The organism is Lysinibacillus sp. UBA6686 (assembly GCF_002455205.1).
GTDB classification, from domain to species: domain Bacteria; phylum Bacillota; class Bacilli; order Bacillales_A; family Planococcaceae; genus Lysinibacillus; species Lysinibacillus pakistanensis.
This window is the reverse complement of record NZ_DKJS01000075.1, coordinates 9063-65925: the sequence shown is the minus strand read 5'-3', so window position 1 is coordinate 65925 and position 56863 is coordinate 9063. Positions and strand designations below refer to the sequence as shown.

The 56863-nt window shown below is 35.0% G+C and carries 67 protein-coding genes and 2 riboswitches (1 of these 69 running past the window's edge); of the genes, 21 read left to right on the top strand and 46 right to left on the bottom strand.

The features are described 5' to 3' along the window. On the bottom strand, window positions 1-138 hold the 5' end (the start) of the coding sequence (locus B2R82_RS20225; protein WP_286926682.1) for a Crp/Fnr family transcriptional regulator. Its footprint begins 525 nt before the window's first position; the window shows 138 of its 663 coding nt (coding positions 1-138); its start codon is at window positions 136-138; its stop codon lies off the left edge, out of view. A 71-nt stretch (window positions 139-209) separates the two neighbouring features. Between B2R82_RS20225 and B2R82_RS20220 the strand changes: the two genes are divergently transcribed. Beyond that, complete coding sequence (locus tag B2R82_RS20220; RefSeq protein WP_286926680.1) at window positions 210-938, top strand: HAD-IIB family hydrolase; 729 nt, start codon at window positions 210-212, stop codon at window positions 936-938. Window positions 939-1022: 84 nt separating this feature from the next. Here B2R82_RS20220 and B2R82_RS20215 read toward each other — a convergent pair whose 3' ends face one another. Continuing rightward, on the bottom strand, window positions 1023-1433 hold the full coding sequence (locus B2R82_RS20215) for a hypothetical protein (protein WP_286926679.1): 411 nt from the start codon (window positions 1431-1433) through the stop codon (window positions 1023-1025). Window positions 1434-1979: 546 nt separating this feature from the next. On the opposite strand from B2R82_RS20215, the gene B2R82_RS20210 reads away from it, so the two are divergent. After that, a complete protein-coding gene (locus B2R82_RS20210; RefSeq protein ID WP_286926677.1) occupies window positions 1980-2402 on the top strand; it encodes a hypothetical protein in 423 nt (140 codons plus the stop codon). Between the two features lie 445 nt (window positions 2403-2847). Here B2R82_RS20210 and B2R82_RS20205 read toward each other — a convergent pair whose 3' ends face one another. From B2R82_RS20205 to B2R82_RS20175, 7 genes are all read right to left on the bottom strand, one after another. Next, on the bottom strand, window positions 2848-3048 hold the full coding sequence (locus B2R82_RS20205; protein WP_286926675.1) for a hypothetical protein: 201 nt from the start codon (window positions 3046-3048) through the stop codon (window positions 2848-2850). Between the two features lie 303 nt (window positions 3049-3351). Further along, window positions 3352-3741 (bottom strand): YidH family protein, encoded by a 390-nt coding sequence (locus tag B2R82_RS20200; protein ID WP_286926673.1) that lies wholly within the window; start codon window positions 3739-3741, stop codon window positions 3352-3354. 371 nt (window positions 3742-4112) lie between these two features. After that, the gene (locus B2R82_RS20195) at window positions 4113-4472 is read right to left on the bottom strand and encodes a hypothetical protein (protein WP_286926671.1); all 360 of its coding nucleotides are present in this window, start codon (window positions 4470-4472) and stop codon (window positions 4113-4115) included. 23 nt (window positions 4473-4495) lie between these two features. Then, window positions 4496-4936 (bottom strand): hypothetical protein, encoded by a 441-nt coding sequence (locus B2R82_RS20190; protein ID WP_286926670.1) that lies wholly within the window; start codon window positions 4934-4936, stop codon window positions 4496-4498. A gap of 108 nt (window positions 4937-5044) precedes the next feature. Beyond that, complete coding sequence (locus tag B2R82_RS20185; protein ID WP_286926669.1) at window positions 5045-5368, bottom strand: hypothetical protein; 324 nt, start codon at window positions 5366-5368, stop codon at window positions 5045-5047. A gap of 89 nt (window positions 5369-5457) precedes the next feature. Further along, entirely contained in the window at window positions 5458-6000 is a 543-nt protein-coding gene (locus B2R82_RS20180) for a hypothetical protein (RefSeq protein WP_286926668.1), read from the bottom strand. A gap of 297 nt (window positions 6001-6297) precedes the next feature. Next, window positions 6298-6477, bottom strand: coding sequence for a hypothetical protein (locus tag B2R82_RS20175; protein WP_054771516.1), 180 nt, complete (start codon window positions 6475-6477; stop codon window positions 6298-6300). Between the two features lie 358 nt (window positions 6478-6835). Here B2R82_RS20175 and B2R82_RS20170 point away from each other — a divergent pair, with 358 nt between their 5' ends. Continuing rightward, window positions 6836-7273: a VOC family protein gene (locus tag B2R82_RS20170; protein ID WP_286926667.1), complete on the top strand. Its 438-nt coding sequence runs from the start codon at window positions 6836-6838 to the stop codon at window positions 7271-7273. Window positions 7274-7613: 340 nt separating this feature from the next. Here B2R82_RS20170 and B2R82_RS20165 read toward each other — a convergent pair whose 3' ends face one another. Further along, window positions 7614-8087: a GNAT family N-acetyltransferase gene (locus tag B2R82_RS20165; RefSeq protein ID WP_286926666.1), complete on the bottom strand. Its 474-nt coding sequence runs from the start codon at window positions 8085-8087 to the stop codon at window positions 7614-7616. A gap of 467 nt (window positions 8088-8554) precedes the next feature. On the opposite strand from B2R82_RS20165, the gene B2R82_RS20160 reads away from it, so the two are divergent. Then, entirely contained in the window at window positions 8555-8788 is a 234-nt protein-coding gene (locus B2R82_RS20160) for a DUF3923 family protein (protein ID WP_286926665.1), read from the top strand. Window positions 8789-9343: 555 nt separating this feature from the next. Here B2R82_RS20160 and deoD read toward each other — a convergent pair. Next, a complete protein-coding gene (gene deoD, locus B2R82_RS20155) occupies window positions 9344-10051 on the bottom strand; it encodes a purine-nucleoside phosphorylase (RefSeq protein ID WP_286926664.1) in 708 nt (235 codons plus the stop codon). A 115-nt stretch (window positions 10052-10166) separates the two neighbouring features. After that, complete coding sequence (locus B2R82_RS20150; RefSeq protein ID WP_286926663.1) at window positions 10167-10385, bottom strand: YozE family protein; 219 nt, start codon at window positions 10383-10385, stop codon at window positions 10167-10169. Window positions 10386-10639: 254 nt separating this feature from the next. On the opposite strand from B2R82_RS20150, the gene B2R82_RS20145 reads away from it, so the two are divergent. Continuing rightward, window positions 10640-12487 carry a methyl-accepting chemotaxis protein gene (locus B2R82_RS20145; RefSeq protein ID WP_376781250.1) on the top strand — a complete coding sequence of 616 codons (1848 nt, stop codon included), beginning with the start codon at window positions 10640-10642 and terminating at the stop codon, window positions 12485-12487. Window positions 12488-12543: 56 nt separating this feature from the next. On the opposite strand, the gene msrB is transcribed toward B2R82_RS20145, so the two are convergent. From msrB to B2R82_RS20120, 5 genes are all read right to left on the bottom strand, one after another. Then, window positions 12544-12972, bottom strand: a complete 429-nt coding sequence (msrB, locus tag B2R82_RS20140) for a peptide-methionine (R)-S-oxide reductase MsrB (RefSeq protein WP_286926661.1) — start codon at window positions 12970-12972, stop codon at window positions 12544-12546. Further along, complete coding sequence (gene msrA / locus B2R82_RS20135) at window positions 12969-13499, bottom strand: peptide-methionine (S)-S-oxide reductase MsrA (RefSeq protein ID WP_286926660.1); 531 nt, start codon at window positions 13497-13499, stop codon at window positions 12969-12971. Before msrA ends, msrB begins: the two co-directional genes overlap by 4 nt. A 12-nt stretch (window positions 13500-13511) precedes the next feature. Then, window positions 13512-14093, bottom strand: a complete 582-nt coding sequence (locus B2R82_RS20130) for a YpmS family protein (RefSeq protein ID WP_286926659.1) — start codon at window positions 14091-14093, stop codon at window positions 13512-13514. A gap of 4 nt (window positions 14094-14097) precedes the next feature. Continuing rightward, window positions 14098-15048, bottom strand: a complete 951-nt coding sequence (locus B2R82_RS20125; protein ID WP_286926658.1) for a GDSL-type esterase/lipase family protein — start codon at window positions 15046-15048, stop codon at window positions 14098-14100. A 158-nt stretch (window positions 15049-15206) separates the two neighbouring features. After that, on the bottom strand, window positions 15207-16049 hold the full coding sequence (locus B2R82_RS20120) for a DegV family protein (protein ID WP_286926657.1): 843 nt from the start codon (window positions 16047-16049) through the stop codon (window positions 15207-15209). 274 nt (window positions 16050-16323) lie between these two features. Between B2R82_RS20120 and trhA the strand changes: the two genes are divergently transcribed. Further along, entirely contained in the window at window positions 16324-16959 is a 636-nt protein-coding gene (gene trhA, locus B2R82_RS20115; RefSeq protein ID WP_286926656.1) for a PAQR family membrane homeostasis protein TrhA, read from the top strand. 113 nt (window positions 16960-17072) lie between these two features. Here the strand turns inward: trhA and B2R82_RS20110 are convergent, their stop codons facing one another. Then, window positions 17073-17459, bottom strand: coding sequence for a hypothetical protein (locus B2R82_RS20110; protein ID WP_286926655.1), 387 nt, complete (start codon window positions 17457-17459; stop codon window positions 17073-17075). A gap of 192 nt (window positions 17460-17651) precedes the next feature. Next, window positions 17652-18131, bottom strand: a complete 480-nt coding sequence (locus tag B2R82_RS20105; RefSeq protein ID WP_286926654.1) for a dihydrofolate reductase — start codon at window positions 18129-18131, stop codon at window positions 17652-17654. Between the two features lie 162 nt (window positions 18132-18293). Here B2R82_RS20105 and B2R82_RS20100 point away from each other — a divergent pair, with 162 nt between their 5' ends. From B2R82_RS20100 to B2R82_RS20090, 3 genes are all read left to right on the top strand, one after another. Continuing rightward, window positions 18294-19211, top strand: a complete 918-nt coding sequence (locus B2R82_RS20100) for an alpha/beta hydrolase (protein ID WP_286926653.1) — start codon at window positions 18294-18296, stop codon at window positions 19209-19211. Between the two features lie 62 nt (window positions 19212-19273). After that, entirely contained in the window at window positions 19274-20470 is a 1197-nt protein-coding gene (locus tag B2R82_RS20095) for a class I SAM-dependent rRNA methyltransferase (protein ID WP_286926652.1), read from the top strand. Between the two features lie 107 nt (window positions 20471-20577). After that, window positions 20578-21120 (top strand): GNAT family N-acetyltransferase, encoded by a 543-nt coding sequence (locus B2R82_RS20090; protein WP_286926651.1) that lies wholly within the window; start codon window positions 20578-20580, stop codon window positions 21118-21120. A 58-nt stretch (window positions 21121-21178) separates the two neighbouring features. Here B2R82_RS20090 and B2R82_RS20085 read toward each other — a convergent pair whose 3' ends face one another. The 3 genes from B2R82_RS20085 to B2R82_RS20075 form a co-directional block, all read right to left on the bottom strand. Then, entirely contained in the window at window positions 21179-23167 is a 1989-nt protein-coding gene (locus tag B2R82_RS20085) for a S9 family peptidase (RefSeq protein ID WP_286926708.1), read from the bottom strand. A gap of 170 nt (window positions 23168-23337) precedes the next feature. Further along, window positions 23338-24009 (bottom strand): precorrin-3B methylase, encoded by a 672-nt coding sequence (locus tag B2R82_RS20080; protein ID WP_286926650.1) that lies wholly within the window; start codon window positions 24007-24009, stop codon window positions 23338-23340. Between the two features lie 50 nt (window positions 24010-24059). Continuing rightward, window positions 24060-25055 (bottom strand): ABC transporter substrate-binding protein, encoded by a 996-nt coding sequence (locus tag B2R82_RS20075; protein WP_286926649.1) that lies wholly within the window; start codon window positions 25053-25055, stop codon window positions 24060-24062. A gap of 184 nt (window positions 25056-25239) precedes the next feature. Then, window positions 25240-25426, bottom strand: a riboswitch (cobalamin riboswitch). 245 nt (window positions 25427-25671) lie between these two features. Here B2R82_RS20075 and B2R82_RS20070 point away from each other — a divergent pair. Then, window positions 25672-27612: an elongation factor G gene (locus B2R82_RS20070; RefSeq protein WP_286926648.1), complete on the top strand. Its 1941-nt coding sequence runs from the start codon at window positions 25672-25674 to the stop codon at window positions 27610-27612. Between the two features lies 1 nt (window position 27613). Here the strand turns inward: B2R82_RS20070 and B2R82_RS20065 are convergent, their stop codons facing one another. The 4 genes from B2R82_RS20065 to B2R82_RS20050 all read right to left on the bottom strand — a co-directional run bounded on the left by B2R82_RS20065 (window position 27614) and on the right by B2R82_RS20050 (window position 29919). Further along, complete coding sequence (locus tag B2R82_RS20065) at window positions 27614-28015, bottom strand: hypothetical protein (RefSeq protein WP_286926647.1); 402 nt, start codon at window positions 28013-28015, stop codon at window positions 27614-27616. 22 nt (window positions 28016-28037) lie between these two features. Beyond that, on the bottom strand, window positions 28038-28799 hold the full coding sequence (locus B2R82_RS20060) for a hypothetical protein (RefSeq protein ID WP_286926646.1): 762 nt from the start codon (window positions 28797-28799) through the stop codon (window positions 28038-28040). Window positions 28800-28887: 88 nt separating this feature from the next. Beyond that, window positions 28888-29016, bottom strand: a complete 129-nt coding sequence (locus B2R82_RS20055) for a hypothetical protein (protein ID WP_286926645.1) — start codon at window positions 29014-29016, stop codon at window positions 28888-28890. 30 nt (window positions 29017-29046) lie between these two features. Beyond that, a riboswitch (cobalamin riboswitch) is annotated at window positions 29047-29229 on the bottom strand. Between the two features lie 171 nt (window positions 29230-29400). Beyond that, window positions 29401-29919 carry a hypothetical protein gene (locus B2R82_RS20050; protein ID WP_286926644.1) on the bottom strand — a complete coding sequence of 173 codons (519 nt, stop codon included), beginning with the start codon at window positions 29917-29919 and terminating at the stop codon, window positions 29401-29403. A 292-nt stretch (window positions 29920-30211) separates the two neighbouring features. Here B2R82_RS20050 and B2R82_RS20045 point away from each other — a divergent pair, with 292 nt between their 5' ends. Continuing rightward, window positions 30212-30826 (top strand): hypothetical protein, encoded by a 615-nt coding sequence (locus tag B2R82_RS20045; protein WP_286926643.1) that lies wholly within the window; start codon window positions 30212-30214, stop codon window positions 30824-30826. A 148-nt stretch (window positions 30827-30974) separates the two neighbouring features. Then, on the top strand, window positions 30975-31490 hold the full coding sequence (locus B2R82_RS20040) for an SHOCT domain-containing protein (RefSeq protein WP_286926642.1): 516 nt from the start codon (window positions 30975-30977) through the stop codon (window positions 31488-31490). A gap of 146 nt (window positions 31491-31636) precedes the next feature. On the opposite strand, the gene B2R82_RS20035 is transcribed toward B2R82_RS20040, so the two are convergent. The 9 genes from B2R82_RS20035 to B2R82_RS19995 form a co-directional block, all read right to left on the bottom strand. After that, window positions 31637-32044 (bottom strand): transposase, encoded by a 408-nt coding sequence (locus B2R82_RS20035; protein WP_414674130.1) that lies wholly within the window; start codon window positions 32042-32044, stop codon window positions 31637-31639. 350 nt (window positions 32045-32394) lie between these two features. Next, complete coding sequence (locus B2R82_RS20030) at window positions 32395-33639, bottom strand: methyl-accepting chemotaxis protein (protein WP_286926640.1); 1245 nt, start codon at window positions 33637-33639, stop codon at window positions 32395-32397. Window positions 33640-34059: 420 nt separating this feature from the next. Next, a complete protein-coding gene (aspA, locus tag B2R82_RS20025) occupies window positions 34060-35481 on the bottom strand; it encodes an aspartate ammonia-lyase (RefSeq protein ID WP_283872528.1) in 1422 nt (473 codons plus the stop codon). A 223-nt stretch (window positions 35482-35704) separates the two neighbouring features. Next, a complete protein-coding gene (locus tag B2R82_RS20020; protein ID WP_286926638.1) occupies window positions 35705-36334 on the bottom strand; it encodes an NAD(P)-dependent oxidoreductase in 630 nt (209 codons plus the stop codon). 69 nt (window positions 36335-36403) lie between these two features. Further along, the gene (locus B2R82_RS20015) at window positions 36404-36817 is read right to left on the bottom strand and encodes an Rrf2 family transcriptional regulator (RefSeq protein WP_286926636.1); all 414 of its coding nucleotides are present in this window, start codon (window positions 36815-36817) and stop codon (window positions 36404-36406) included. Window positions 36818-36964: 147 nt separating this feature from the next. Next, window positions 36965-37171 (bottom strand): thymidylate synthase, encoded by a 207-nt coding sequence (locus B2R82_RS20010; RefSeq protein WP_286926633.1) that lies wholly within the window; start codon window positions 37169-37171, stop codon window positions 36965-36967. A 56-nt stretch (window positions 37172-37227) separates the two neighbouring features. Beyond that, window positions 37228-37410 carry a hypothetical protein gene (locus tag B2R82_RS20005; RefSeq protein WP_286926631.1) on the bottom strand — a complete coding sequence of 61 codons (183 nt, stop codon included), beginning with the start codon at window positions 37408-37410 and terminating at the stop codon, window positions 37228-37230. 213 nt (window positions 37411-37623) lie between these two features. Beyond that, on the bottom strand, window positions 37624-38601 hold the full coding sequence (locus tag B2R82_RS20000; RefSeq protein WP_286926630.1) for a thymidylate synthase: 978 nt from the start codon (window positions 38599-38601) through the stop codon (window positions 37624-37626). Window positions 38602-38694: 93 nt separating this feature from the next. Then, complete coding sequence (locus B2R82_RS19995; protein ID WP_286926628.1) at window positions 38695-39609, bottom strand: hypothetical protein; 915 nt, start codon at window positions 39607-39609, stop codon at window positions 38695-38697. Between the two features lie 207 nt (window positions 39610-39816). On the opposite strand from B2R82_RS19995, the gene B2R82_RS19990 reads away from it, so the two are divergent. The 3 genes from B2R82_RS19990 (at window position 39817) to B2R82_RS19980 (ending at window position 43065) form a co-directional block, all read left to right on the top strand. Further along, window positions 39817-42009: a sensor histidine kinase gene (locus B2R82_RS19990; protein ID WP_286926626.1), complete on the top strand. Its 2193-nt coding sequence runs from the start codon at window positions 39817-39819 to the stop codon at window positions 42007-42009. Next, window positions 42002-42628 (top strand): response regulator transcription factor, encoded by a 627-nt coding sequence (locus tag B2R82_RS19985; RefSeq protein ID WP_286926624.1) that lies wholly within the window; start codon window positions 42002-42004, stop codon window positions 42626-42628. The genes B2R82_RS19990 and B2R82_RS19985 overlap by 8 nt, the downstream gene beginning before the upstream one ends. Before the next feature lie 236 nt (window positions 42629-42864). Further along, window positions 42865-43065 carry a cold-shock protein gene (locus B2R82_RS19980; protein ID WP_054771532.1) on the top strand — a complete coding sequence of 67 codons (201 nt, stop codon included), beginning with the start codon at window positions 42865-42867 and terminating at the stop codon, window positions 43063-43065. Window positions 43066-43137: 72 nt separating this feature from the next. Here the strand turns inward: B2R82_RS19980 and B2R82_RS19975 are convergent, their stop codons facing one another. Together B2R82_RS19975 and ccsB are read right to left on the bottom strand one after the other, a co-directional pair. Beyond that, the gene (locus B2R82_RS19975) at window positions 43138-43566 is read right to left on the bottom strand and encodes a hypothetical protein (RefSeq protein ID WP_286926622.1); all 429 of its coding nucleotides are present in this window, start codon (window positions 43564-43566) and stop codon (window positions 43138-43140) included. 11 nt (window positions 43567-43577) lie between these two features. Further along, window positions 43578-44732 (bottom strand): c-type cytochrome biogenesis protein CcsB, encoded by a 1155-nt coding sequence (gene ccsB, locus B2R82_RS19970; RefSeq protein ID WP_286926707.1) that lies wholly within the window; start codon window positions 44730-44732, stop codon window positions 43578-43580. 340 nt (window positions 44733-45072) lie between these two features. Here ccsB and B2R82_RS19965 point away from each other — a divergent pair, with 340 nt between their 5' ends. After that, entirely contained in the window at window positions 45073-45810 is a 738-nt protein-coding gene (locus B2R82_RS19965) for a class I SAM-dependent methyltransferase (RefSeq protein ID WP_286926620.1), read from the top strand. Between the two features lie 52 nt (window positions 45811-45862). Here the strand turns inward: B2R82_RS19965 and B2R82_RS19960 are convergent, their stop codons facing one another. From B2R82_RS19960 to B2R82_RS19950, 3 genes are read right to left on the bottom strand one after another with little or no spacing between them, the layout of a single operon-like run. Further along, complete coding sequence (locus B2R82_RS19960) at window positions 45863-46285, bottom strand: GNAT family N-acetyltransferase (RefSeq protein WP_286926619.1); 423 nt, start codon at window positions 46283-46285, stop codon at window positions 45863-45865. 5 nt (window positions 46286-46290) lie between these two features. Continuing rightward, window positions 46291-46770 (bottom strand): GNAT family N-acetyltransferase, encoded by a 480-nt coding sequence (locus B2R82_RS19955; RefSeq protein WP_376781241.1) that lies wholly within the window; start codon window positions 46768-46770, stop codon window positions 46291-46293. Between the two features lie 10 nt (window positions 46771-46780). Beyond that, complete coding sequence (locus B2R82_RS19950) at window positions 46781-47371, bottom strand: SMI1/KNR4 family protein (protein WP_286926616.1); 591 nt, start codon at window positions 47369-47371, stop codon at window positions 46781-46783. A 279-nt stretch (window positions 47372-47650) separates the two neighbouring features. On the opposite strand from B2R82_RS19950, the gene B2R82_RS19945 reads away from it, so the two are divergent. The 3 genes from B2R82_RS19945 to B2R82_RS19935 all read left to right on the top strand — a co-directional run bounded on the left by B2R82_RS19945 (window position 47651) and on the right by B2R82_RS19935 (window position 49651). Further along, window positions 47651-48199, top strand: a complete 549-nt coding sequence (locus B2R82_RS19945) for a GNAT family N-acetyltransferase (RefSeq protein WP_286926615.1) — start codon at window positions 47651-47653, stop codon at window positions 48197-48199. A gap of 672 nt (window positions 48200-48871) precedes the next feature. Next, entirely contained in the window at window positions 48872-49042 is a 171-nt protein-coding gene (locus B2R82_RS19940) for an aspartyl-phosphate phosphatase Spo0E family protein (RefSeq protein ID WP_054771497.1), read from the top strand. Between the two features lie 135 nt (window positions 49043-49177). Beyond that, window positions 49178-49651, top strand: coding sequence for a hypothetical protein (locus tag B2R82_RS19935; RefSeq protein ID WP_286926614.1), 474 nt, complete (start codon window positions 49178-49180; stop codon window positions 49649-49651). Between the two features lie 229 nt (window positions 49652-49880). On the opposite strand, the gene thrS is transcribed toward B2R82_RS19935, so the two are convergent. The 6 genes from thrS to B2R82_RS19905 form a co-directional block, all read right to left on the bottom strand. Continuing rightward, on the bottom strand, window positions 49881-51797 hold the full coding sequence (gene thrS, locus B2R82_RS19930; RefSeq protein ID WP_286926613.1) for a threonine--tRNA ligase: 1917 nt from the start codon (window positions 51795-51797) through the stop codon (window positions 49881-49883). A 500-nt stretch (window positions 51798-52297) separates the two neighbouring features. After that, a complete protein-coding gene (locus tag B2R82_RS19925; protein ID WP_286926612.1) occupies window positions 52298-53113 on the bottom strand; it encodes a lipid II flippase Amj family protein in 816 nt (271 codons plus the stop codon). A 194-nt stretch (window positions 53114-53307) separates the two neighbouring features. Continuing rightward, on the bottom strand, window positions 53308-53772 hold the full coding sequence (locus B2R82_RS19920) for a hypothetical protein (RefSeq protein WP_286926611.1): 465 nt from the start codon (window positions 53770-53772) through the stop codon (window positions 53308-53310). A 115-nt stretch (window positions 53773-53887) separates the two neighbouring features. Next, window positions 53888-54373, bottom strand: coding sequence for a GNAT family N-acetyltransferase (locus B2R82_RS19915; protein WP_286926610.1), 486 nt, complete (start codon window positions 54371-54373; stop codon window positions 53888-53890). A gap of 14 nt (window positions 54374-54387) precedes the next feature. Next, entirely contained in the window at window positions 54388-54735 is a 348-nt protein-coding gene (locus B2R82_RS19910; protein ID WP_286926609.1) for a DUF3147 family protein, read from the bottom strand. After that, complete coding sequence (locus B2R82_RS19905; RefSeq protein ID WP_286926608.1) at window positions 54735-55133, bottom strand: MarR family winged helix-turn-helix transcriptional regulator; 399 nt, start codon at window positions 55131-55133, stop codon at window positions 54735-54737. The genes B2R82_RS19910 and B2R82_RS19905 overlap by 1 nt, the downstream gene beginning before the upstream one ends. 324 nt (window positions 55134-55457) lie before the next feature. On the opposite strand from B2R82_RS19905, the gene B2R82_RS19900 reads away from it, so the two are divergent. Beyond that, window positions 55458-55967 (top strand): DUF3231 family protein, encoded by a 510-nt coding sequence (locus tag B2R82_RS19900; RefSeq protein WP_054771493.1) that lies wholly within the window; start codon window positions 55458-55460, stop codon window positions 55965-55967. A gap of 102 nt (window positions 55968-56069) precedes the next feature. Then, a complete protein-coding gene (locus B2R82_RS19895) occupies window positions 56070-56306 on the top strand; it encodes a hypothetical protein (protein WP_286926607.1) in 237 nt (78 codons plus the stop codon). Window positions 56307-56863: the final 557 nt, after the last annotated feature.

The following is a 56863-nucleotide window of genomic DNA, read 5'->3' as shown; positions in this document are numbered from 1 at the left end:
TAAAAAATAGAGACCCGTGATAGCTTCTCCCACTTTTAAAATATAGTCATTTGAGTCATACCTACGGATTTCTACATTCTTTTTGAACTCCCTTTGAAAAGTATAACCATAAATTTGAGTAAATGTTTCGAACTGCATTGTTACCTCCGGGACATCTGTCCTTCTAAATATTTTTACTATACATTATACTCGAACCAGGAGCTGATGATATGAAATTTGTATTTGATATTGATGGAACTATTTGTTTCGATGGAAAAACAATTGATGTGTCTATTTGTGAAGTTTTCGATGAATTATTAAAAGCTAAGCATGAAATTGTCTTTGCTTCTGCCAGACCTATTCGTGATCTACTACCAGTCTTACCTGAGCAGTTTCGCCAATTGCCCATGGTTGGCGGAAACGGAGCTTTCACGTTTGAATGTGGGAATATTCAAGTAGAATATTTTAAAAATGATATTTTACAACAGCTTTTCGCTTGTATTCGCTCAAATCAATTAACTTATTTAGCTGATAGTGATTGGGATTATGCGTTTACAGGAGATACCAACCACCCAGTTTACATACATATTGATAAAACAAGAGCTAAGAATCGTGATATTGCTGAATTGCAACAAATATGTAAGCTGATCCTGTTTCACCCAACAGAAGAGGTGCTACATGAGATATTAAAATTACCTGTTTCAGTTGTAACATATAAAAATGAACATGCAATTGATATTAGTCCACTTGGTGTGAATAAAGTGAAGGGGCTTCATAAATTAAAGATTGATGAATTTATTGCGTTTGGAAATGACAGTAATGATCAATGTTTATTTGAACATGCCATTCATAGTGTTTGCATTGGAAATCATGATGTCCAAGACTATGCTACTGAAACGATTAATAGAGCAGAAATTCCTGCTACAATAAGAAAAATCATGAAAAAATTAGAGGAGTAGACACTATAATCTGAAGATGGCATCCAGTTAGCAAAGAAGCAATGACCTCCTATCAAAATCTATAGGAGGTCATTGCATGTAAGATTAATTGAATAAGATATTTTGAAGATTTTGAGCATTTTCTTTATCTAACCTTCCATAGCCTTCACCTTCTTTATTACTAATAATTGTTACGATATCATTTTCTTCAAACCAAATTTTATATTCATTAAGTCGTTCAGGCATATTTTCATCATATGTATAAAAGGCAATAACTAAAGCATCTTCTTTTTTTGCCATAATTGCTTCTGTTTGAGGTTCCCACCTCACATTATCTAAAGATTGTTCTACAAAATTTATCTTTTCTTTATCGGCAATTATCTGAATGTCTTCATAGTTTCCTTCTTCATTTACTTTTTGAACATCTATTCTTGTTAGTTGGTCTTCTTTATCAGAACATGCTGAAAGGATTATTCCTAAAAGCCCTACTAAAATCATACCTCTAAATTTTTTCATTCTCAAACCACCCCTGCATATATAATGATTTTTTTATCAGCCACACGGAATTGATGGGACATTTAGTTTTGTGTTTGTACTAAGCTAAATAGCGCTGGAATATTCAATACAATAAAGTGGGTTTATGTCCTTTTTTTCTAAATTGACTTAGGAATAATCATTCAGTTTTTAAGTTAATTATAATAGTATCTCTTTCCTAGTATCTTATTTCCATCTCCTTAAATATTCAACCCAACCTGAATAAAATACGGAACAAAAAATACTATTGCACTAAAGTGATATGACTATGCTATCAAAATAATTTTATACTGATTACATTACTTCATGAATGCCTTTCTAATAGAATTTAAGTAAAAATTGTTTCCTTATTGCTTTTAAACAATGTATTTACACTCTTCTATATCCTTTGTATTAGAATAAAATAAGAATATAGTCTTTATTGTGAATTAAAAATATAAGCTAATTGTCTATTTTTTATTATAAAATAATGTGATACATTTATATCCATGAAAAGGAAATTTTATCTTAAGAAGAGGTAGATAGTCGTTGGTTACTCTAGAAAAAAGCACTGCATTATTCAATCAAAAGTATAACATCGAAGAGATTAGAAATGCTTATGAAAATGCCTTTAACAAGATTAAACAAGATGTGTCTGAAAGGAATAATACTATGAATATCACGATTGAAGATGTCCATACAAAAGAAGCGATAACTGCTGTTAGAAAAACAATTGAATTAATCGGGAAAATTAAATCTATTGATCATAGATATATAAATGAAATATACGGCTATGAAACAGCATTTAATGGAGTAAATGGTCGAATAGTTGTAAAGGGTGGATTCTCTTCTGGTTATCAAGGTGAAGGTCCCCAGGGGCTAAAAAGGATCCTCGCAGAACTGGGAGTTAATGAGAGGAAAATTGAAGAATACGTAAATAGTGTGCAAAAGAAATTTACATTATTTATATAAAAGCCGAGAACAAAACTTGAATCAGTAATGATAGTATTGCTTAAGTCCACTTACATATATCACCAGTGTCCTATCTCCATCTAATGTTTTTGTTGATTCGCACCTTGCGTCAGCCCCAAGAACCGCCACCAATAATACTCGAATCAAATCAATTAACCCATTTGGCAGCCAACAAACGAAATAGTGAAGGATCTCATTATTTCTAATGGGGTAACTGTATCTGCAACAACATTGGAACTTCAGGAACAGTTCGAGGATTAAATTGTTCATCGAGCTGTTCCATTGCTAAAATAGACGTTTTTTCTTCCTACTAACTAAATCCTAAAAAAGATAGATCTTTTAGGGTTCAGCACACTATACTTGAACTAAATCAACTGCCTAGTGAAACAGAATCTATCTTAGAATCACTTCATTATCAGTTGATTTTGACAGCAAAGAATAAACTTCAGTTCTTACTTAATTTTAAAATAGCAATATCATAGATTTTAAATAAAAGCTTAATTGTAGCGAATCCAGCTAAGATTAAAATAACCATGTAAGTGGAAAAATAAATTATACCTTTAAAATCAATGACCACAGGCCGGTTGACAAATGCAATAGCAATTACAAAAGCCAAAATAAAAAAATTATTATCTAAAAGCTTCATTAAGTACCCCTCCTTAGGTAGACCAATTAAATACTTTGCAATAGTTCATTTACTAAAAAACAAGATATGGCATTATTCATAGCCGTCTCTATTGTTCAAATAGCTATTATTGTCAAGCCAAATTACAGCCTACCATTACCACATCTTACAATTCAAAGGTAATCTATCACCACTTTTGATGTTATCTGTTTCTGCTCTATTAGTCCTTCTAACCCTTGATATAAGATTTATGAAAATCTCTTTATAAATCAAAGCTGCCATTAGAAAAAGCTATCACATAATGAATTACTCAAAAGCCGTTATCTAAGCTAAACTAATCATTATAAAGTAGATTATTACCATCAAGATCAATACAATTAAAAAGTAAGATATCCAAACAATATGTCTATTAGAAGGTATAAACGCTTCATTTAATATTTGTTTTCTCTTGGCAGAATAATTAATTGTAGCTGTGAAAATAATTAATAATCCAAATAGACATGCCAACAAACCAATGATTGCTGATAAAAAATCCACCCAAAAATTCCGAACAGTCCCAATAGCAAAGTGTAAACTTGTTGCTAAGAAAGCAACACCTAAAATTGAAATTGCTGTTCTAATCCACGCTAAATATGTTCTTTCATTGGCTAAATGTTGCTGGGCATACTTTAATTGCTTACTTCCTACTTCTTGTTCTAGCGGGTTATTTGACATCTATAACACCTACTACCTCTTTAAAGTCATGTTTATATATAAATATACTTACACTTTCACTAGCGTCGAGTGAATTTTAATTAAATTTTATGTTTTTTTTATTTTAACAAAGATACTAAAGCAGACGTAGTAAACATTCATTTTTTACTATAACCTTTGGCAAGGGTGACAAATTTATGGTACAGCTTTCCCTGCAATTTTTTCGAGTCCTTATATATGCTGGTTTCCAAGGTGCAGCTTTAAGTATCAACTGAATTCAAGAGCTATTCGTATGGAACTGAGCCAGTTCATTTATACAATATACGATCCCGGCATGTATTTGAAAAACTAAATTGATACAAATAAAACTTGTTAATTTCAAGATGGTTGTTTTAAATATCTTCGGATAACCGATTGGCTTCATCGGTAAGTCCCATTTTATTCATTGCCTCCACCACCGTTTCAAGTAGTTCTAGATGTTCTTGCAATACAAAATTAAGCTGAATATCCCTAAATAATGCAAGTTTTGAAGCGACAGGTGCGGAATAAAGATAATTCTTCAAAAGCTCCAAATTGGGTTCAATGTGCTTTTGAATCTGGAATAGTGTTTGCTTATCACCCTTAAGAAGTGGAGCTATAACGCCCAGTCCATCCTGTGTTTGAATACATACTCTACTTTGCCTATCCAGTTCAATGCTTTTAACATATTCATACGAATTGTCAATAGTAGGTATTTCTAGATTCTCTATCAAAAGCTTTGTAACATTCTCTTGAACTAATTTATCATTTTCAGAAAGATGAAATGTACCTTCTTCTTCACTCCACGTTTTTTAATAGAAAAATAATCCACTTCACTTTCAAACTGGTTATAAAACAACTCACTGTCAGTCATGTTTACTCTTAAAAATTCACGTAAATTGTTAGCAACAATACGAGTTGGACGTTCAAAATCCATAGGACAAATGCAAACAATCCGTGCTGACTCAAGATTTGTTACAGAACTATAATCTGTCAGGAATCCAAAGTGAATACCATCTACACCAATATTTCCAAATACGACTACATCGCTAGGCGTATTAAAATATCTAAAGTTCTCAAGAGAAAGATAAAAACGAAGCCCAAGATAAATTTGTTCAGGGTCAGCTAGAACATTTTGAATGTCAATTAATTTTTGGAGTGTAGGTGGTACATTATATTTGCCGAAATTTTTATTCATTGAGTTAGCCCCTTGTGTTTTCCATAATCTTACCATAACACCATGATATCGCACCGTTAGCACAAGACTGATTGTCCTAAATGAACATTCTATAGTGAACCAACCTACTCAATATTTGATATAATTAAATCTTTTTTCATTTGAATTTACAAATACAATTACCTCTTTTTTATTTTTATCAATTCCTTTAATTACAAAATAAACAGGTGTTTTATCTTTTGCTTCATCAAAGGGGATATTGTCAAACTCCTTATCGCTTAAGTGTCTTAATTCAACATTATTGATTGTAGCTAGATTAAAATTATTTGTAGCTATTGCCTTAGCATCATCTGATGTCACACTAGCTCCTACCAAATCGCCATCTATCTCCTTACAACTGATTAAAACCAATATCGGTACTATTGTAATGAACAATATGATCATGTACCTCATTTTCTACCTCATCTCGAATTTATTCCTTTTTAACCAAAATGCACTAGTGACGTTCCATTTAGACAATTATTCCTTTGTCTTTAATTTAATTAATATTTTTTATTTGGATAATCCATAGAATTTGCTATTTCGATAAGTTCGTCAGATGTTACTTTATCAGAAACATCTTGATCAATACTAAACACATACTGCCAATTATCTCTTTCAAAGACCAACATATTAAATCCAAATTTCGGATTGTCTATATATGCTGCATCACTTCCATCTTTCAACTTAAACGCATTTGAAATATACTTTTCAAAAGGGATTTTATACTGAATTGGACGAACATCAATTTTAAAATGATTTTGAGGAAGTCGGTCATTTAGCATTGTTACTTCAAATGAACCATCAAAATCATTAAATCTTCCAAAATAATGAGTAAAACTTATTGGTGGTACTCTAAGTGGAAGCTTAAGTTCTTTTTTATAATGTTGTTCAAAATCTTTTAACGCAGATTCTACAGTTTTATATCCTATTTCAGGAAGAAATTCTTCAAGTGGTTGTGGGGAATCTTTTGATTTTGCATCTACAGTTTCATTAATGGGTATATAAATTAATAACAATAATAGTAAGAAAATGTTTTTGTTCAATTTTATCGCCCCTAAATCTTTTAGGAATATTTTCTCCAACAGAATAGAAAATATGCTTTTTATCCCCACGCCCTGTTTACTGATTTAAGTCCTATTTTTTAGATTAAATATCTTAGCAGTATTCTTCCATTTTTTTAATTTATTTCAATTTCACAATTACTAGGTAAACGAAATCAATCTTTTAATATGGCCAGCCATAAAACTCCTTTGTTCGTTAGTTGATTTATGTGGAAGGTGCTGATTTTATAACCTTTATAATTTTTTAAAACCAAAAGTTGAGATTTCTAGAACTTCAAATTAGTCAAAATCAAAAGGATTAAGCGAATATTTGTTAAAAATACCATATACATGCCCACAGTTATTACAAAAAGCAACATTAAACCACGGTTGTCCATCTTCAGACTCTTCATTACTATCTTCAGATACTATGTGTTCTAATCCCTCAATTTTACATTCAGGACATTTTGGTTTTGCCATAAAATTCTCTCCTTTCTCTGCATTAATTCGACAAAAGGAAAGGATTCCCTGCTAATTTACTAACTGTGACCATTTTCACGGATTGATCACATCATATTTGCTCCTACAAATACGACTCTTTTGATTATTCACAAATAACTAAATTGAACAGATTCGAACAAACAACCCAAAATTTAAGGAAGCAGGTTATACGATGGAAGAAATTAAGAAGCATTTGAGGAACTAATCAAACAAGGGAAACATTCCAATACAAATCGTGAAACAGATAACAAACAAAGTTGTCTGTTTTTTTGTTGTTGACTTTAACGTCTCGTAAACCCTTATGGTTATTTGTATAAACCTAAAGGAGGAAACGGAAATGCATGAATTTTATCAAATGCCTTTATTTGTAAAGTTAAAAGTAAAAAATATTGAAAAGTCGAAAGTCTGGTATAAAAACGTATTAGATTTTGATTCATTGTTTGATTTTCCAGACGATAAAGGAACAATATCAATGACACATTTAAGAGGGGAAAAGTACCAAGATTTGATGTTAATAAAGGATGAAAAGGTCAACGCTTCCAGTTCAGTAATTATTAATTTATTCTCTAATAATATTCATAATATTTATCAATCTGCGCTGGAAAACAAAGCAACTATTATTCAAGAACCAACAGTTACTCCATGGAATGCAAAAGAATTAACTATAAAAGATCCAGATGGATATATTTTCACAATAACTGAGAGTATCGATTCTGATAAAAGCTTTGATAGTGTAATTGAAAATGTTAAAGGAAAATTAGATAGAAAAGAATAGTTTGTATTGATAGAACCTAGGAAAATAAAATAAAAAGCAACCGACTACAAAATGGACAGGTTTTGGTCGGTTGCTCTTATATATGCTGAAAACGTTGTTATATCAACTACCCATGAGTAGCAGACTCAAACGCAACAACGCTCATATCATTAAATTGCGACCGCTATTATTGAAAATCAAGAGCTATTAAAGTATTGATATAACGGTATTTATTATATTGAAATATGTCGCAATTTTTCATTAAAAATCACATTCTATCACCAGTTAGGGACTATTTGGTCACCAAAAGTCACCTGTTTTAATACCCTAAGCCCTAGTTAGTTCAGCAAGAAGCAAGAATTTAATCTAATTTTTTTACAAATAAAACTCTGTCTTGATTTGGTCCATCATAGTCTGTATTTAATGATAGACCTTCAATAATTCTATCTCCATCTTCAATTTCAAAACCCATTTTGGTATGATACGCAATCGAAACTTTATTGACAGGTGACGTTACACACCGAACGATACTTCGATTACTTTGCTTTACTACATTAAAAAATTTATTGTATAAATGTTTTCCAATATGATGCTTTCTGTATTCAGGATGAACTCCAACGAAATGAATATACGCCTCATTTGAATGAGTTTGAGAAAGGAATCCTATTAGAAAACCCACAAGTTTACCATCCTTTTCTGCAATGAAGCTTGTTTGTGCAAAATGGTCGAAGAATAATTTTGGTAGCTTATCAGACATATTCCTGCCACCCCACCACTCGTTAATTAGAGGTGAAATTACATAGTAGTCTGAACCTTTAACTGAACGAATTTCCATTTTAATCCTCCTATTTATGTAAAAATTTATTTAAACTAATATTAACATTAAAACAATTTTATATTAGTTTAACAATACCTCATCTAAATATTATTTGGACAATTATTTCATTCATCATTCCAACCAATTATCTAATGTTGGTTCACCATGCCTATTGATTGTGGAAGACTTCTCTTTCCATACAACCACCTATAGAATGGCACTGAACATTCTCTTTCGCGGTTCGCCCCTCCACAGATGATGATATTGGGATTAAATTTGAGGCAAGTTTTGTATGAGAAGATGGTCGGAAATAAAACAGATAACTAACAGAGTTGTCTGTTTTTTTGTTCATTTAATTAGTCAATCCGTCTTAAGGCTGAGAAATAACACAGCCTATAGCATGTTCCTAATAATAGGTTAAATTGATATAATTAAACCATTAAAGGAAACTGCAAGCAAGAAGGAAGGGGATGTTCATTATGGGTATGAAAATATGGTGGGCCACAAATATTGTATGGATATTAATTTTCAGTGCTCTTGCAGTATTTGTTGGTGCAAGAAATATTGATGGAGCAGGTGTAGTTCAAACACCTGAAATTAAAATGATAACATTCGTTATTTTAGGTATTGCTGTTTTAGTTGTTTTACTATTTCAATTGATTTTTCTTTATTTTGTTAGAAAAAGTACAAATAAAAATTTAACAAAAAGATTATCATGACTCAACGTTGTTCTTTGTTTTTGTGTAAGCCGCTTAAATAAGTGGCTTTTTTGTATGTACTCTTGTCAGTATTCTTTACAAAATGAAATTCCAAAAATCTGTAAGGAGTTAGCTGGATTTTGGAAAGAAAAAGATGATGGCTAAACAAATTCAATTGTTTGATAATAAATTCAACGATCATGGTAAAACACTTGCTGTATGATAATTTTACAATTACTTTGAGCCATTGGGTGTTCTTGAAATGTTTGATTCGAATTTTCCGGCTCCAAACAGAACATATAATCCCATAAAGTGGTGATGAGTTAATTTTTTTCTGCAAGTTACTGAGAATTAGAAACTGCTAAGAACGGCAAGCCACGTATCAAACACTGAACTTAGATATGATGAAGAAAAAAGTAAATATATAAAAAGAACAAAAATGTCCCATTGAGCATGAGAAAATAAAGGCAAGTGACCTATTTGACGAAATCTTGAAAATGGTCTCCTTTTCGTCGCTTTTGATCACTTGCTTAAATGTCAACTATTAAAAAACACGCTAAAACCCTGTTATATCAACTACTCTTGAATAGCAGCCTCTAACGCAACAACCATCATATCGTTGAAAGTTGTTTGGCGCTCTTCTGAAGTCGTTACCTCACCTGTTAGGATATGGTCGCTTACTGTTAGAACAGAAAGTGCTTTACGGCCGAATTTTGCGGCTAATGTGTAAAGTGCTGCAGATTCCATTTCAACTGCTAGTACGCCGTATTGTGCTAATTTTTCGTTTTGATGCTCATCAGAATAGAATAAATCAGCTGTGAAGATATTCCCTACTTGTAGGTTTAGCCCAGCCGCTTTACCTGCATTATAGGCTTTTAATAATAAGTCGAAGTCAGCGATTGGTGCGAAGTCGATAGCACCGCCCCAAATAATTTGGTTCATACGTGTGTCAGATGTTGCAGCTTGGGCTAAAATGACATCACGTACTTTTACATCTTTTTGAATTGCACCACAAGTACCTACGCGGATTAATTTTTGAACATCATATTCTTGCATTAATTCAGTTGCATAGATGGAAATTGATGGCACACCCATCCCAGTTCCTTGTACAGAGATACGTTTGCCTTTATATGTTCCCGTATAACCAAACATATTACGTACTTCGTTATAGCAAGTTACATCCTCTAAAAACGTCTCTGCGATGTATTTTGCACGAAGTGGATCTCCTGGAAGTAAAATTGTGTCAGCGATTTCGCCTTTTTTTGCATTAATATGAACACTCATACTGCAATCCCTCTTTTCTGTCAGTTATCACTTTAAATAATACTGTGTTTCTGTTATTTAATCAATGCTAGACGTCTAGCAACTTAAAATAAATTCATGCATTTCTTTCCTTGTCTCACCCTTGCTCGACATATAATGCCCACAATTCATCAAATGCTTCAGTAGTAAGGTTGTCTGTTGCAAACGATTCAATATACGTTGAAAGCTCTTCAAAATCTGTGCATTGCTTTGGGAAATTATGCTCATGAAACATCTCCTCTGCAAATCGTACCTTCTGATCAGACCAATCTCCACCGCGGAAAGTTAATACATATAAATAAAAGCTCTTTTTCATGCTAGAAATTCCCCTTTTAAACTAATCTGTTTTCCGCTAGTTTATCAAAAAATTATGTTCTCGTCATAAAAATAACTATTAAGTATTTTTTCCTATTTAAGTTTATTGACTATTTTTTTCACATCTTTCGACTTGAGACGTAGAAGTTTAATAGGTTTTTTTATCTGAAAAATGAAAATTTTGCGAAATAATATCTAGAAAAATCTAGTAAAATAAGATAAAATTGAAATCGACTATTTGAAAATAGGAAGGTGATGGCGATGAAAAACTTACAAAAAACCAGTAACTCTGCGAAAAAACGCCCGTCTCTCTTTAAAACTAGCTTTTCTGCTAAAGAGAAAGCAACTGATTTAGAGGAAAGTAGGCATAATCTCCCTCCTATTAAGGAAAAACGACAACGTTTTTATCATTTAATACGGGGTAAAGTGCTTATTATATTTACACTTCTAATTATCATTAATGGAATAATGGGTATATTGTCTTATGTCGATATACGTAATCTTCAGCGACAAATGGATGATTTTACTGAGAAAAATGTCCAAGAGCAATTAACAGTTAATCAGCTTGCTTATGAAATTGCACGGCTCACAAATTTAGAGCAAACCTATTTAATTACTGGTAACGGCACTTATTCTACTTCATATCATATGAAAATTGACTCGATAAATAAAAAAATTAAGGAATTAGAAGATCAGTTCTCAGATCGAGAGCTTGAACTTGGACATATGCAGGCAATTGGTCAATATTATAAAAATTACCTCGATTACTCTGAAAAAGTCATGACGATGCGTGATGAGCTTGGACTGGAGCAAGCAAGAAAGCTGATGATGGGCGCTGTTGGCGAAACGATGAAAACACATATTGATAAAAATATCGAATCCATCAATACAGTGATGGATGAAGCAAATAAAACCAAATTAAATAAGTTGAACCAGCAAGTCAATGTCTCTATTATTTCTTTCTTTATCATTTCAGTAATCGGTTTTATTGCAATCATTATATTTGGCTATATGTTATTTAAATCATTAAAAAATAATACACAAGCAATTAACGAGTCGATTCTGGATATTGCACAGGCTGGTGGCGATTTGACAAGACGCGTTAAAGTACGTAATCATGATGAATTTTCAACGATTGCCTCTTCCACCAACACTTTAATAGAATCCATATCTAATCTCATAAAACGTGTGAGTGAGCTTGCAGATCATGTTTCTAGTAGCAGTCAGGAATTAATGTCATTAGCGGATGAAAATGCTCGTACTATTCAGGATATTGCAGATGCTACAGCTGACATTGCAAGCGATAGTGACAATACTATTTCCAGCATGAATAGTGCCCAGCAAAAAATGAGTGACCTTGAGCATTCTATGCACCATTTAAATGAACAAGCCAATGCTGTCCAACGTGCATCCTTAGCAATGCAGCAAGCAGCTGATGATGGCAGTCGCTCAGTTGAACAATCTTCACTAGTGATGCAGGCAATTGAAGAAACAATGGCCACGACGACAACAACGGTGGAGGCACTGGGACGAAAATCAGCAGACATAACATCAATCATTGGGACAATCACTGCTATATCCGAACAGACGAATTTACTGGCACTAAATGCTGCGATTGAAGCTGCACGTGCAGGGGAGCACGGAAGAGGCTTTGCAGTTGTAGCTGATGAAGTTCGCAAGTTAGCGGAGCAATCCCAAAGTGCTGCGAAGGAAGTCACAACAATTGTAACGTCCATTCAGGATGAAGTATCCTCTATTATTACACAAAACTACGAGGGGGTAACCTCGGTTATTCGCGGAGTAGAAGTGACAAATGAAACAAATCAATCATTAGCGAATATTTTATCGCATACACAGGAAACTACTTCCATTATTACGGCTATGGCTGAAAAAATTTCATTAACCCTTGAGTATAGCAATGCTGTAGCAAGTGAGTTTGTCCACGTTAATGCCTATGCTGAACAATCCGCTGCTAATACAGTTACTTCCGCAGCAGCAGCAACACAAGGCTCCGCTTCCATGCAAGAAATTAATGCAGCAGCCGCAGAGCTTGCCCAACAAGCAGACTTTCTTCGTAATTTAGTAAGTGAGTTTAAGGTTTAATTGACCCACTATAAGCACAAAAAAACTCCCAGCAAACTTCATGCTAGGAGTTTTCTTTATTTAAATAAGGAAAGATATTCAGTATAGCCTTCCTTTTCTAAATCCTCTTTTGGTATAAAACGTAAAGCTGCTGAATTGATGCAATAGCGTAAGCCTCCAAGCTCAGTTGGTCCATCAGGGAAAACATGTCCTAAATGTGAATCAGCATCCTTACTGCGAACCTCCACTCGACGCATTCCATGAGATGTATCAAAATGCTCAGTTACTTCCTCTTTTTCAATTGGCTTTGTAAATGCTGGCCAACCACATCCTGAATCGAATTTATCGAGGGAGCTAAATAACGGTTTCCCTGAAACGATATCAACATAAATGCCATCTTCAAAATGTTGATCATATTCATTACGGAACGGTGGTTCTGTTCCATTTTCTTGTGTTACATAGTATTGCATGTCAGTTAGTTCTTTTAAGCGTTGTTCTTTTTTCATTTTTCTCGCCCCCAGTGTTGCTCCTGAAATGCTTTGCGACCAGAACCAATCGAATAGCGCTCGTAGTGCATTGGATTTTTCTTATAATAATATTGATGATAATCCTCGGCTGGATAAAACGTATTAGCTGGTAAGATTTTCACCGCAATTGGCTTATCAAATTTACCAGATGCCTCTAAATCCGCTTTAGAACGTTCCGCTAATTCACGTTGCTCCTCATTATGATAAAAAATGGCAGTTGTGTAGGATTCCCCACGATCATAAAATTGCCCACCGACATCTGTTGGATCTATTAATGTCCAAAATGTCGCAAGTAATTGCTCATAGGAATAGAGCTCATCCTCAAAGGTAATTTGTACTGCTTCCATATGTCCTGTTGTTTCAGAGCATACTTGTTCATATGTCGGATTTACAACATGTCCACCCGTATAACCAGAAATCACCGATTCAATTCCAGGTGTTTCGTCAAAGGGCTTGACCATACACCAAAAACAACCACCTGCAAATGTTGCATATTGCTTTACCATTCATGTCACTCCTTATTCACCAGGAACAATAATTTCCAATAAAATTTTATCTTTTGGTAAATTTAACTCTTTTGCTCGAATACGAGACCCAGAAGCTATATTAATACGTGATAAATCAATATAAATTTCTGCCTTATTTGGATTTACTGTAATCCAAGAAGGAAATTCCACCGAGTCGCGCATAATTTTCATAGTCGTCTCAGGTGGAATATTCAACAGCCCTACATTCATACCTGTTTGCTTTAGGATAATATTCCCTTTGTCATCAACGATGGGATCAAAATTCATAGTGATTGGGATTTCTGTATAAAAAACTGTTAGCTTACTTCTTAGCTGAATATCATCACCAATCGTAAAATCCAATGGCAGAGGTGATCCTTTTGCGGCGTCCTTTAAATATTTCTTCGATATTGATTCTAACTCCTTCGTTGTTGTTTGAACAACGAGGACATTCCCTTTTACTTCACTTTCACCTTCCGAACTCTTTGCTACAATTACTCCATCAACAGGTTTTGTTGCTAAATACACGACGAGGAGGATTGCAAACAGCACTGTGCCTGCTAAGGCGAAAAATGCGATTTTCCATTTATTCATTTTGTCACTCCTCGAAGCCTATTTCCTTGTTAATTTTTTGTTCCATTCCACACTGCTCCATTGCTGCAAGTATTCGTTCCGTCATTTTTTCATAGCCTTTTGCGTTTGGATGAAAGAAATCCGTATGATATACGAGCTCTTTGTTTGAATCAAATAAATCCTCCACTGAGACATAGCAGGCATTCGTATCTCCACTTGCAATGTCTTTTATGACATTATTCCACTCCGTTATAATTGTATCAAATTCATTGGCCTCATTTGTCACGATAGAGAATGGATTATAAAAACCAATCAGCAATAAGGGTACCGTAGGATTTTTAGCACGAATGCCAGCAACGATTTTACTATAGCGTTCCTTATATGCCAGCAATTCTTTATCAAAAGCATCTCGTTTCAAATTAAACAAATCCTGTCTAACTACCTTCATAACATCATTTCCGCCCATGGTTAATGAAATAAGCTGTGCGTTTTGCAATTCTTCATCATAATGCCCTTTTTTCACTAATTTTAATAGCTGATCACTACGTCTTCCTCTTTTTCCTCTATTGTCGACCTCTACATCAGAGATAGAGGGCCAAGCTTGCAAAGAATCTGTTAATCTACCTACAAAACCGTCTTGACTATACTCATCACCGACACCATCTGTTAATGAATCTCCCAGTGCCAAATAATGTAGTTGTTTTGCGTTTTCATCATCAATTTTCCGTAAATCCTCTGGTGATGGCTCAAAAAAATGCTCAAAAATTTGCGTCAACATATTCTTAGAGGTTTTTTCCTCGTCTTCTGTTTGTTGCTCATCCTGTTTCATATCTTGCTCCGTCCCTGCTTGCTCACCTTCAGGCTCTGCTTGCGGATTCGGTTCATCTATTGATATAGCACAACCACTTAGTACTAAGACGGTCAAAATTGACAAAATTAATATTCGCCAAATGCTCATTTGACCACCTTCCATCATTCGCTGTTTCTTCTATTATAGAATAGTTCATACTGCAATGAAAAGGGACGATACCTAGCTATTCCATAAAAAAAGTGTTTTTAACTGTAATGCCTACTTTTCCCTGCATTATAAAAAATAAAAAGCCACTACAATACTTATGTAGTAGCTCCTGTCTATTATTCTGCAAAATAAATAAATCCAATCGCTCCAGGACCAGTATGTGTAGAGATAATAGGTGATGTGAAGGCAATCTCTACGTCATTAAAGCCTGTTTCTTCAATTAACGCTTTTAATGGTTCACCCATCGTAATTAGTCCATCAGCATGAGAGATTCCCACTGCTTTTACGGTTTTACCAGCGGTATCAGCTTGAAATTGTTTAAATAAGTAATTTACAACCTGTTTATGGCTTCTAACTTTAGAAACAGGGTTGTATACCCCACCCTCTAAATTTGCAATTACTTTGATATTGAGTAAAGATCCGATAAAGCCTGTACCTTTACCAATTCGTCCGCCCTTAATTAAGTTTTCCAACGTGTCAACAATAACATATAAATAAGTATTATCGCGCACTTTTTCTAGACGTGTCACGATTTCCTCGACAGTAGCACCTGTATCTCGCATTTTAATTGCCTCACGTAATTGAATGGCTAGTCCAATCGCAATAAAGCGTGAATCAATTACTGTGACATCTGCGTCTGTCATTTGTGCTGCCTGACGAGCTGATTCAACAGTTCCACTCATACCACCAGTCATGTGAATGGATATGATTTTATCCCCATTTTGACCCAGCTCATCGTACAATTCTTTAAACTTCCCTGGAGCAGGCTGGGAACTTTTTGGTAAATCTTTAGCGTTTTTCATTAAACCTAAAAAAGGCTGTGGTTCTAAATCAACACCATCTATATATGTTTGCCCATCAATTTGAATCGTTAAAGGCACGATATGTATACCATGCTGCGATACTTCTTCCTTAGTTAAATCACAAGTTGAGTCCGTTACAATATGAATTCGTCCCACTTCGACACATCCTTTTACTTCATTAAAATTTATTATATAGACTAATGAAACATTATGTAAACATGACATTTGTCATTAGGTATCATACAATGATATTTATTTTGAAAACGCTACCTTTGCTACTATAGCGCTTAGTCGAGCACTTGTCTAACAATGTCCTTCATGGATTTAGACATTTATATGACACTTTTGATACTGAAGATATGACAAATGTAAATAGCAGGATGAAAATTATTGGGGTATAGTAAAAATACAAGCGAAAGGAGTGTTTAAAATGATGGATTCATTTGACTATAAAACATGGAGAGAAGAATTGTGGAATGCCATTACGCATGGTATTGGGTTTATCGCTAGTATTCCAGCATTAATTGTTCTTATTTTAGCGGCTGTACAAACAGGTGGAGCGCTTCAAATAACAACTTTTAGTATTTTCGGTGCCTCTGTCATCATTTTATTTTTAATGTCAACACTGCTACATAGCATGCCTGAAAAATATAAATACTTTTTCTCTATACTTGATCATTCGTCTATTTATATTTTGATTGCAGGAACCTATACACCTTTTCTGTTAATTGCGATTGGCGGCACTCTAGGCATTACCTTATTATGTATTATTTGGTCTCTTGCTCTATTAGGCGTTCTATTTAAATGCTTCTTTATTAATCGATTTGAAATACTTTCTTTAATTTTTTATATCGGTATGGGTTGGTTAATTATTTTTGCAATAAAGCCTATCTACCTTTACTTAGGATTTAATGGCTTTGCTTTACTGTTTGCAGGTGGGCTACTCTATACAATTGGTGCAATTTTTTATGCTTGGCGCTCACTTCCTTACAATCATACAATCTGGCATCTATTTGTATTAGCTGGCTGTGGATCAATGTATGCTTGTGTTTATTTTTACTTATAAATACAAAATGAAAATCGCTCTTTTTTGATAAAGGAGCGATTTTTCGTTCATCCATTGATATTGGAGCACCAGCCGTATGATACTTCAATATCAATATTTAGGTTTTTACAATTTTATATATTCATGATGTATTGTAAGATTTGTTTTTCTCTTTCCTTTTGACCAGCTATACCAGTTTTAAGAAGTTTCTGATGGTTCTGTGTATCTTCTAATGATTTTAACAATTGATTGGCTAATTTTTGCGTAATCATATCTTTTATGTCACCAGAAGACTCTTCTTTTTCTTCCTTCTTGGTTAATTTCACTTCTCTAATGATTACCTTTTCTCCATTTTCTTTCGTTACTATATGACGTATATACCCATTTTCTTTTTTTATTTCATACGTTGCTTTCTTTTTATTGTTTCTAAGAAATAAATCATCCGATAAACGATTAAAACCGTCTTTTTTTAATACACTAAAATAATTACTGCTCCCTAATTGAACATTCAGAGCACCCATCCCCCTATCTTTACAACCAATATTTATATACTTTCTATCGTCATAATAATTTTTATTTAAAGATTCCTGAGCCTATCTGATAAAGATTTTTTGTAGCTCAAACTTGTTCAATGCGTTTACTAAGTTATTGCCCAATCTCTAACGCTATTCATTTGGAATAATTTTATAGTGATTTACCTATTCAGCAGATCTCTATTTTTTGCGTTCAAAAATCTGATATTCGAATGTATAACCCTCTAATGCTGTTTCTGGCTTTTCTGAGGATACTTGTACAAAATCCTGTTCATATTTCGGGAAATAGGTATCCCCATTAAAAGAATGATTAATTTTTGTAATATATAAACGATCTGCGATAGCCATCGATAGGCGGAAAATTTGCTCTCCTCCTATAATCATAATTTCCGGAACATCACCAGCAAGGACGATGGCTTCCTCTAAACTTGTTGCTGTTTCAATCCCTTCTGCATGATAGCTTTCGTCTCGAGAAATTACGATATTTCGACGACCAGGTAGTGGTCTGCCAATCGATTCAAATGTTTTACGACCCATAATCATCGGCTTGCCCATTGTTTTATTTTTAAAATATTGTAAATCTCCAGGTAAATGCCATGGCATTCCATTTTCATAACCAATCACATAATTAGTATCATGTGCCACAATTAAAGAAATCATCTTGTCCCTCCAAATACTTTCATTCATCTTATTATAAACAAATTTTACTGTGACAATTAGCATATTTCTGCCCATTCATAAATTTTTCGATTTTAAATCCTAGTAAAATTATATGAATAGTTTATAATAGAATCATCGAATATAAAAAAAGGATGGATGATGATGACAAAACTAACAAATGAGGCGATTCACTACATTGAAGCAAATGACTCTACTATTCCGTATTATAATTTAACACCTGCTGAGGCTCGTGCTATTCGAACAGTGCCAAAATGGGAGTCAACACAGGCTCCACAGCTTGCTTCGATTACGGATAGAAAAATAACTGTACGTGATGGTGCAAAAATAAATGTTCGTATTTATAAACCTTTTTTTGACAAAATACTCCCAGTCATTATTTATTATCATGGGGGTGGCTGGGTATTCGGCAATTTAGAATCTTCTGATGCAGGGTGCCAGCTATTGGCAGAAAAAGCTGAGGCTATTGTTGTATCTGTTGATTATCGTCTAGCGCCAGAATATCCATTTCCTATTCCGCTTCACGATGCCTATGACAGTTTAGTATGGGTTTACGAAAACATTCTGCAATTTGGTGGGGATGCAACAAGGTTAAGCGTAGCTGGTGATAGCGCAGGTGGAAACTTAGCAACGGTTGTAGCCTATTTAGCTGCTACATTAAATGGCCCAGCAATCCAAGCTCAGGCACTTATTTACCCAGTCGTGAATATAGATTTTACAACAGCATCCTACAGTGCTTATGGAGAACATTATGGTTTAGACAAACAAGGGATGCAATGGTTTGCAGGACATTACACAGATGGACAAAACTATAAAGATCCACTTGTCTCCCCGCTTCAGATTGAGGATGTAAGTGTTTTGCCAAAAACAATTATTATTGCCGCAGAAGCGGATGTTCTCTATGATGAGGGTCTTGCTTATGCACAAAAACTTGCCGATGCAGGCGTATCCGTTGAGCATATCAACATGACTGGATTAATCCATAGCTATTTTAGCAAAATGAACTTTTTTGAAGAAGCGACAATACAAACAGCTGAAAAAATCGCTTGTTTCATGAAATAAGTTTGTCTATTCGCATAAAAGAGTGCGATAATAGAGCAAAATGCTTTTTAAAGGATGACAACATGACACATACGATTGCTTTACAAATTAAAAAACCCTTTGCTGATCAATTAAAAAAAGGCTATCCTCTTATTTCAAAGGATGCTGTTGACGCTAGTCAGCTTCCTAAAGAAGAAGGTGCCCTATTAAGACTACTGGACAGCCACCAACGCTTTCTTGGCATAGGTTACTATGGCATCCAAAATAAAGGCATTGGTTGGATGCTAACAACAGATGTCAACGAAAAAATAGACAAAGCTTTTTTTATTAGAAAATTTACAAAGGCACTTGCAAATCGTCAGAACTTCTTCGATGATCCTAATACAACAGCCTTTCGTATTTTTAATGGTGAAGGTGATGGTATAGGTGGTATCACCATTGACTATTTCGATTCTTACTATCTAGTGAGCTGGTACAGTGCGGGTATCTATTTATGGAAGGATATGATATACGAAGCACTTGCTGAGACAGTAAACTTTACAGCCATTTATGAGAAAAAGCGATTTGATCTTAAAGGGCAATATATGGAGCAGGACGATTTCGTTATGGGGACTCCTGGTGAATTTCCAATCATTATTTTGGAAAATGGCATGAGCTATGCTGTTCATTTAAACGATGGCGCAATGACAGGTATTTTTCTCGATCAACGGGACGTAAGGCTTGCGATTCGTGAACACTACGCAGACCATAGGAATATGCTTAATACGTTCTCCTATACTGGAGCATTTTCTGTTGCGGCGGTACTTGGTGGAGCAGTAAAAACAACAAGTGTAGATGTTGCAAAGCGTAGTTTAGCTAAAACAATTGAGCAATTTAGCGTCAATAATATAGACTATGAATCACAGGATATTAAAGTAATGGATGTTTTTAATTATTTTAAATATGCACAGCGTCATCATTTGAAATATGATCTTGTTGTTTTAGATCCACCTAGCTTTGCACGGACAAAGGAAAGAACGTTCTCAACAGCGAAAGACTATCCGAAATTGTTAATTGACACGATTGCCATCACAGAGAAAAATGGTATTATCGTTGCTTCAACCAATAACGCAAGCTTTGGTATGAAAAAGTTTAAAAGTTTTATTGATCAGGCCTTTAAAGAAACGCATACACGCTATAAAATTGTTGAGGAATACAGCCTGCCGAAGGATTTCCGTGTACCACGTGAATATCCTGAATTTAATTACTTAAAGGTTGTTTTTATAAAAAAAATAGACTAAATGCATTGAGACAGAATCACCTCCCTATGATTCTGTCTTTTTGTTCGGATAAATTTCTGGTTTATTATATAATATACTTACAAATTATAGGTAATTGGAGTGATTAAATGGCGTATATTCGTGAAAAGTTAATGATTACAACTGAAAGGCTAGTCCTGCGATTATTTCAAGCATCTGACGCAGAAACGGTGGCAAAGCTTTGCAATAACTATAATATTTATAAAAGTACATTGTACTTGCCCTATCCATATAGTTTGAATGATGCGTTGTCATGGATAGAACGCCATTACGATCATTTTATGGAGGATATTTCGTACGAATTTGCAGTAACTGATAAAGAAACTGGTGAATTATATGGAGCAATTGCATTATCGAATAACAAACGTTTTAATCAAGGAGAAATTGCCTATTGGATTGGTGAGCAATATTGGGGAAAAGGCTATGCGACAGAGGCAGCGCAGTCGATTCTACAATTCGCTTTTGAAGAAAAGAAACTGCACAAAGTATTTGCACGATTTTTTTCATCAAACCCTGCTTCTGGAAAAGTAATGAAGAAAATTGGTATGACACAAGAAGGAATATTAAAGGATCATATTATAAAAGACGGTAAATACGAGGATTTAGTATTTTATGGAGTTATTAATCAATAATTTAGAAAGATGGCCTAAGAAGCTTTTTTAGCCCTTAAGCCACCACCCTCTATGATTCTTATAGGTATTTGACAAACCAATCTCGAATATATTCCAATCTATTCATTCTTAACATTGGTTTTCCACTTCTTGAAAGTTCGTGATTGGATTCAGGGAAGCGAATAAATTTTGCTTCTTTTTTACGATGCTTTAAGGCAATAAACAATTGCTCTGCCTGTTCAATCGGGCAGCGATAGTCTTTTTCACTGTGTAAAATTAACAGTGGTGTCTGTACATAGTCCACATATTTCAGCGGAGAATGATGCCATAGCTTTTCAATATCGTCTAGTCCCGCTTGAATTTGCCAGTCTGTAAAGTAATAGCCAATATCACTTACACCGTAAAAGCTAATCCAGTTAGAGATAGAGCGTTGCGTAACAGCCGCTTTAAAACGGTTTGTATGGCTAACAATCCAGTTAGTCATAAAGCCACCATAGCTGCCTCCTGTCACGCCAAGTCGGTCTTGATCAATAAATTCATACTGTTCCAATACATAGTCAACAGCAGCCATAAGGTCTTGATAATCATTGCCACCATAATCACCTCGGACTGCATCAACAAATTTTTGACCGTAGCCGTGACTACCGCGAGGATTCGTATATAGTACCGCAAAACCTTGTGCAGCAAGTATTTGAAATTCGTTAAAATAGGTATGGGCATACATTGCGTGCGGACCACCATGGATTTCAAGAATAAGTGGATATTTTCCCCCCTCCTCATATCCGATGGGCTTCATTATCCAGCCGTTTACTTTCCAGCCATCTGCCCCTTCATATTCAATAGCTTCTGGAACAGATAATATTCTTGATCTTAAAAACTCTTCGTTCACTTTAGTGAGCTGTTCCTTTTCACCAGTTTTTAAATTGACGTAAAATAGATCACCAGGATTTGTTGTAGTGCTGATGGCAACGACTGCTTTATCATTTTGTGAATCAAGTGAAAAACCATAGACATACTGATTATCATGAATCGCTGGATATATTTCTCCAGCAATATTTCCAAAATAAATGGCTGTATTTCCGTGATCTGTCACTTGGAAGTAAAAGCTATGACTATCCTTCATCCATTGGATACGTGGAGCCACAACATCTTGTAGATAATCTCCAACTACAAAATCACCGACAGGAGCGTCAAAATCACTTGTTACACCTGTTAAATTACCCTGCTCCAAATCATAAATCCATAGCTTTGCTTGTGTAGCGTTTTCAAATTCTCTCTCACTTCCAAGAAAAGCGATGTATCGACTGTTCGGGGACCATGAAGTTTGGTAGAACACCCCCGTTCCTTCTGTTAGTTGGCGCGTTTGTTTCGTTTCTACCTCCAATAAATAAATATCATTATTGAAAGAAAAATCTACATCCTCTGTTAAATCAGCCAGATAAGCCAGATATTTTCCATTTGGTGACCATGTATCCAAATGGAAATGATGGCTTCCTGTCGTCACTTGTTCTAGCTCCCCTGATTCAAGATCGACAATGGCAATGTGAGTATATTGATCTATATCGATAAATCCAGCAGCATCTGATTTATACTTCATGTTGTCAACTTCAAGAGGTTTAAGTTCTTTTTCCTCTTTCTTAACATCTTCTGCTTTATCACAGATATCTTCATTTTTACCAAGCTTTACGGAGAAGGCAATTTTCTTACCACATGGAGACCATACAGGTGATGTGGCACCGTTTTTACAATGCGTAACTTGTTTGGCTTCTCCACCTGTTTTAGCAAGCACAAAAATTTGTGGCTTGCCAGTTCTCGTTGATACAAACGCAATTTTGCTGCCATCGGATGACCACACAGGTGAATTTGTTTTATCATCACCAAATGTCCATTGTAGAGGATTTTTTTCAGTCAAATTTATATAAAATAAATTTGATACATAGTCATTCTTTTTTTCATCAATACAAGTTTCTACATAAACTACTCCTTTTCCATCAGGTGATACTTGTGGATTTGATACTGATTTTAATCGATATAAATCTTCTGGTTGAATCCCATGTTTCACTGTTATTCGCTCCTTCTTGTTGAATTCTTACATAGCATTTTATTTCGATACACTAAGTATTTTCCCTGCTTAAAAGAAAAAATTTTTTAAGCCTATGTAATCTTTTATATGTGAAGAAGTATTTTACAATGACGAGGTTTCTTACAAAGTGACACCATGCTTGATAAGACTAGTTTTTAGAAATCAAACGCTATATCCCAATAGTCAGCCGTTTTTGTTCTACGATAAAATTTATAAAAAGGTTCATTTGATCGAGCATGCTCTTTGTAGAGTAAAATAATTGCATGGAGATAGCTTTCAATATGGTTAACGGGAATCCGTTTAGCAAACAATGTCCCCGCTTGAGCATTTGCCCCCATCGGCACCGCTCCTAAATAAACATCAAAGCTATCCTTTTGATAAATGAGGCCGATATCATCATAGACAACATTATAGCAAGCCGATGCACAGCCATTAACATTTAAGCGTAATCTTGATGGAACTGCCTTCCCTTCTAATGAATCATATAATTGCTCTGTTATAGGGGCTGCCTCCATTTTATCGCCATCACAGAAATCACATGCCTTCATGGCAACGATCGGACCTTGCTTTGCCACGTATAGTCCTGCTTTTTGTAGCTCATTTATAGCTTCTCCTAGACCAACAGTAGGAATTGATAATAATATACTGTAGGATGCAGAGTATTTAATAGCACCAGTGTTTCCAACGACCTTTGCGATTATTTGAAATTGTGTTGGAGTATAATGCTTATTAATAATTCCAGGGCTTACCGCAAGGCGAGTAAATTCTCCCTGATGATTTAGCTTTTCAAAGGTTTTCTCTGGTATGTTCATATTAAATGCATTCATGTATGATATCTCCTTATGAAAAAGGAGCCAGCAAAATGCTAGCTCAAATTTTAAAAGTTATCTGGATAAAAGCCTTTTGCCAAAATTTGAATCGCTTCTGCGGCACGGACACCTTCAGATGCTGCAGATAATGGTAAAATAACAAAATGTTCGTTTTTCACGGCTTCTGTTTCTTTTAATGCTGGGTCATTCTTTAAGAAATTAATTTTTTCCTCAGCAGATGTCTCTCCATAATCAATGACAACTATCACCTCTGGATTATGTGCAACTGCATCTTCTTTTGAAACAGTTGTCCAACCTGCCTCCACATCACCAAAAATGTTTTTACCCCCAGCAATCGTTACCAACTCATTCATAAAGTTTTGCGCTGCTGTAAAGACTTCCTTATCACCGCTATCAAAAACTAAAACAGGTAACTCTTTGCCATCCTGTGGCAATTTGGCACGAATATTATCTACATCTTTTGTCATTTGATCAATCAAAGCTTCTCCACGATCTTCGACACGGAATATTTTTGCGATATTACGAATATCTATGAAAATATCCTCTAAAGTTGGTTTTGTCATATTGGAGGCTGTATGTAAATAGGTGTGAATTCCTAATGCCTCAAGCTCTTCAGGAGTACCAACACCTTTTTCACCAAAGGCGCTTTTCCATCCCCCATATAAAAAGTCTGCCTCTGCATCAATAACCTGTTCCTTTGTAGGATATTGGTCAGCTAATACAGGTACTTTATCGTAAGCAGCTTGGAAAGGCTCATAAATTTTATCATCTAAATAAGCTGTACCAACCATTGAATCCTCTAAGCCTAAAGCTAGCATAATTTCTGTTACATGTTGGTTTAAGCTAATTGCTTTTTTGGGCGCTTCTTTATAGACCTGTGTTGTCCCGTTATTGTCGATCGTTACTTCTGCCGTTGCCGCTTGCGATGGTTCAACCTTCTCCCCTTGTGCTGCTGATTCTTTATCTTCCTTCGCACTGCATGCACCTAGAATGGCCATTAATGCCAGTGCAAAGACAAGCCACATGCTGTTCCATTTCTTCATGTCCTTTTCTCCTTTGATGTTAAATATATAGTAAGAAATCAGTTGACTTCTTTACTATCATGTTTTTGTTATGTACTGTGTAATAAATTGATAAAGGGCATAAAAAAATCCCCTTGTTTCCAAGAGGTTCGCATAGTGAAATAATGGCTTTTGGCCTGATTCACTATCCCCATCCTCGTGGTTAAAGTAAAGAATAATATTGGCAGGTATCCTGGCTTAGGTTCATCATCTATACGCCTTCCCATAGGTTGAATACAGTGGCATTTTGTATAGACTCCCCATTTACAGTTGCGGGACAGCATCGGATTTGCACCGATTTCCCTTTTAAGCAAATGACTAAGGCCATTTGCACCAATATAAAGGTATTATTGTTTGTTATAAATATTATTGATAGACTAGCAAAAGAAATTTCTATTCGCAATCTCACAAAAAAATCCATTTTCTAATTATTTTTAATATTATAGCACTATTCTTACATAATCGAGAACTATTTTACATTAATTATTTTTCATAATCAGTTGATTTGGAGCACAATTATGACATATTCATATTTCTTGAATTCAACAAAATTCTGTTACAATGAAATGGACGGATTTATAGAAACGAGGATTATTTTATGCATAAAACTATTGGAGTCCTTGCTCATGTGGATGCAGGAAAAACAACATTCTCAGAGCAATTATTATTTCATACAAAAAGTATTCAGGCTCGTGGGCGGGTGGATCATCAGGATACATTTCTGGATAATCATGAGCTGGAGCGTCAACGTGGCATCACAATTTTTGCTGAGCAAGGTCGGATGACAATTGGCAACGATACCTATACATTAATCGATACACCAGGACACGTCGACTTCTCCCCTGAGATGGAGCGTGCGATTCGTGTTATGGATTATGCCATCATTGTGATTAGTGCAGTTGAGGGTTTACAGGGGCATACAGAAACAGTCTGGCACCTATTACGCCAGTATCACATTCCAACCTTCTTTTTTATCAATAAAATTGATCGTGAAGGTGCAGCGGTGGATAATGTTATGGCACAGCTTCAAAAAGATTGCTCTGAGGATGTACTATTAGTAAATGAAATGTTCCATTCGGATTATATTCCTTCTAACATAATGGAATGGCTAGCTGAACGTGATGACAATCTTTTGGATGCTTTTCTTAATGAAACATTAGATAGTGGTAGCTGTTTTACCCAACTCCAAGCGATGATTAAACAGGAAAAGGCATTTTTGTGCTTTACTGGCTCAGCATTAAAAGATATCGGCATACAGGAATTCCTTGCACAGCTCCCACTGCTTACTGAAACACATTTCAATGCTGCTGCACCATTTCAAGGTGAAGTCTTTAAAATTCGACATGATGGCCATCAACGTTTAACTTTTATCAAAGCATTACAGGGAACCTTACATATTCGAGATGAATTTTCATTTGGCGATGTAACCGAAAAAGTGACGGAAATAAGGTTATATAACGGACATCGTTATGAAACCGTACAAGAAGTGACAGCTGGCGAAATTTTTGCTGTAAAAGGGCTTAGTAAAGCAAATATTGGTGCGATCCTTGGAAGCTCTAGTAACCCACAGCCCTATGAGTTAGTGCCAACCCTTCAGGCCAAAGTACAATACAAGGGAGACCAACATATAAAGGAAGTCTTAAAAATCTTTCGAATCCTTGAAGCGGAAGAGCCGTCATTACGTGTGATTTGGCATGAAAAATTTCAAGAGATTCAAGTACATATTATGGGGGTTATCCAGCTTGAGGTCCTTATCGAAGTGCTAAACAAGCGTTTTTCACTAGCCATTTCGTTCGGGGAGCCACAGATATTATATATGGAAACAATTGCATCAACTGTTACAGGATATGGTCATTTCGAACCTTTAAAACACTATGCAGAAGTACATTTATTAATGGAGCCAAGTGCACGCGGTACTGGTATTACATTTGTCAATGCATGTCATACAGACGATTTATCCGTTGGGCATCAACGACTGATTGAAAAGCACTTATTCGAGCGCGAACATCATGGATTACTAACAGGCTTTCCCGTGACTGATATTCATTTTACGCTTTTAACAGGGCGTGCACATATTAAGCATACCGACGGCGGCGATTTTCGTGAGGCCACATTCCGAGCATTACGGCAAGGGCTTGAACAAGCGGCGAACATCCTTCTGGAGCCCTATTACCGCTTTAAGTTAAAAGCATCTACCGATTTTATCGGCCGCATAATGACAGATATTCAGCAAGCATCCGGTACATTTGACCCTCCAATTGTTTCAGAAGAGGATGTCATGATTACGGGTCGTGCTCCTGTCGCGACATTTATGAACTATAGTACGACCTTTGCGGCCTACACCAATGGTAAGGGTGTGCTTTCTCTACAATTTGATGGCTACGATGAATGTCATAATCCGGAAGAAATTATTACTCAAATCGGCTACAATAAAAATGCCGATCCTGAATATACATCCGCAAGTATTTTTTGCGCAAAAGGAAAAGGCTATTCCGTTCCATGGCATGAGGCACAAGCAGCAATGCATTGTATCAAATAATTTAGAAAAGTAGAAACAGGACATGTGGAATTGATACCATGTCCTGTTTCTGTACTGCAGATTCTATTAATTCTGGTTTCGAGAGGTATTGATTAATCGGAGCGGATTTCTCCTTAGCCTGAGCAGTTTTATGGCTTGCCTGAGCGGGTTTCACTTGAACCTGAGCAAGTTTTGGGATGACCAGAGCGGGTTTCTCCTGTACCCGAGCGATTTTTGGGATGACCGGAGCGGATTTCTCCTGTACCCGAGCTGTTTTTTGGATGACCGGAGCGGATTTCAACTTTACCTGAGCTATTTTTTGGATGACCGGAGTGGTTTTCCCATGTAACTGAGCTATTCTGCTGACATGAGCAGTTTTCTCTTGAACCCATGTTGTTCTTGAATTAAATAGAACAATTTCCACTGACCTGAGCAGCTGCTTTTTTCTATAATGCCCATACATTTTGCCTTGTGTCTTTGAAAGGGCGATAAGAAGGTTCTACAACAGCGTAGCTATGGGAATTCGAAAAGTCTGTTAATACTTTGCCTGGTCTACTTTTCAAAAGTTGCAAATTATCAATTAATTGCAGCAATAGCTCATGACCATTACCACGTGGATGCCAGTTTAAATGATAATCATTTAGTTCCTTCACGGCTTGTAAAAAATGCTTATACTCACGTTCTACTAGACTAATAAGTTTGTTATCCTGAGCAATTCGTGATAAATCTTCCAAATAAGTTTCATAAAAGCGCATCACAATTGAGCACAATAAATCATTGACACGAGCAGCACTTAATACAGGCTTAGGCTCTACAGAAAATCGTTCTAGATTTGGTTTAGAACGGGTTGAATCGATACGTGTAATTAAATGATAAAGCTCGCCATCCACCTCATACACAATTGGATTTGTTGGCATATACATCATAAAGCTATTTGTTTTCGTTTTCAGGTTCTCTGCTATCTCTGCCCTTGCGAAAAGATGTCCATTAAATTCCTCATTTTGAATCCAAATAATGTCCTTATTATATAAAATTTGTTCAAATAGTCGCTGATTACTAATAAGACGGGTTGCAAGTAATTGATCAACAAGTGATTCCACAACCATTCTTGTTTTTGCTTGCTTGGCAACTTCAGTGCGTGGCTGCTTACAAATTTTCATATCCTCAATGTGCGTTTCCTGTGCTGACCATACATGAATATTCGTCATATGTGCATCCTCTTTTCGTACATATTTTCAAAACGGAAGTCATCAGTAAAAAAAGGATTTCCTTCATATTTAGAGGAAATCCTTCAATTTATTGTTTTCGTTCATCACAAAAGGTCAAACGATACCCAAATCTAAATGTATGGGAACTCATCCACATACCTTTATTTAATTTGGGCGTTCGACGTACTGTGACAAACAGAGCATTCTGTTTTGTCAACATGCCACCTCCTATTCCTCGTAGGGTTATGGTGTGTACTCATAATAGGCAGGTATCCTGACTTATGGTCATCGCTTCTTTTCCCCTTCCCGTTGAAAACAGTGGTATTTGAAAAGTCGCTCACATTTACAGTTGCGGGACAGTGTCGGATTTGCACCGACTTCCCTTTTCAGTAAATTGCACGCAATTTACACCTATTATTACACGCTATTCAGTTGTTAAGGAATCAAGTTCCTATTAGACTATTAAAATCAATTGTAAAGGAGTGTAATTTAGAAGTCAATTAATGTTAGTTTTTTCACTTTTCTTCATATTTTTGCAAATAAAAAAGAGGGAATTACTCCTCTATTATTCAACATATTAAAAAATCAGCTTATATCCTATTCAATATCCTTTGCTTTTGTTCATAAACTCATCATCTGTTAAAATACCCTCAATATTTGATTGCTTTAACTCTTTAAGTTTTTCAGATATATTTACATTCTCTATAGTAGTAGTTTTAGATGAAATTTTCTCGCTTGAATTATCTTTTTTAATAATATGAGTCAAAATACTATACCATTCTTTACAAACCATTATTGCGTCTTTATGATTTGTGTTTTGTAAAGTAGAATCAACATTTGATGAAAAGAAATTAATAGTATAAATTGGATTATGGATATCATTAACTGTTATTAATAAATTAATTTGTTTTATATTTTCTGTTGTAGTTTTGCTTCCAGAAGTACCGCCAATTATTGCCCCTACTCCTCCTGCTAGTACTCCAACTAATTCACCACCTAGTTTTGAACTTCTTGATGTTCTAGTTACTGAAACTCCATCTTCTATTATTTCAACAGATAAAATATCTTTAAATGGTATCAAAATAAATTTAAAATCATATTTACTAAATGTTTTTGACATTAAAGGAGCATTTTTTATAATATTTATCCATAAACCAATTTGCTTATTGGTATCATCTAAAACTATTTTTGATTCATAATTATTTGGACCATCTATAATAATCTGGTTTTACACAATTCAATAATAACTGGAAGCTGGTTAGAGGAAATTAAAACAGCTTTTGAGGAAGTAATTGAACAAGCTAAACAGTCCAATACGGAACGAAGAATAGATAACTAATAAAGTTGTCTGTTTTTTATTATATACACATAACAAAGGTTCGAATAAAATGGAAAAAAAGGAGGTTTTTGCAGTGAAAAAATCAACAATTCTATTCAGCATACTTGTTTTACTATTAACTTTCAGCATGGGTGCATACGCTGCAACAAAGTATAATTTCACTTTTGATGGAAAAAAACAATCTGTTGATGTCCAGATCATTAACAAAAAAGCATATGTACCGCTAGATGCTATTGTGGGATTATACGGTGATAAGGTTACTTATGATAGTAAATCTAATACTTATGCAGTTACATCAAATGCTACTGGATCAACTACAACTACTACCCAATCTGAATTATCACAAACTATTAAAAATGTAACAGTTAAAATTGATAAAGTTGTACAAGATTCTGATTCATTAAAAATTTATGTTACATATGTAAATAACTCTAATGATAAAATTAGCAATGGAAGTGATCTATCTAAGATTGTCGCAAATGGAAATCAGTACAGTTATAACTTTAAATTCAATTTTGAAAGATATAATAAAAAAGAGAATGTTCCCCACGCTGATACCTATATTGAGCCTGGCGTAACTGCTGAAGATGTTATTTTCTATGCTCCTGTTGATGCTGATTCAATAAATATTTTAATTCGTGCTAACTGGACAGATTACAGATTTAATAATGTAAAGATTACAAAATAAACTTTCTTTTATAAAACAAGTTCATAGTAATTTTAATTGTTTTAATTACAAAACAGATAACTAATACAGTTGTCTGTTTTTTTGTTATGTACTATTGTCAATATTTTCCTTAAAATGAAATTACAAAAATCTGTAAGGGGTGCGTGACATGGATACAATAGCAGAAACTATAAAGTTAGCTGGATTTGGAAAGAAAAAGATAATGGCTAAACAAATTCAATTGTTTGATGATAAATTCAACGATCAAGGTGAAACACTTCTAGCCGTATGTGCATCTGTTAAAGGTACTGAACAGTTATATCTCACAGATAAACGCGTGGTCCTTCATGAAATCAAGAGTATGGCTTCCAACGGCGAAAAAAACATTCCTTTAGAATCGATTAGCAGCATTAACATTTCTAGTAAGCTTGCCAATTCAACTATTGAAATTGTCTCATCTGGAAGCAAAACTCTAATTGATAATGTACCAATGCATGTTGTTGTTGAAATTAAGAATGCTATTGAAAATTTCAAGGCGATTGAAAAGGAAACTTCCTCTTCACCTACAGCTCCAAAAGAAAAAGATATGTATGATGTTGCTGACGAGATCATCGAATTGAAGAATTTATTAGATGATGGGATATTGACTCAGGAAGAATTTGACGCGAAGAAAAAGCCTTGTTAGGAATTTAGAAGGAGAATTTCATGTATATATTAAATGATGTTAGGACTGTTAAAGAAGCTTCTAAAAGATGGGGTATTTGAAGATGACGTAAATAGCTTGTTGTAAATCGGCTTCTTGTGCTTGTCGCTCATCATCTTCTTGTATTTTTAAGTGGTAGTAGTATGAACTTCTTGGGATTTGTAGGACGTCGCACATTGTTGCTGCCGCTTCGCTTTCGCACAAAAAACATCTGCTGATACCGAATATTTGTGAGCATTGTGACGAATCACATCTATTTTCGTCCCATGATCAGCGCTGCTTGCTTTAAAGATATCGTTCTCCATTCGCAGGCGATGTACTTCTTTGCGTAGCTCTACTAGTTCATTTTCTTCCTGTGAACGGTTATCTTCTGCCTTAAATGAACCGGTTTCTTGATGGTTTTTAATCCAACGATCCAGTGCAGATGGTGTAATATCATATTCTCTCGCAATATCTGCACGAGACTTACCATTTTCATATAGCTTCACCATTTGAAGTTTAAAATCGGCTGTAAAAGTTCGACGTTGACGTGACATAAAACACGCTCCTTTAGGTTAGTAATTATAGTGTACTAGCCCTTATTAAATCTGTCTAACTTAGTGTAGCCTATCCATCCTTTATTGAATAGAATGGGACAATTAGGGATGATGGATTAACGTAATGGACTATTCAACCCTAAAACATTCCAATATACTTCGGCAATGCATGATTATAAAGAATCGATTTAAGCCAAATTTTAATGGAAGCAGCCTAGGCACCAACATTACTTTTGAGCCTAGGCTTTGTATAACGTCTTTGCTAAATTGTCATGTACATGTATCAACAATTCATACTTCTTAAACATGTGGGTTATGTGATTTTTTTCTAAGTTTCTTCTATTACATGATTATGCCTTGAATCGCTGTGTAAGCTTTTGTAAATTTTCCGCTTGCACACATAAATCTTGTGATACAGTATTGACTGCTTGCATGGAGGCACTTTGCTCATCTACTGATTGTAAAACAACTTCTGTATAATGTGATAACTTATCCATTCCAGAAGCAATTGTCATAACTGATTTCGTTACTTCAATAGCACTACCTGAAAGCTCCTCAGCTGTAGCAGATATATCCTCCAGTTGACTCGTCATTTTACTTACATGTTGAGATATCGTACCAAATGATTTTGTTGCTTCATCAATGACATAGACACCTTGCTGAACATTTTTTAAATCCTCTTCAACCGATGATGCAACCTGTGTTGTATCATTTTCAATTCCAACTACTAGCTCAACAATTTGATGTGCTGAATGTTTGGATTGCTCTGCCAATTTACGAACTTCCTCTGCTACCACTGCAAAACCCTGACCATGCTCCCCAGCCCGTGCTGCTTCAATCGCTGCATTTAATGCTAGTAAATTCGTTTGATCTGTAATGGTAGTTATCATATCGATCATGGATTTAATATCCATCATTTTATTTGTTAACTGTTGCATTAATTGACTTGTTTTTTCAGTTGAATTCGAGATAAATTGCATCTGATTTTTAGCCACATGTAAAATTTCTGCACCGTTACCGGCAACATCATTTGCTTCCTTTGCATGGTCAAAAACATCTTGCGTTGCCACAGTTATTCGTTCAATGCCATCAGCTGTTTCTTGCATCGCCACCGCACTTTCATTGGCCGATTGTGCTACATGCTTAAGTCTATCTGACGTTTTTTCCATTTGAGAATCGACTTCATCAACAGCCATCGTAATTTCATTTGTACTGGCTGATAGCTCCTCTATACTAGCAGATAAGTCTGAAGAGCTATTGGCAATTTTTTGTGTGATAATTTGTAATTGTTTTTTCATCTCTAAGAATGCTTTTGTTAACGATGAAATTTCATCATTGGAATTCACTTCAATAGGAGCAGTATGCAAATTTCCCTCTGCAATTGCCTGAGCAGATGCTGCTAATTGGTTGATGGGCTTAATAATTTTATACTGTACATAGACAATATAGGAAAGTGTCATTGCAATTCCCAGTATTGTTAATAATGTAGATAACCAATCCAATGATGTAACATTTGCTAGGTCTATGACTAAAATAATAATCATAAGAACATTTAAAGCAGAAAAACCAATTATACTTCTTTTTCCTAAACTCATACTAATTTCCCCCAACTATAATAATATTCCAATGTAGTTATTATAGTTGAATTTCCCTTAGATTCACAGAAAAAGACCCCTCAATTGTAAGAATTAAGTCATATCAATTAAATCCCAGTGTAATTGTGTCTGGATTTTCGAACTCACTCGAAAAACTCTCTTCAAAATTCGTGACATCCGTCAGGGCTTTTAGGCCAATCTTGATGTTGGTACTAAGGCGTTTTAACAAGATGTGGAGTTCTTTACCTTAGTTTCTCTATTATAGCAGGCATTTGTACCCGCACTGAAAAAGAAAGAATCACCTCATCACCTATAAAGATGGGAGTATCTATGCATGACTCTTCGCTTTCGTACAGTAAAAATCTGCTGAATCAAGATAAAAAAGCACTTTACGCTTGGCAAAGTGCTCTCTAAAAACTATTATTTCAATTTCATAATGCTTGATCCTGCAATACCAGGATGTGTCATTTCATATGGGTCTAAAATTAAATCTAATTGTTCAGTTGTTAGTACGCCAGCTTCCAAACATAAATCACGAATTGAACGACCTGATAGGATTGCTTCACGTGCTAGACGAGCAGCCACTTCATAGCCGATATGTGGATTAACAGCCGTTAGGACACCAACACTTTTCTCTACATACTCCTTCATACGCTCTTCATTTGCTTCAATATCTTTTAAGCAGTTTTCAGTAAACGCACGGAATACATTATTCATAATGCTGATGGATTGAATTAGGTTAAATACTAATACAGGCTCCATCACGTTTAATTCTAATTGACCTGCTTCAGATGCTAGAGAAATTGTTTGATCATTGCCGATTACCTGGAAGGCAACTTGATTTAAAACTTCTGGCATTACTGGATTTACCTTGCCTGGCATAATGGAAGATCCCGGTTGGCGAGCTGGCAAGATAATCTCTCCTAAGCCGGCACGGGGCCCAGAAGCCATTAAGCGAAGGTCATTCGCGATTTTAGACATGTTAATCATACAGATTTTTAATGCACCAGACACTTCTGTATAAGCATCCGTATTTTGTGTAGCGTCTACTAAATGAGTTGCACCTTTTAACGGTAATCCTGAAATTTCAGCAAGATGCTCATCGACAGACTTAATGTAATCCGGGAATGCATTTAAACCTGTTCCAACTGCTGTTGCGCCCATATTCACATCATATAAATTTGGGCGAGTTTGACGGATACGTACAATATCACGGTTGATCACACGGCAGTAAGCTTCGAACTCTTGTCCTAATCGAATTGGCACTGCGTCTTGTAAATGTGTACGTCCCATCTTAATTACATGTGCAAATTGCTCTGCTTTTTGGTGGAATACAGCTTGCATATTATCCATCGTTAGCAGTAATTCATCTATTAAATTTAAAACAGCAATATGAATAGCTGTTGGGAAAGCATCATTTGTTGATTGGGACATATTCACATGGCTATTTGGACTGATAGATTGATAGTCCCCTTTTTCTTTCCCTAAAATTTCTAGGGCACGGTTTGCAATTACTTCATTGGCATTCATGTTGATCGATGTACCTGCACCGCCCTGGATTGGGTCTACAATAAATTCTGCATCCCATTTTCCATCTATCACTTCTTGTGCTGCTTCGACAATTGCCTCACCAATTTCTTTTGATAATAGGTGTACTTCCATATTGCCCAATGCTGCTGCTTTTTTAACAATTCCCATTGCTTTAATTAAAGCCGAGTGAATTGTGTAGCCTGTAATAGGAAAGTTTTCAGTCGCACGTAGCGTTTGAATCCCATAATAAGCATTTGCTGGTAATACTCGTTCACCTAAAAAATCTTTTTCTATACGTTGTGTTGACATCATTGTCGTCTCCTTTTATGCAATACTCACACTTGATAGTAGCTAATTAATGGCGGATTGTAAACAGGCATTTTTCTGTAAAATAAAAAAATCCTTTAAAAAAGTAAATTATTCGCTAAAAACCGAGCGCATTCTATACGCTCGGTCTATTTTTCCGCATTAAGTTGTGAATGTCATAAAAAAGAAGCAAGTAAAAACCTTTCCAATAAATCCCGAACTTTCTTTTTTATTTATCTGAAGTTACAGTAAAACGACTATTTTTATGAGTTGGATTTTCAATTTCATCTATTACAGCTATTGCATAATCAGCATAGCTTACATAGCTTTCACCAGCAGCATTTACTAATAAATGGTCAGCACCTGCTTTGTAGCTTCCTGTTCTTGGACCTTCTGGATCAAAGAATGCAGATGGACTTAAAAATGTCCAAGTAATTGCAGATTGTTGTAAATCAAGTAGATTTTCACCTTGGTTTTTAGCTGTTGCATAAAACATTTCGGGAAAGTCTGGTGTATCCATTACACGCGTAGTTTTTTCTGGATCTACAAACAAACTGCCCGCTCCACCAACAACAAATAATTTTGTATCTATGCCAGTTAGAATATCAATTAAATGACGACCTACTTTTACATGTAATTCTTCCTGACCAAACGGAGCGCCAAACGCATTAATAACAACATCAAAGCCTTTTACATCCTCTTGCGTTAAGGCAAATACGTCTTTCTCCATAACAGGGATATTAGCTGCTACTTTCGAGGCAGAGCGTACGATGGCTGTTACATCATGACCACGTTGTAATGCTTCCTCTACTATTCTTTGTCCTGCCTTCCCTGTTGCTCCAATTACACCAATTTTCATTATGTGTTCCTCCTAGTTTATAGTTGTAACTATTTAAGTTACAGGTAGAGTACAAAAGATCTACTTCGTTTAAAGACGAAGTTGATCTAGCACATCCTGTAAAGTTTGTGCTTGTAACTGTTCTTCCATTGCATGCCAAATAGATGTATAAACACCCTCCAACGTATGTTGGATTTTTCTCCCCACCATACAGGCTGGATTTGGCTCATCATGAATCGCAAAAAGTTGCTCGGGCCCATCAATTGCCTGATAGATAGCCAATAATGTTAGATTTCTTGGCTCTATTAATAGCTCATATCCAGCGATGCCTGTTTGTGATGACAGCAATCCTGCTTTTTTGAGGGTACCAATCATGCGTCTTACCACAACTGGATTTGTATTGACACTTCCTGCCATAAAATCAGAGGTTAGCTGACTTTTATCAGATGTTGTTGCAATGAGCGAAAGTATATGGATCGCTACCGAAAATCGACTGTTCACCATATGTATCACCACCTGTTGTAACTATTATAGTTACAGGTATCGATAAAGGCAAGAAAATTGCTTTATTTAACACCTGTCTTTATTTTTTCCGTTTGAAATGCATCTTATTCTTTTCTCTCGTATAAAAAGACAGAATGAAGTTCAGCACTAAATTCGCTTTACGTAAATAACTAGCTCTTGTCGGATTTCTCCGTTTTCCTCATAAAAATCTAGGTTATGAAATTCATACTTAAAGTGACCTAATGGGAATGTTACACTCTCTCCTTGTGCTGCTGCTAATATGCCAGCTACATCCTGTGACACCATTTGTAAAAGCTCTGTACCTGTAAATGTTTCTACAAATATTACGTTCATCTAAAACACCTCCTAGGCTATTATAGCTTAGAAAGCGCTTTATTTATAATATATCCTTATCGTCTAAGACGAATTTCATCAATTACCTGCATCATTTTCTTAATTTGCTCCTGTGTTAATTTTGTAGAGATGTGGAATTGCTCATGTTGTTCAATAGCATTTTTTTCTGGTTGAGGCGAATGGATCGTTAACTTCCTTCTACGTTGTTTTTCTCCTCTTTCATCTATTTGAAACATCATTGATTTCCTCATACTATTCACCTCTACATTTTTATTTGACCCCTAAAGATTTCTTAGTATTGATATCTAATTTTAGTATATATCCTATAATTGCCATATTCAATATAATGGAAAACTCTCTTTTGAAACATTTGGTGAATTATTCTAAAATTTTACCTTTTTCAGGAAAATAATATTCTAAAAAAACAGCAACCAAATCGGCTGCTGTTATAGTTATACGGCTATGGGTGCTTTAATTGCTGGATGCGGATTATAGCCCTCAATCGTTAAATCTTCAAGCTCTATATCAAAAATTGACGTTTTATTCGGATTAATTTTCAAGGTTGGTAGGTCCTTTGGTTCACGAGAAAGCTGCTCTTTTACTTGCTCCACGTGATTTATATATATATGAGCATCCCCAATGCTATGAATAAACTCGCCAACTTCTAATCCACACTCATGCGCAATTAAATGTGTCAATAATGCGTAGGAAGCAATATTAAATGGACAGCCTAATAGTGTATCCAGACTTCGTTGCATCAATTGACAGCTCAACTTACCATCTGCTACATAAAATTGGAACATCACATGACATGGAGGTAATGCCGCTTTACTGCCTTTTGCTCCTGCATCAATCACATCTTCTGGATTCCAAGCATTGACAATGATACGTCTTGAATCAGGATTATGTTTAATTTGATGGATTACATCCTGCAATTGATCAAGGCTCTCCCCTGTAGATGTTGTCCAATTGCGCCATTGCTTGCCGTAGACATTCCCTAGTTCCCCATATTTGCGTGCAAATTCATCGTCTGACAATACACGCTCACAAAATGATGCCAGCTCTTTTTGATAAGTCACGTTAAATGATTCATCAACTAAACACCGTCTACCAAAATCGGTCATATCGGGACCTGAATAGTCATCAGATTCAATCCATTTTTTAAAGGCCCACTCATCCCAAATATGATTATTATTCTGTAATAGATATCGAATATTAGTATCACCTTTAATAAACCAAAGTAACTCACTAGCTACAAGTTTAAACGGGATACGTTTTGTCGTTAACAATGGAAAGCCTTTACTGAGATCAAAACGCATTTGATGGCCAAATACACTATATGTCCCTGTCCCTGTACGATCTTCCTTTTTAATGCCATTCTCTAATATATGTTGTAATAAATTTAAATACGCAGTTTCTGGATGCGTCATCGTCTCTCAACAGCTCCTTCACGTTTGCTGTTGACCATTATAACATCTAATACCCCTATTTGGTCGGGCAAAAAGAAAAAACAACTTCAATATTTACATACCTGAATCAAAGGTGTTTAACTCTTTAGAGATTTCACTTTCAGTGGTAACGAAAAATGTAGGTAGCAAAATAATATTCAATAAAATCGGTCCAACAATAAATAATAAATCAATGCCTGGATTAAAATAAAGACCAAATGCAGTCAACAGCCCAGACATCACTAAAAAAACGATTTGCGCAACGATCACCATTAATGGAATGATTTGATACAGATAATTTAACTTTCGGAACTGATGCATATTTTCTGGATCTTTAATAATTCTCTTTTTCAGGCGTCTTGACATAGTTATACAAGTCAATAATTGCACTAAAATAAAACTAAAATAGATAACGCTATTGAGCACCAATTGACCTTTCATGACGGTTCCATCAAAATGGCCTACCCGCTGCTGTAAAAGATCATAGACAGCTCCCTCATAGACATATTCCTGATCACTTAAAAGCGTGAGAGGTGCTACAAACCCGAATGCTGCCCAATCATTTGCATTGACTTTCCAATTCGTTAATTTACTAGCTAAAATACGTAATTCAATGGCTTCATCTTCACCAAACATTCCTACTAGGATACTATATGGAATTGCTACTTTCATTTGCCCACTTTGCTTTTCTTGAAATAAATCTTGAATGAAGAAAGTATACGCAACTTCTGACTGGTTCGCTTCATAATGAGCATCTTCTACCTTCCAATGACTTGCTAATGTGGATTCAATCTTATTTCTCATCTCAACATAAGGCTTATCTTTATGTAATCGCTTAGGTATTTTATAAACAAAATGATTATCACTCCCGATAATGCAAATATCAACTTCAACCTTATCTTTTGCAAAGGCATTAGCAATAGCTGTCATTGGATACAACATGATGGCGACTAGGAAAAACAGGATTAGTGACAATCCGCACTTTTTCATGCAATGCTCCCCCTTTCCGTCACATATGCTAGATTTACACTATCATAGCTTTTACCGAAAAGACTATTTCGTTATTCCGAAAAAGCAATAGTGGTTTTCCGAAAGAGCTGATTTCGGTATTCCATAATGATCATTTATTATGGATAATATATAGCATACTATTTGATGAAACGGAGATTATTCGATGAAAATAAATGAGAGAGTTAGATGATTAAATGGACATATAGTATTTTCATTGCATATTTAGTACTAGGAATTTATGTACTTGCAGTAACAATTAAGGTACCTTTTATTGGTATTTTGGTAGACGCATCTAGTGGGCAACTAGTTATTGCTGATCTCTATTATCCTGATTGGGCACAGCAACATAATCTTGAAAAAGGTGATATTTTACTAACATTTGATGGGAAACCTGCACAGGAGAATAGTTCCATTCAATATTACTCTGTCGCAAGAAGTGCCAAAGAGTTAACGTTTATTAAGCCTAGTGGCGTTGTTCATTCCATAACAATTCAGCATCAAGATATACCTGAGGAATTATTTTTGCAAATTATTTTTCCAATATTTTATTTCTTACTCTCCTTAGGGGTTTCTTTCTATTTATGGAAGAATAATAGAAAAGATGAAAAAACGAAACTGTTAACACTATTTTTATTAACCTGCTCTTTAGCTTATATTAGTACAGGTGCTTCCGCTAGAGGAGATCTTATTGGTATGCTAGTAATAGGGATAGGTATCATTTTATGTTTAGTACTTTTAATTCACTTTTTACAATTGTATTTCCGTTACTTACATATAGAATGGCGATATCTTGATACGAAATGGCTTTATGTTTTTCCACTTGCGGTTCTTTGTTCTTATGTCTATGCACTATTTGATCGAGGTTTGAGAGAATTAACTGCCTCTTTTATTTTAGGTCTATTTGTTGGACTTGTCCTTTATGCTATCTATATATTACTTACAAGTTATTTACGAACAAAACTAGCAAAAATCAGGCTAATTGCTATTGCCTTTATTACACCATTCTTACCTTTTTTACTTTTTTTCGTAATACCAGAAATTTTGGGGCACGAACCAATTTTACATGCGGAGTTTGCTGCGCTATTTTTATTATTTATTCCATTTTCCTTTATTTTCATTCAAGTGAATGAGCGACTATTCGATATTGAATACCAATTATCTCGATTTCGGTATTATTCTACCCTTGCTTTTTTTAGTGCCATAATACTGACTTCAAGCATAGCCTTAGTATTTTTAAAGGATATTTCACTTGTTACATTGACAAGTATCTTTATACTTATTTTTCTCGTTATCATAGCAAGCTTCTATATAAAAGAGCAGCTTGATTTTAAATACCGAAAAATTATTTTTTCATCCACTGGTAATTATGTACATAATTTATATGCTGCAGTTAACAGAATGGGAAAAGCAAAAAATCAACAAGAATTATTAAAACAATTCAAATATGAAATTACCGAAAAACTTGGTACAACAGCCTTTTTGATTACTACCGAAACAGAAGTTGTACCATTCGTTCGCGGTGAAATTATTGAAAAAATGGGCACGATTCAACTGTTGCTACACGATGCTGGTGAAGAAAAGGTCGTTTTAAAAATAAGACACTCCCTGCAAAAGGAAGAGCTACTTTGGCTTGAGTTACTTTCACTTTATGTCTCCATGTTTATTGATAATCTGAAGCTTATTGAAGATTTAGTGCAAGAAATCCAACAAATACAGGATGCCAATGATACACAGCTACCTTGGCTCGATAAATTATTGTGGAATATTATTGAAAAAGAAAAAAGTATTTTAGCGCAAGAATTACATGACACCATTTTACAGGAACAGCTTCATTTAGCGAGAGAGTTAGATGTGCTTGCTGGAACATCAGTTATAAAAAAAGAAAAGGTATTAGATATTCGAGAGCAATTGCTGAATGCTACAAAAGATTTACGGGAATATTGCGAGAATCTAAGCCCTCCTTTACTTGACACATTTGGATTACAAATGGCTTTAAAAAAATTAATACAAAAGGTCAAAATTCGGGCAGATTTTTTATTAAATGCACATATAGAACGTGTCCAATTTCAGGACGTCACCTTACATTTAGTTGTTTATCGTCTAGTACAAGAACTGTTAAATAATGCGATAAAGCATGCTGAGGCCACTGAGGTATCATTAAAGTTACAAGCCATTCAACATGGTTTTATCCTACATTACGATGATAATGGCATTGGCTGTAATATCGAAGATTTAATGCAATCATCAGCTTCCATGGGTATAAACGGTATTCGTGAGCGTGTTCGTGCATTTAATGGTGAGATCAACATTGCCTCCAGCCATAATGAAGGAATGCATATATATATTCAAATTCAAGAGGACGGGGATTCGTATGATTAATATTCTTATTGTAGATGACCATCCTGTCGTTTTAGATGGTACGAAAACATTACTACAGGATTTAACGGATGTTAATATAGACACAGAGCAGAATTGTGAAGCGGTATTAGCAAGAATGGATGCTCAAGTTTTTCAATTATTTTTAATCGATATTAATATGAAACCAATTAATGGTATTCAGCTTTCTGAAATGATTAAGAAAAAACATCCCGAATCCATCATCTTACTGTATACAGGATACGAGCTTTCCGATTATTACGAATTACTGGTAGAGAAAAAAATTGACGGTCTACTCTCAAAGTTAGCCACTAAAGAGCAAGTGATACAAACCATTCTAGCTGCGTTAAGAGGTGAAATTCTACTATCAGCAGATTTTTTGGATTTCGTTCAGCAGCGCATGAATATGCCAAATAGACATCAGGAAGTTTTACTGAGTGACAAAGAACAAGAAATTTTACAGCTTGTCGCACAGGGCTGTACGAATAAAGCCATTGCTTCTGCCATTGGCGTAACACAGAGAACAGTTGAAAACTATTTATCTAAATTATTTGTTAAGCTGAATGTAGAATCAAGAGCGGAGGCAGTAATTGTAGCGAAAGAGAAAGCGTGGATTGACTAGCGAAAAGTCAACATAAAGTTTATCTATTTTCTATAAATGTAAATTTTTTCTCTCCAAAAACGGAATATACTGGATAAATGTATAAAACTGTTATATAATGAAAATAATAATTACATTACTTCTTTAATGCCATTAAAATCACGTATTCAAAAGGATAATACGAGCTTTTGAGTACGTGATTCTTTGCAAGCGATGGAAGGAATATGATTGTTGAATTTTTTTGGGAGGGTGTTCACATGACACAAGGTACAGTAAAATGGTTTAACGCAGAAAAAGGGTTTGGCTTTATCGCAGTTGAAGGCGGAAATGATGTATTTGTACATTTTTCTGCTATTCAATCGGATGGCTTTAAAACTTTAGAAGAAGGTCAAAAAGTGGAATTCGGCGTAGAAGAAGGAAACCGTGGACCACAAGCAACTAATGTTGTAAAGATTTAATGGTAAGCTTTAGCATTTAAATGCAAAAATTCAAGAGACATCCTTGGTTTGGATGTCTCTTTTTTTATGTTATTACCCCTGTGCATTATCGGCACTAAAAAAACGACACAGGAAATTTAAAATAGCAATATAAAACGGAAATGAAAAGATCATTGCAAAAAGGATAAATCCTTGCACAGGTGCTGGTGAATCGCCTTGATTGGTGATTGGAAAAATACTTGCAAATAGAAAGGTAAAGATGATTGAATATGGCAGCCAAAGAATAGTTGTTACATACACTAAACGGCGACGAGCAAGCCATTTAGCTGTTAGTTTATACAGAATAACACTCCCTGCTATCCAACTGATTGCTTGTATCAGAAATAAAAAAATATCAATCTGTTGCCCTTCCCATCCAGTAAGCCTTAACATTCGATAATAATTCACCTGTAATTCAATCGAAATAAAGAACATTAGTCCATAATATATACTCACTAGATTTAGCTTAAGAAAATAACTCATTTCTCAGCCCCTTATGCATACGAATGTAGACCAGCAATCACTAGATTTACAAATACTTGATTGAAGACGATAATGCCAAAACCAATAATTGCTAACCAAGCTGTTTTTTCACCCTCCCACCCTTTTGATAGTCGAAAATGAAGGAAGGCTGCATAAAATAAAAATGTAATGAGTGCCCATACTTCTTTAGGATCCCAGCCCCAGTATCTACTCCAAGCAATTTGTGCCCAAATCATGGCGAATAATAGCCCTCCTAGAGCAAACAATGGAAAGCCTATGACCACAGCTCGATATGTAATTTCATCCATTAAAGCTGGTTGTACGCGATTTGTTAATGGCTTTAATAAAACGATTAATGGCCTTCTTGCCATTAGTATAAGTACCACATATAGTATCGTTCCCACTAGAAATGCCCATACAATAGAGTTTAATTTCTTCGCATCAATCTTGTTTGTGATCTGTAAAACACCTATTTGTTCTCCATCAGTGGTTAAAGCAGCGTCATTGACAATAAGTGGCATCATTGTATAATCGGCAGTTTCTTCTTTTCCTTGCGAATTTTCAAAATGAACCTTCACAGTATCTGATGTGAGATTGAAGTATGTAGACACACCAATAAAGCCTATTACAACAATAAGACAATACATAACAAATTCTAAAGCAAAGGTACTAATTGATTTCTTTGTAACGTCTAATGTTCTTAATAAATAGATAATTCCTGTTGCAAACGAAATTGATAAGATAGCACTTGAAAAGGCCACGGTCATCACATGAATTGTTAGCCAATGACTTTGTAGAGATGGTACAAGCGGTGAAACCTCCTTTGTAAAAACGCTTCCATAGCCAAGAATAATTAAGGAAACTGGAATAGTAAACAAGCCCACTACGATTTGTTTATACAGCAAATGAATAATCAAATAGCTTCCAGTAAGCATGATGCCAAAAAACGTCATAAACTCATACATATTACTTACTGGTGCATGATCTACAGCAATCCACCTTAAAATAAAATAAACTAATTGTAAAGTAAAGGCACTATAGGTTAGTAGTAATCCGACTTTGCCAAACATTTTTCTTTTCGATTTTACGGCTAGTCCAATCGGTAAAATAGCAATTAGCAATAAAATAAAGGCAATGAACAATGAATTACTGCTTAGGTTTAACAATGTTTCTGTACTCACTTTAAAAATCCCCCAACGTCTTTTTTAGGAAACGGTAATACTGCTCCCAATAAAAAGAACGTCATTCATAAAAAGAAGTGCCAACATATGCCATCAAAATATTTTAATTTTTGCAAATTGTTACAAATTTATGTCGCAAAATTAGAAAAAAATAAACCATCTATTCATATGTAAATAGATGGTAGTTGAAATTATTAAAGTTGACATGCCTCTACCTACATCTTACTAAAAATAGAATAAAAAGTCTATTTCTAATTTCATAGCTATGAGACAATGAATATGCGCAAATATTACATAACGTTATGTAAAAAAGTGGAGGCTTTACATGAAACAAAATATTTATGACAATCCTGAATTTTTCCGTCACTATCAAGCGTTACGTCAAACACCTTATAATTATAATAATTTACTGGAGCAACCCGCGATAAAATCCTTACTGCCGAATCTACAGAATTTACAGATGCTTGATATTGGCTGTGGAATGGGAGAATTCGCATATTATTGTATTGAAAACCAAGCAAAACATGTTACTGCCATTGATGTCTCTAGAAATATGCTGGCTATCGCACGACGTGAATATGCTCACCCTAAGATCGACTATGGATTGTATGCAATTGAAGATTATCATGTAGCTCCAGAAAGCTTTGATTGTATTACAAGCTCCCTTTCCTTGCATTACATTGAAAATTTTGATGCGGTGATCGGGAAAATTGCAAGCATACTTCGTTCAAATGGCATCTTTATTTTTTCCGTAGAACATCCCATTGCAACAGCTAGGAAAACAATGGTGGATAATTGGATTTATGATGCTAACGGCAATAGAAATCATTATGCAATCGATAATTATCAGGATGAGGGCTTACGTGAGCAAACTTGGTTTGTGGATGGTGTAGTTAAATATCACCGATGTATCTCTACGATCATCAATTCATTAATTGCACATGGCTTCACTATTGAAAAACTGTTAGAGCCGCTTCCTGATTTAGAAGCAGTAGAGAAACTTCCCTCTCTAGAAAAAGAACTTCGTCGCCCTTCCTTTTTAGTTATTCGAGCAAAAAAATAATCAAAAAAATTTGGAGGTCTCGCAGAAATTTTTCTTCGAGACCTTTCATACTTTATGTACTTAATTTTACATATATAATTTCTGGATCCCCCTCGTCCAAATTCTCAATAATGCCACTTTTTATAAAGCCTGTCTTCTCAAATACTTGATGCATAGCCGTATTTGATTGATTAGTGGAAGAAAAAATCTTTGGCGTGATAGCTATTTCTACATAAGCTTCTATTAAAGAGGCTGCAACTCCCCTTCTCCGTTCTGAATTCTTTACTATTACTAAGCTGATAAAGCTATGTTCAAAAAAATCATTTGTAAATATTAGAAAACCCGCAATCCCATGTTCATTTTGCTTGATGATACAGCGTTTTTCCTGAATGGCTAGCCTGATCTGTTTACTTCTTGAAAAATCACCTAGGACTTCTCGATCTATCGCACATATTTCATCCAATTGCTCTATCCTTGCGTTCATTACTAATGACATTCGTTTCACCTCTCGATATAATAACTCATTACGATAAGCTCATCATTAAATCCTAGTACTTGCCTTCCCTCATCAACAAAACCACATTTAGTATAAAGTGCCTGTGCAGATATATTTGGGACATTAACACCTAGCACCAACTCATTAATATGAGGAAAATGCTCCTGAACAAAGTCTGGTAAGAGCTGTAATGTTGCTTTTGCATAGCCTTTCCCTTGCTCATGATAATCCGTAGAAAAGGAGCGAATTAACAAGGCAGCTTTATTTGTTGAATATGGCTTTACCCCATCTTTTTCATGGAGAACAAAGAAAGTAACTAGCTTATCTTCTGCAAGCACCAATATGGCATGACGATTTTTGTCCTGTTTTGCTAGCTCAATACTTTCTTTTGGGGACTTCGTAAACCGTAGCTGCTCTGGTGTAATCGTATATCTCTCAATTAAGTGATTATCACACGTCTCATAAAATTTTAATCTCATAAAGATAGCCTCCCTCCTATTCCTCCTCATAGATTGCTGTAAATTCAAACCCTCCTTCTATTAACTGTTGTAAATAGTCGTCAAAGGACGGTGCAATAACCTCATAGCTATCTGGATCATGAACATATCGAACGATCTGTCCCACCTGTCCGCCATCATTTGGATAAAAATCTATATATAAGCTTGAAGTGCCACCATTATTCATACAATCCGCAAAGCATAAATGTTTATTTAATGGTATATGCACCTGAATTCTATCATCCACTTCAACATACTCTAAAAAGTCCTGATAACGTTCATAAATACTTTCACTATTCACTACTTGGCTATCTTTTATCATTTGCTCAATAGACTTTAAATAATATGGATATTCACCTAGATCTGAGCCTAATACTAGGACACAAATCGTTGCTTCTCCATGCTTACAATAATAGGTTCCATTAATATCCTGTAGTAGTTTAATCAATGATTCTGGACAACTAGGAAATAGATCTAATAAGGCTTGAATTTGAGAATCTGTTGCCCCTTTTGCTTGTTGTAGTTGGTTTTGCTCCTCTTCAGGTAAATAGGTCATCAAGCCATTAAAATATGGTGTATGGAAACGCATTAAATTGCCCTCTTTTCGTTATGTTCGTAATAATTTGGAATTTTCTTTTAAACCATTGTAAAATACTCTATTTGTAAACACCATCAGAAATTTGAACTATTGATTATTTGAAATCCTTTTTTTATTTCTACTATTCCCCAAAAATGCTACTATAAAAGTATTCAAATAAGAAGGAGTTGTGCCAATGAGTGCGGTAAGAGCAGTAGACGTTTTGGTTATTCAACTAATCAATCAAGGGATGTCATTCTAACTGCAGTCCTTGAACAAGGGAGAACACAAATGGATCATTACATGAAAAACTTTCTTACAGGTCAAGCAATTACTTTACAGCAAATGACCTCGTCTGACTTAGAAGCATTTGTCAAAATTGAAGGTGAAAAAAAGTCGTTATTATTTGCTAATGACGAAATCCCCTTTCCCAAAACCTTTGAGGATCATTCTTCATTCTTCCAAAGTATTAGTGCAAAGAAAGAAGATTTTTTCTTTGGCATATTTGAAAAATCTACAAATGAGCTTATTGGTACATGTGCCGTTTTTTCAATTAATTGGCAAAACAGTACATGCTTTGTAGGGATTTCAATTGGTGAACAATGGCAGGGTAAAGGATTTGGAACTGATGCTATGAAAACCCTTATTGATTTTATTTTTAACTATATTGCTATCAATAAAATTAAACTACAGGTTTTCAGCTTTAATACAGCAGCTATTCGATCCTATGAAAAATGTGGCTTTTCACAAGAAGGTATTTTAAGAAATGAGATTTTCCGATTCGGTAAGTTTTATGATTTAGTATTATATGGTCTATTACGAGAAGAATGGACTCATTAAGATAAGTAATAAACGCCCACATCAAACAGTGTGGGCGTTTACATATTTTGATGCGTTCTTTCCTTTAAGATCTATATCATTATTGATTTTCTTCCTTGAAGACTATAGTCACTATAATCCGTTCACCTTTAGCCTTTTCTAGTAATAAAAAAGTGGATCACACGAATTCTCTTCAAATATATTCCTTCCTATTACTCTAATTTTCGAAAATTTCCAACATTTATCCGAATAATTGATAATTTCCTCAGCAAAAAGGTTTATTTGATAAATTGCGACAAGATACGAAATTCGAGAAATTTGAATGGAAAGTATTACTATAGCGACTCGTAATTGCAATAGTAAAAAAGATACAAATTTAGTTAAATGAAATCTACATTTTTTTTTAAAAGCTAAACGTAGCCAGCCTTGATATCTTTGGATTCAAGGTATTAAACTTTATGCATATTACAATTAAAGTAAATTAAAATAGGCGAAAAGATTCAACCTGAAAATTTAGTATTCCAACCCCTTCTCCGAATTAAGAAGCTCTTCTATGACTAAATTACGAATTTAGATTACTAAACACAATATGACATATTTTTTATTTTATGTGGTATACAATGAGAAAGTTGAATCGAGGTCATATGAATTTTATGACAGGAAAATGGAGAAAAAATTTAGGAGGAAAGTATCTTGGTACAATTATCGCTTAAACAATTCTTGAGGGTGAAAATCGAAATGAAGAGAAGAAGAATGTATAGAAAGGCAAAGGATTTAGGTTTCACCCATCCTATTGTTGTAGATTGTAGTCAAGAATTGGATATATTACTAAATAGATATTCAAAACAGGCGCAAGTTTCCTAACCAGCATTATCACTTCTGTTTTAAACCTGTATTAGGTTCCTTTTATAAAGTTCAATCCAAATCCTGATGTTATTGTCATGATACGTATACATAACAAGTAATTGGGAAATCTAATTTATAAAAGGAGGCTAAATGATGCAGGTATTGTTTATGTCCTTGATGTTAGTTTCAAGCTTTTTACTACAGCAGCCTCAGCATTCAGTAGAAAACACAGCAACTACACTTTGTACACCTATTGTAGCTACTTCCTATAAGTATCCAAATAATCAGTACCAGTCATTTCAAAATGAGGGCGATTTTTATCAACAAATTAATTCAGCACTTTATGAGGAATATTCTGATGCTAGCTTGAACATTCGTCAAAAGATAGCCTTTAAAGACATACCGAAGGCTATAGAAACATTTCATTTAAAAACAAATTTAATAGGTAAAAAAATGGACCTCACTCAACATACTTTTATTCATCCCAATCGGCAAGTATATTTTTTAGCATCCTTTAGACAAACTGAACAGGAAACCTATCATAAATATTTTATCATTGACGCTGAGACACAAACCATCTTATTAGGAAACAGCCTTTACAATCCACACAATCGTATTGTTCCATAGTTTAAATACTCGTCATATTTTATTGTATGCTTAAAAATTAAGAAATAGTAGCAAATATGATGAAATAATGGATTTTCCAAGTAAATTATGTAAATGTTTTAACAAAAAATTCAAATTTTCTCGCTTAAAATTACCCTCGATCATAAGTTAGCTCGACTCTAAGCACAGTAATTGATTTAATTCATAATAAAGTGCCTAGAAGTCGAGCTACACCTTTAAGGTATAGACTTTACAAAATTGCTTTTTGCTTTATCTCTTTTTTGATATTGTCCATAAATTGTAACAATGGCATTTCATGTAAGGATTGTTCACCGTGTTTACGAATAGTAACATACTGTTGATCCTTTTCGCGGTCACCAAGTACTAAAATATACGGTATTTTTTTCATTTGAGCCTCACGGATTTTCTTACCAAGCTTTTCTGAACGATTATCGATACCGACACGAATTTGATCCTTTTGTAAAGCCTCCACTACTTGCTGGACATATTCTTGGTGTTGATCTGCTACACCAATAATCTGTACCTGCTTGGGTGCAAGCCATGTAGGGAACACCCCTCCAAAATGTTCAATTAATATCCCCAAAAAGCGATCAATAGAGCCAAATACAGCCCGATGAATAACAACTGGTCTTACTTTTTCATTTTGCTCGTTGATATACGTTAAATCAAATTTCTCAGGTAGTTGGAAATCAAGTTGAACTGTTGCACATTGGTGACTGCGATGAATAGCATCTTTAATATGAATATCAATCTTCGGTCCATAGAACGCACCATCGCCTTCATTGATTGTAAATGGCAAGCCTAAATGATTAAGAACGATTTCTAGTGCTTCTTCGGCTTGATCCCATAGCTCCAAATCACCCATAAAATCTGCAGGACGTGTAGATAATTCAATATCGTACTGAAAGCCAAAAACCTTATATACCTCATCAATAATTTTTAGAGCCAGTGCAATTTCTTTCTCGATTTGTTGAGGTGTGACAAAAATATGAGCATCATCCTGGCAAAAAGTACGCACTCGTAAAAGTCCATTTAATGCACCACTAAATTCATGCCGGTGTACTTGACCAAATTCAGCCATACGAATTGGTAAGTCTCTATATGAATGTAAGTCATTTTTAAAAATCAGCATGTGACCGGGACAATTCATGGGCTTTAGTGCGAAGCTTTGGTCATCTACATGTGTAAAATACATATTGTCTTTATAGTGATCCCAGTGTCCCGACTGCTCCCAAAGGCGTTGATTCATCATTAATGGTGTCCGTACCTCATGATAATCATATTTCGCTTGCAACTGTCGTAAATACGATTCTAGTTCATTGCGAATGATTTGACCATTTGCTAAATAAAACGGCATACCTGGTGCTTCCTCTGAAAACATAAATAATTCTAGTTCTTTTCCTAACTTACGATGATTTCGCTTCTCTGCTTCTTCTAAAAAAACAAAGTATTGTGCTAATTCTTCTTTTGAGGCAAACGCTATACCATAAATACGCTGAAGCATCTGATTTTTACTATCACCACGCCAATATGCGCCAGAAACATGCATTAATTTAAAATGCTGTAATTTACCTGTAGAAGGTACATGTGGCCCACGACATAAATCATAAAATTCTCCCTGCTCATAAACTGTCACTTTTTCATGCTCGGGTATATCCGCTAATAGCTCTAGCTTTAACGCATCATGGGCAAAGAGCTGCTGTGCCTCTTTGCGTGTAACCTCTCTTCGCATTACTGAACTATTTTCTTGTACAATTTTCTTCATCATTTTTTCGATTTGTATTAAATCAGCTGGCACAAGAGGATGGGCTAGATCGATATCATAATAAAACCCATTGTCAATAACAGGTCCGATGCCAAAGTGGGCATCAGGGTACAGACGCTTCACTGCTTGAGCTAATAAATGAGCTGTTGAATGACGAATTACGTTAATCCCTTCGTTCGAGCTTGCATCATAGAGGGCAATTTGTGTATCTTCCACAATTGGGCGCGTCAAATCAATGATGGTTCCGTTAGCACTCCCTGCAATTGCTTTTTTACGTAAAGCTGGGCTTATTGTTTGTGCAATTTCGGTTAGTGTTACACCCTTTGTAAATACTTGCTGTTGACCATCTGGAAATTGAATGTTAATAACTTGATTTGACATATTCTCTGCTCCTTTTTTGAATAATCAGGTTCTAAAAGACACTGATTAAAAAATAAAAAAACACATATCCGCCCCATAAAAGGGACGAGTATGTGTTCATTACCCGTGGTTCCACCCAAATTCCCACTAACTTTGCTAGTGGCTCATTGATTTGCAGTAACGTTGCAATAACGGTGCAAGTTTCCAAGCACGGCTCAAAGGTAGTAAGATTTGATTGCTGCATTAGGAAGCTTTCAGCAAATGCCTCCCTCTCTGTGAATCGCTATCAACGCTCGTGTCCTTATCATCGCCAATTTCATAGTTTGATGAAATTGTTAACTACTATAATCCAACATTGTATAACTTGTCAATATTTGAAAAACTTTTTCAAATCCTTGTAGCAAGTGGTAAAGAATAGTCCTGTCTTTGATTATTCCCCTTCTTTTCCATAAATTATTTTTTCAGTGAATCCTAATTGCCTTCTGAGTTCACTTAATCATTATGTTAGTATACTAAATCAACTATGTCATAAATTGGGTAAACCATGCGACATATTTTGCCCCTGGGATAAATAGGAGCTGTGCCAAAATTGTTCCTAATAATCTTGAACCCATCATCATCACAGAAGCTCGTTTAAGGCTCAAATAACTGCCTCTTTGATTGATAACATCATCTGCAAGAATGGAAATCTTAGGGTCAATAAAAATAATTAATAGGATTGTTGCCACACCATTAATTAGTCCAGATGACATCATAGCCGTTGCATGTCTTTCAGGAGCAAGAAGTGCTGCGTATAGAGCAGACAGAACCCCAATTGTATAGATCGCAGTAATTAGTACATTGATAATGAATAATTTAAAGGGAATATCGCGCCAACTAATCCCTTTCAAGTATGCAAAACTTGGCATATGTATATGCTTAAAGCCTCTTTTGATATACCCCATTTTCAAGCTTTTCTTGAATAGTGCTGGAATAGAGCCCCTTTCCTCCGATAAATGGATAATAGCTCTTGAAAATAGAGCCACAAATGTAGGTAAAAGTAATATACCTACTAATGTACCTAGTGAAGCAAAGCCAATTATGACTCGGAATTGCTGCTCAACGAAGGCTAGCGTGTTTACCCCTGGTGCGGTATCTATTAAGCTACCTGTAAAGGGCTGCTGCATCATATTAGCCAGTCTAGATACCATAACCATAACATTAAATAAGGATAGGGCTGATGCTAATAATTTTACCCTGGCACCTGACAATCTAACTGCATAGGCCAATGTTTCAATCGAATGAATAACAAGTATAAATAATGCGATAACAATCAATTTTTCAGTTAAAATGTCCAAGTTTCTTACCCTTCTTTTCAATAATTAATCGATTCACATGTTTGTATTTTGTGTTGCCCCTCTCTTCATATTTTACGAAATCCACTGCAATATGTTCCGTTATCATCAACCCGAAGAGTGAATGTGCTCATTGATTTACCCTTATAGCAGTCAGGAGTAAAGAGCACATTGATAAAAGCACTTGGACAATATTACTATTTATTTGTTTGCAATGCAGCCTTTAGCGTAAATGGAATTTTTAAATATGTATACTTTATCGTTATCATTTTCATATCAGCTGCCTCCATTCTCACAGCATAATGCTGAGGCTGCTTTCCTATTGCCTGACGATCTATAAATTGACTAGGAAAAATAGTAATTTGCCCTAATTTATAAAATGTAATGTTCGGATCATTCTCCATTTCCATCTCTGCTTCAAACGGTGCAGACTTACTGACAACAAGCTCTATCTTTTCAGGTATTTTATCGTTAATAAGGACTTGCTGAAGCTGTATTTCCTGTAATCCTTTATTCTCTAGTTCAATTATTTTGACCGTTGGATTATCTTTAAGACTTGTATAAGCACTAATTGCAAGTGGCGGATTACTTTTTACATAAATGATGAATACCGCTCCCACCACAAGTATGCTAAATAAAAAAACAAATAGAACTTTTTTCATTTTTTTCCTCACTTTCCTGTTTCCCAATCAAGTATAACGATAAATTCTCTACTGGAAAACCTTGAATATCAATTTCGCCTTGGCATAATTGTANNGAAGATAAAAACAATCTGCCTTAGTAAGAGACAGATTGTTTTTGTAGTCTTATTTCATCCCGTATTGGAATACCGTCATTACCGACAAGAGGAATTTCAGGCTTATAAAGTCTTGCTTGTGCGACAGCATTTTGTAGAATTTCTACTAAAAAATAGCCGCGTTTTTGATAAAATTTTAATGCATGTAAATTATCATTCGTTGTGATAATAGTGATCTTTGTACAGTTATTTGCAAAAGCCTGTTGTTCTACAGCTCGGACAAGTGAAGAACCAATACCTTTACCCTCCACAGTACTATCTAGGGAAATAATTTCACACTCTTCTCCACGTAAAATATATGTCACAAGACCCGTTATCTTCTGTTGGGCCTCTACGTATGCAAAGCCATCTAGTTTGCTACAGTCATAAATACCACTAGATATAACCATTTCTGTCGTTCCCCAATGTTCCTTAAAAAACTGCGATACTTCTTTTTGGGGTAATTGTTGAATCGAGAGAATTGTCATTTTTTAACTCCTCACTAAATCGAAATATGAAATACACCAGCTATTGCTTTTTGGATGCCCAAAAATAGGACCCATGAAACAACGCCTAATCCAATGGCAAACACAATATGAATGGACGATTTCATCGCCATGTATATCACAAAGAGCATCACCATCGTAGCTGGTAGTCCAACGATCACACCAACTGTAAAACGCTGAATATGTTCGCTCGATTCACTTTGTACTGTTAGCCATATAATACTTAAAATACTAACAAGAGGTAGTGCGGCAATAATACCACCATACGTAGGAAATCTTCTGGCTACCTCGGTAACGATTCCAATAATAGCTGCAGAGCTAAGAATTTTAACAAACGTGTACATTATTTCGACACCTCGCTTAATAAATGAAATGCCTGTAAAATGATTTGTCGTTCTTCTTCTGATAATCGATGTAACGCATGTTGAAGTTTATGATCATCTAATTCGGTATTTTTTTTGACAATCACAAGCCCCTCTGCAGTTAGATGAAGCATGACTTTGCGTTGATCATCAACAGCTCTTTCTTTCTTCACCCAGCCATTCCGTTCCAGTTTTTTAATATGCTCGGAGGCTGTATTCTGAGAAATATTCAGTAATTCTGCGATATCCCGAACAGTAACTTCATCTTCCTTTTGAATCATCTGTAAAATTCGTACGCTTTGATGGGAAATGACATCTTCATGTGTTGTATGTAGATGATAAAAAATAGTTGTAAAATAATTATTTATATCCTGTATCATTGAATAACCTCTTTCAATATATCGTTTAGAACGATTATATCGTATATAACGATATATATAAAGTGATTCAATTCAAATGACATAAAGTTTATATTTTCAGATTTTTTTAGTTAATCAAAGTATTTTTTATCTGTTGACAGCTCCTTTCACTTTAACTCGGATAATTTATCGCCCCAATTATGTAAAATTATCAAGAATTATCTATGAGTTACCGAAAAATTTTCACAAATATATCTGTTTCACTTTATCAAATGAATTATTTTTCTTATTTCACTCATACTATCCATGTTTAACAAGAATTTAAAAAAGAGAGGATGTACAAGCATGGGCATACTTAGTGGAAATCCAAAAGATGAGCCATTACATTACGGAGAAGTATTTAGTATTTGGACACATCTTACAGTAAATTATGGCTTTATTGCTGGCTATCAAACGTTTTATAATCATGCAGGTGATGAAGATTTAAGAAAAGTAATCGAAGATATCATCGACACTTGCAGAGAAGAAACAAAACAGTTAGAAAAGATTTTAAAAACTAACGGGGTTGCTTTACCACCTGCACCACCAGAGAGACCAGTAGCACGAATTGAAGATATACCTCCTGGTGCAAGATTTAATGATCCTGAAATTAGCGCTGCCCTAACTGGTGACCTTGCGGCTGGATTAGTAACATGTAGCCAAGTTATGGGTATGTCAACTAGAGAGGATATTGCACTAATGTACGCACAATTTCACACAGGTAAAGCACAACTTGGTGCAAAATTGTTACGTCTTAATAAAACGAAAGGTTGGTTAGTTCCACCACCAATGCATGTAGTTTATCCTGAAAAATAATATTAATTAAAACCTGACAAACCGTCTCCCCAGATAAACTGGGGATTTTTTTCATCCTATTTTGATTTGCAGGTTTATTTACTTAGAATGTAGGTATCAAAAATGGATATATTTTCTTGGTTTCCTATCGGAGTACGTCTGCTTTATTTCATCCCATCAATGATTTTACTAATTGTTGTACCATTTGTTTGTGTCGGGATTTATGCAGCTATCTTCAGTAAAATTCTGCCTTATAAAATCTATAAAAGTCTTCTATTCCTCATTGCCCTATTAGGTTTCTTTATCTGGGCTATCCCAATGAACATGGGATTTTATGAGTTTTTTAGAGGAATGTTTTAAAAGTATCTTACTTTTGTTTTTCGTTTACATTGGCTTTGTTTAACTTGACGCACTCCTTATTGGTTAGGGCAACTTTCATCCCAGCTATTTATTTATTTTAATTTCAAAGACAATTCCTTTCCATAGGGAGTGATCATGATATATACCCCCCTATCTTCTAAATCCATGTTCGCTTTCATTATTGTGCACTTGTAAATGACGATAATTTTTTAATGTTATTATAATATTGAGTGAATCGCTCGCACTTTATATATTGGTTGGCCGCAGCTGTTTTTTATTTTAAAAGGCAATGAACTATATTACAGAATATAAATGATGTTAAGATAGTACCTCCTGATTTACTTGAATTTCTACTACCCGAGTGATTCAAATTTTTTCTAATCAAAAAAGATACTAAAAAAATTTGGTTAAAAAATTTACGGATACTAAAGCACCTTCTGTACAAACTAATTGCAGGAGGTGATTTTCAATGGCAAACAACAATCAAAACTTTAACGCAAAAATTCCAAATGCAATGAATGTAGAATTTGGAAATGAGACGGATGTTAATCAAATTA

Bases quoted from the DNA above. Each gene is read 5' to 3' on its own strand.
- B2R82_RS20215 (WP_286926679.1), bottom strand. From the start codon at position 1,433: ATGAAAAAATTTAGAGGTATGATTTTAGTAGGGCTTTTAGGAATAATC.
- B2R82_RS19985 (WP_286926624.1), top strand. From the start codon at position 42,002: ATGATTAATATTCTTATTGTAGATGACCATCCTGTCGTTTTAGATGGT.
- B2R82_RS20170 (WP_286926667.1), top strand. From the start codon at position 6,836: ATGCATGAATTTTATCAAATGCCTTTATTTGTAAAGTTAAAAGTAAAA.
- B2R82_RS20190 (WP_286926670.1), bottom strand. From the start codon at position 4,936: ATGAATAAAAATTTCGGCAAATATAATGTACCACCTACACTCCAAAAA.
- B2R82_RS19960 (WP_286926619.1), bottom strand. From the start codon at position 46,285: ATGTCATTAGTAATGAACGCAAGGATAGAGCAATTGGATGAAATATGT.
- B2R82_RS20105 (WP_286926654.1), bottom strand. From the start codon at position 18,131: ATGATTTCTTTAATTGTGGCACATGATACTAATTATGTGATTGGTTAT.
- thrS (WP_286926613.1), bottom strand. From the start codon at position 51,797: ATGTCAAATCAAGTTATTAACATTCAATTTCCAGATGGTCAACAGCAA.
- B2R82_RS20205 (WP_286926675.1), bottom strand. From the start codon at position 3,048: ATGAAGCTTTTAGATAATAATTTTTTTATTTTGGCTTTTGTAATTGCT.
- B2R82_RS20070 (WP_286926648.1), top strand. From the start codon at position 25,672: ATGCATAAAACTATTGGAGTCCTTGCTCATGTGGATGCAGGAAAAACA.
- B2R82_RS20075 (WP_286926649.1), bottom strand. From the start codon at position 25,055: ATGAAGAAATGGAACAGCATGTGGCTTGTCTTTGCACTGGCATTAATG.
- B2R82_RS20145 (WP_376781250.1), top strand. From the start codon at position 10,640: ATGGCGATGAAAAACTTACAAAAAACCAGTAACTCTGCGAAAAAACGC.
- B2R82_RS20090 (WP_286926651.1), top strand. From the start codon at position 20,578: ATGGCGTATATTCGTGAAAAGTTAATGATTACAACTGAAAGGCTAGTC.
- B2R82_RS19935 (WP_286926614.1), top strand. From the start codon at position 49,178: ATGCAGGTATTGTTTATGTCCTTGATGTTAGTTTCAAGCTTTTTACTA.
- aspA (WP_283872528.1), bottom strand. From the start codon at position 35,481: ATGATGTCAACACAACGTATAGAAAAAGATTTTTTAGGTGAACGAGTA.
- B2R82_RS19995 (WP_286926628.1), bottom strand. From the start codon at position 39,609: ATGAAAAAGTGCGGATTGTCACTAATCCTGTTTTTCCTAGTCGCCATC.
- B2R82_RS20185 (WP_286926669.1), bottom strand. From the start codon at position 5,368: ATGAGGTACATGATCATATTGTTCATTACAATAGTACCGATATTGGTT.
- B2R82_RS19905 (WP_286926608.1), bottom strand. From the start codon at position 55,133: ATGATACAGGATATAAATAATTATTTTACAACTATTTTTTATCATCTA.
- B2R82_RS20080 (WP_286926650.1), bottom strand. From the start codon at position 24,009: ATGAATGCATTTAATATGAACATACCAGAGAAAACCTTTGAAAAGCTA.
- B2R82_RS20060 (WP_286926646.1), bottom strand. From the start codon at position 28,799: ATGACGAATATTCATGTATGGTCAGCACAGGAAACGCACATTGAGGAT.
- B2R82_RS20165 (WP_286926666.1), bottom strand. From the start codon at position 8,087: ATGGAAATTCGTTCAGTTAAAGGTTCAGACTACTATGTAATTTCACCT.
- B2R82_RS19915 (WP_286926610.1), bottom strand. From the start codon at position 54,373: ATGACAATTCTCTCGATTCAACAATTACCCCAAAAAGAAGTATCGCAG.
- B2R82_RS20220 (WP_286926680.1), top strand. From the start codon at position 210: ATGAAATTTGTATTTGATATTGATGGAACTATTTGTTTCGATGGAAAA.
- B2R82_RS20095 (WP_286926652.1), top strand. From the start codon at position 19,274: ATGACACATACGATTGCTTTACAAATTAAAAAACCCTTTGCTGATCAA.
- B2R82_RS20035 (WP_414674130.1), bottom strand. From the start codon at position 32,044: ATGTCACGTCAACGTCGAACTTTTACAGCCGATTTTAAACTTCAAATG.
- B2R82_RS19965 (WP_286926620.1), top strand. From the start codon at position 45,073: ATGAAACAAAATATTTATGACAATCCTGAATTTTTCCGTCACTATCAA.
- B2R82_RS20015 (WP_286926636.1), bottom strand. From the start codon at position 36,817: ATGGTGAACAGTCGATTTTCGGTAGCGATCCATATACTTTCGCTCATT.
- trhA (WP_286926656.1), top strand. From the start codon at position 16,324: ATGATGGATTCATTTGACTATAAAACATGGAGAGAAGAATTGTGGAAT.
- B2R82_RS19945 (WP_286926615.1), top strand. From the start codon at position 47,651: ATGGATCATTACATGAAAAACTTTCTTACAGGTCAAGCAATTACTTTA.
- B2R82_RS20175 (WP_054771516.1), bottom strand. From the start codon at position 6,477: ATGGCAAAACCAAAATGTCCTGAATGTAAAATTGAGGGATTAGAACAC.
- B2R82_RS20050 (WP_286926644.1), bottom strand. From the start codon at position 29,919: ATGTCAAAAACATTTAGTAAATATGATTTTAAATTTATTTTGATACCA.
- B2R82_RS20010 (WP_286926633.1), bottom strand. From the start codon at position 37,171: ATGAACGTAATATTTGTAGAAACATTTACAGGTACAGAGCTTTTACAA.
- B2R82_RS20125 (WP_286926658.1), bottom strand. From the start codon at position 15,048: ATGATGGAAGGTGGTCAAATGAGCATTTGGCGAATATTAATTTTGTCA.
- deoD (WP_286926664.1), bottom strand. From the start codon at position 10,051: ATGAGTGTTCATATTAATGCAAAAAAAGGCGAAATCGCTGACACAATT.
- B2R82_RS20040 (WP_286926642.1), top strand. From the start codon at position 30,975: ATGGATACAATAGCAGAAACTATAAAGTTAGCTGGATTTGGAAAGAAA.
- B2R82_RS20110 (WP_286926655.1), bottom strand. From the start codon at position 17,459: ATGGGTGCTCTGAATGTTCAATTAGGGAGCAGTAATTATTTTAGTGTA.
- B2R82_RS19910 (WP_286926609.1), bottom strand. From the start codon at position 54,735: ATGTACACGTTTGTTAAAATTCTTAGCTCTGCAGCTATTATTGGAATC.
- B2R82_RS19895 (WP_286926607.1), top strand. From the start codon at position 56,070: ATGGATATATTTTCTTGGTTTCCTATCGGAGTACGTCTGCTTTATTTC.
- B2R82_RS19990 (WP_286926626.1), top strand. From the start codon at position 39,817: ATGATTAAATGGACATATAGTATTTTCATTGCATATTTAGTACTAGGA.
- B2R82_RS20100 (WP_286926653.1), top strand. From the start codon at position 18,294: ATGACAAAACTAACAAATGAGGCGATTCACTACATTGAAGCAAATGAC.
- msrA (WP_286926660.1), bottom strand. From the start codon at position 13,499: ATGGTAAAGCAATATGCAACATTTGCAGGTGGTTGTTTTTGGTGTATG.
- B2R82_RS20130 (WP_286926659.1), bottom strand. From the start codon at position 14,093: ATGAATAAATGGAAAATCGCATTTTTCGCCTTAGCAGGCACAGTGCTG.
- B2R82_RS20200 (WP_286926673.1), bottom strand. From the start codon at position 3,741: ATGTCAAATAACCCGCTAGAACAAGAAGTAGGAAGTAAGCAATTAAAG.
- B2R82_RS19900 (WP_054771493.1), top strand. From the start codon at position 55,458: ATGGGCATACTTAGTGGAAATCCAAAAGATGAGCCATTACATTACGGA.
- B2R82_RS19920 (WP_286926611.1), bottom strand. From the start codon at position 53,772: ATGAAAAAAGTTCTATTTGTTTTTTTATTTAGCATACTTGTGGTGGGA.
- B2R82_RS19975 (WP_286926622.1), bottom strand. From the start codon at position 43,566: ATGAGTTATTTTCTTAAGCTAAATCTAGTGAGTATATATTATGGACTA.
- B2R82_RS20000 (WP_286926630.1), bottom strand. From the start codon at position 38,601: ATGACGCATCCAGAAACTGCGTATTTAAATTTATTACAACATATATTA.
- B2R82_RS20020 (WP_286926638.1), bottom strand. From the start codon at position 36,334: ATGAAAATTGGTGTAATTGGAGCAACAGGGAAGGCAGGACAAAGAATA.
- B2R82_RS19950 (WP_286926616.1), bottom strand. From the start codon at position 47,371: ATGCGTTTCCATACACCATATTTTAATGGCTTGATGACCTATTTACCT.
- msrB (WP_286926661.1), bottom strand. From the start codon at position 12,972: ATGAAAAAAGAACAACGCTTAAAAGAACTAACTGACATGCAATACTAT.
- B2R82_RS20150 (WP_286926663.1), bottom strand. From the start codon at position 10,385: ATGAAAAAGAGCTTTTATTTATATGTATTAACTTTCCGCGGTGGAGAT.
- B2R82_RS20005 (WP_286926631.1), bottom strand. From the start codon at position 37,410: ATGATGTTTCAAATAGATGAAAGAGGAGAAAAACAACGTAGAAGGAAG.
- B2R82_RS20030 (WP_286926640.1), bottom strand. From the start codon at position 33,639: ATGAGTTTAGGAAAAAGAAGTATAATTGGTTTTTCTGCTTTAAATGTT.
- B2R82_RS19980 (WP_054771532.1), top strand. From the start codon at position 42,865: ATGACACAAGGTACAGTAAAATGGTTTAACGCAGAAAAAGGGTTTGGC.
- B2R82_RS20160 (WP_286926665.1), top strand. From the start codon at position 8,555: ATGAAAATATGGTGGGCCACAAATATTGTATGGATATTAATTTTCAGT.